At 35.7% G+C, this 53991-nt stretch carries 45 protein-coding genes and 1 pseudogene (1 of these 46 cut by a window edge); 42 read left to right on the forward strand and 4 right to left on the reverse strand.

The window, feature by feature from the left end; genetic code table 11:
• The 6 genes from RTY06_RS12245 to RTY06_RS12270 all read left to right on the forward strand — a co-directional run.
• Positions 1-1249, forward strand: the 3' portion of a protein-coding gene (locus RTY06_RS12245) for a copper-translocating P-type ATPase (protein WP_409450854.1). Its footprint begins 791 nt before the window's first position; 1249 of the gene's 2040 nt are visible here — the last part of the coding sequence; the start codon falls outside the window, past its left edge; it ends in the stop codon at positions 1247-1249.
• Positions 1250-1251: 2 nt separating this feature from the next.
• Positions 1252-3789: a multicopper oxidase domain-containing protein gene (locus RTY06_RS12250; RefSeq protein ID WP_312825216.1), complete on the forward strand. Its 2538-nt coding sequence runs from the start codon at positions 1252-1254 to the stop codon at positions 3787-3789.
• A 106-nt stretch (positions 3790-3895) separates the two neighbouring features.
• Positions 3896-4309 (forward strand): VOC family protein, encoded by a 414-nt coding sequence (locus RTY06_RS12255; RefSeq protein ID WP_206605233.1) that lies wholly within the window; start codon positions 3896-3898, stop codon positions 4307-4309.
• A gap of 59 nt (positions 4310-4368) precedes the next feature.
• Positions 4369-4743: an ArsR/SmtB family transcription factor gene (locus tag RTY06_RS12260; RefSeq protein ID WP_027381139.1), complete on the forward strand. Its 375-nt coding sequence runs from the start codon at positions 4369-4371 to the stop codon at positions 4741-4743.
• Positions 4740-5342, forward strand: coding sequence for a mercuric transport protein MerTP (merTP, locus tag RTY06_RS12265; protein WP_027381138.1), 603 nt, complete (start codon positions 4740-4742; stop codon positions 5340-5342). The genes RTY06_RS12260 and merTP overlap by 4 nt, the downstream gene beginning before the upstream one ends.
• Complete coding sequence (locus RTY06_RS12270) at positions 5342-5551, forward strand: GDCCVxC domain-containing (seleno)protein (RefSeq protein WP_082811089.1); 210 nt, start codon at positions 5342-5344, stop codon at positions 5549-5551. The genes merTP and RTY06_RS12270 overlap by 1 nt, the downstream gene beginning before the upstream one ends.
• A gap of 498 nt (positions 5552-6049) precedes the next feature.
• Here the strand turns inward: RTY06_RS12270 and RTY06_RS12275 are convergent, their stop codons facing one another.
• Complete coding sequence (locus tag RTY06_RS12275) at positions 6050-6181, reverse strand: hypothetical protein (RefSeq protein WP_262486294.1); 132 nt, start codon at positions 6179-6181, stop codon at positions 6050-6052.
• A gap of 964 nt (positions 6182-7145) precedes the next feature.
• Here RTY06_RS12275 and RTY06_RS12280 point away from each other — a divergent pair.
• The 36 genes and pseudogenes from RTY06_RS12280 to RTY06_RS12455 all read left to right on the forward strand — a co-directional run bounded on the left by RTY06_RS12280 (position 7146) and on the right by RTY06_RS12455 (position 50156).
• Positions 7146-7931: a hypothetical protein gene (locus tag RTY06_RS12280; RefSeq protein ID WP_312825225.1), complete on the forward strand. Its 786-nt coding sequence runs from the start codon at positions 7146-7148 to the stop codon at positions 7929-7931.
• An 83-nt stretch (positions 7932-8014) separates the two neighbouring features.
• Positions 8015-9106 carry a hypothetical protein gene (locus RTY06_RS12285; protein ID WP_034975952.1) on the forward strand — a complete coding sequence of 364 codons (1092 nt, stop codon included), beginning with the start codon at positions 8015-8017 and terminating at the stop codon, positions 9104-9106.
• A gap of 9 nt (positions 9107-9115) precedes the next feature.
• Positions 9116-9439 carry a bacteriophage spanin2 family protein gene (locus tag RTY06_RS12290; RefSeq protein WP_034975949.1) on the forward strand — a complete coding sequence of 108 codons (324 nt, stop codon included), beginning with the start codon at positions 9116-9118 and terminating at the stop codon, positions 9437-9439.
• Positions 9440-9476: 37 nt separating this feature from the next.
• Complete coding sequence (locus RTY06_RS12295; RefSeq protein ID WP_034975947.1) at positions 9477-9839, forward strand: hypothetical protein; 363 nt, start codon at positions 9477-9479, stop codon at positions 9837-9839.
• Positions 9836-11332: a relaxase/mobilization nuclease domain-containing protein gene (locus RTY06_RS12300; protein ID WP_034975946.1), complete on the forward strand. Its 1497-nt coding sequence runs from the start codon at positions 9836-9838 to the stop codon at positions 11330-11332. The genes RTY06_RS12295 and RTY06_RS12300 overlap by 4 nt, the downstream gene beginning before the upstream one ends.
• 48 nt (positions 11333-11380) lie before the next feature.
• Complete coding sequence (locus RTY06_RS12305) at positions 11381-12049, forward strand: ParA family protein (protein WP_040995592.1); 669 nt, start codon at positions 11381-11383, stop codon at positions 12047-12049.
• Between the two features lie 61 nt (positions 12050-12110).
• On the forward strand, positions 12111-12704 hold the full coding sequence (locus tag RTY06_RS12310; RefSeq protein WP_040995594.1) for a hypothetical protein: 594 nt from the start codon (positions 12111-12113) through the stop codon (positions 12702-12704).
• A gap of 135 nt (positions 12705-12839) precedes the next feature.
• Positions 12840-13160 carry a DUF4134 domain-containing protein gene (locus RTY06_RS12315; RefSeq protein WP_371462110.1) on the forward strand — a complete coding sequence of 107 codons (321 nt, stop codon included), beginning with the start codon at positions 12840-12842 and terminating at the stop codon, positions 13158-13160.
• A 1-nt stretch (position 13161) separates the two neighbouring features.
• Positions 13162-13476 carry a DUF4133 domain-containing protein gene (locus tag RTY06_RS12320; protein WP_040995597.1) on the forward strand — a complete coding sequence of 105 codons (315 nt, stop codon included), beginning with the start codon at positions 13162-13164 and terminating at the stop codon, positions 13474-13476.
• Complete coding sequence (locus RTY06_RS12325; RefSeq protein WP_312825234.1) at positions 13448-16519, forward strand: TraG family conjugative transposon ATPase; 3072 nt, start codon at positions 13448-13450, stop codon at positions 16517-16519. The genes RTY06_RS12320 and RTY06_RS12325 overlap by 29 nt, the downstream gene beginning before the upstream one ends.
• On the forward strand, positions 16506-17231 hold the full coding sequence (locus tag RTY06_RS12330) for a hypothetical protein (RefSeq protein ID WP_228374833.1): 726 nt from the start codon (positions 16506-16508) through the stop codon (positions 17229-17231). The genes RTY06_RS12325 and RTY06_RS12330 overlap by 14 nt, the downstream gene beginning before the upstream one ends.
• A gap of 11 nt (positions 17232-17242) precedes the next feature.
• The gene (locus tag RTY06_RS12335) at positions 17243-17929 is read left to right on the forward strand and encodes a hypothetical protein (protein WP_034975933.1); all 687 of its coding nucleotides are present in this window, start codon (positions 17243-17245) and stop codon (positions 17927-17929) included.
• A 1-nt stretch (position 17930) separates the two neighbouring features.
• Positions 17931-18596 carry a hypothetical protein gene (locus RTY06_RS12340; protein WP_034975931.1) on the forward strand — a complete coding sequence of 222 codons (666 nt, stop codon included), beginning with the start codon at positions 17931-17933 and terminating at the stop codon, positions 18594-18596.
• Between the two features lie 6 nt (positions 18597-18602).
• Positions 18603-19433 (forward strand): hypothetical protein, encoded by an 831-nt coding sequence (locus tag RTY06_RS12345; protein ID WP_034975929.1) that lies wholly within the window; start codon positions 18603-18605, stop codon positions 19431-19433.
• A 167-nt stretch (positions 19434-19600) separates the two neighbouring features.
• Complete coding sequence (locus RTY06_RS12350; RefSeq protein WP_312825238.1) at positions 19601-20671, forward strand: hypothetical protein; 1071 nt, start codon at positions 19601-19603, stop codon at positions 20669-20671.
• A gap of 54 nt (positions 20672-20725) precedes the next feature.
• A complete protein-coding gene (gene traK / locus RTY06_RS12355; protein WP_034975926.1) occupies positions 20726-21340 on the forward strand; it encodes a conjugative transposon protein TraK in 615 nt (204 codons plus the stop codon).
• A 1-nt stretch (position 21341) separates the two neighbouring features.
• Complete coding sequence (locus RTY06_RS12360; protein ID WP_028123304.1) at positions 21342-21695, forward strand: hypothetical protein; 354 nt, start codon at positions 21342-21344, stop codon at positions 21693-21695.
• Positions 21691-22899 carry a conjugative transposon protein TraM gene (gene traM, locus RTY06_RS12365; protein WP_028123305.1) on the forward strand — a complete coding sequence of 403 codons (1209 nt, stop codon included), beginning with the start codon at positions 21691-21693 and terminating at the stop codon, positions 22897-22899. Before RTY06_RS12360 ends, traM begins: the two co-directional genes overlap by 5 nt.
• A 4-nt stretch (positions 22900-22903) precedes the next feature.
• On the forward strand, positions 22904-23773 hold the full coding sequence (locus RTY06_RS12370; protein WP_028123306.1) for a DUF4138 domain-containing protein: 870 nt from the start codon (positions 22904-22906) through the stop codon (positions 23771-23773).
• A gap of 10 nt (positions 23774-23783) precedes the next feature.
• Positions 23784-24140 (forward strand): hypothetical protein, encoded by a 357-nt coding sequence (locus tag RTY06_RS12375; protein ID WP_028123307.1) that lies wholly within the window; start codon positions 23784-23786, stop codon positions 24138-24140.
• On the forward strand, positions 24140-26131 hold the full coding sequence (locus tag RTY06_RS12380) for a type IV secretory system conjugative DNA transfer family protein (RefSeq protein WP_034975924.1): 1992 nt from the start codon (positions 24140-24142) through the stop codon (positions 26129-26131). Before RTY06_RS12375 ends, RTY06_RS12380 begins: the two co-directional genes overlap by 1 nt.
• Before the next feature lies 1 nt (position 26132).
• A complete protein-coding gene (locus tag RTY06_RS12385; RefSeq protein ID WP_051879935.1) occupies positions 26133-27005 on the forward strand; it encodes a M23 family metallopeptidase in 873 nt (290 codons plus the stop codon).
• Entirely contained in the window at positions 26998-27705 is a 708-nt protein-coding gene (locus RTY06_RS12390) for a hypothetical protein (protein WP_034975922.1), read from the forward strand. The genes RTY06_RS12385 and RTY06_RS12390 overlap by 8 nt, the downstream gene beginning before the upstream one ends.
• 17 nt (positions 27706-27722) lie before the next feature.
• Positions 27723-29705 carry a hypothetical protein gene (locus RTY06_RS12395; protein WP_312825246.1) on the forward strand — a complete coding sequence of 661 codons (1983 nt, stop codon included), beginning with the start codon at positions 27723-27725 and terminating at the stop codon, positions 29703-29705.
• Positions 29706-29784: 79 nt separating this feature from the next.
• A complete protein-coding gene (locus RTY06_RS12400) occupies positions 29785-30465 on the forward strand; it encodes a hypothetical protein (RefSeq protein WP_034975921.1) in 681 nt (226 codons plus the stop codon).
• Positions 30462-35621: a helicase-related protein gene (locus tag RTY06_RS12405; RefSeq protein WP_042279187.1), complete on the forward strand. Its 5160-nt coding sequence runs from the start codon at positions 30462-30464 to the stop codon at positions 35619-35621. The genes RTY06_RS12400 and RTY06_RS12405 overlap by 4 nt, the downstream gene beginning before the upstream one ends.
• A 193-nt stretch (positions 35622-35814) precedes the next feature.
• Entirely contained in the window at positions 35815-36144 is a 330-nt protein-coding gene (locus RTY06_RS12410; protein WP_072410597.1) for a DUF6660 family protein, read from the forward strand.
• 159 nt (positions 36145-36303) lie between these two features.
• Complete coding sequence (locus RTY06_RS12415) at positions 36304-40668, forward strand: CusA/CzcA family heavy metal efflux RND transporter (protein WP_081780193.1); 4365 nt, start codon at positions 36304-36306, stop codon at positions 40666-40668.
• Position 40669: 1 nt separating this feature from the next.
• Positions 40670-41944: an efflux RND transporter periplasmic adaptor subunit gene (locus tag RTY06_RS12420; protein WP_028123472.1), complete on the forward strand. Its 1275-nt coding sequence runs from the start codon at positions 40670-40672 to the stop codon at positions 41942-41944.
• Positions 41945-42069: 125 nt separating this feature from the next.
• Complete coding sequence (locus RTY06_RS12425; RefSeq protein ID WP_028123473.1) at positions 42070-42948, forward strand: bestrophin family protein; 879 nt, start codon at positions 42070-42072, stop codon at positions 42946-42948.
• 26 nt (positions 42949-42974) lie between these two features.
• Positions 42975-43871, forward strand: a pseudogene (locus RTY06_RS12430) (cation diffusion facilitator family transporter).
• A gap of 364 nt (positions 43872-44235) precedes the next feature.
• Entirely contained in the window at positions 44236-45966 is a 1731-nt protein-coding gene (locus tag RTY06_RS12435) for an LTA synthase family protein (RefSeq protein ID WP_228388333.1), read from the forward strand.
• 11 nt (positions 45967-45977) lie between these two features.
• Entirely contained in the window at positions 45978-46439 is a 462-nt protein-coding gene (locus tag RTY06_RS12440) for an MgtC/SapB family protein (RefSeq protein WP_312825254.1), read from the forward strand.
• 27 nt (positions 46440-46466) lie between these two features.
• A complete protein-coding gene (locus RTY06_RS12445) occupies positions 46467-48515 on the forward strand; it encodes a heavy metal translocating P-type ATPase (RefSeq protein ID WP_040995614.1) in 2049 nt (682 codons plus the stop codon).
• Positions 48516-48725: 210 nt separating this feature from the next.
• Positions 48726-49517: a phosphatase PAP2 family protein gene (locus RTY06_RS12450; protein WP_034975909.1), complete on the forward strand. Its 792-nt coding sequence runs from the start codon at positions 48726-48728 to the stop codon at positions 49515-49517.
• Between the two features lie 444 nt (positions 49518-49961).
• Positions 49962-50156, forward strand: coding sequence for a hypothetical protein (locus tag RTY06_RS12455; RefSeq protein ID WP_034975906.1), 195 nt, complete (start codon positions 49962-49964; stop codon positions 50154-50156).
• 285 nt (positions 50157-50441) lie between these two features.
• Here RTY06_RS12455 and RTY06_RS12460 read toward each other — a convergent pair whose 3' ends face one another.
• The 3 genes from RTY06_RS12460 to RTY06_RS12470 form a co-directional block, all read right to left on the reverse strand.
• A complete protein-coding gene (locus RTY06_RS12460) occupies positions 50442-51551 on the reverse strand; it encodes a hypothetical protein (RefSeq protein WP_312825256.1) in 1110 nt (369 codons plus the stop codon).
• A 107-nt stretch (positions 51552-51658) separates the two neighbouring features.
• The gene (locus tag RTY06_RS12465) at positions 51659-52105 is read right to left on the reverse strand and encodes a ubiquinol-cytochrome c reductase iron-sulfur subunit (protein WP_051879933.1); all 447 of its coding nucleotides are present in this window, start codon (positions 52103-52105) and stop codon (positions 51659-51661) included.
• A gap of 2 nt (positions 52106-52107) precedes the next feature.
• Positions 52108-53310, reverse strand: a complete 1203-nt coding sequence (locus RTY06_RS12470) for a di-heme oxidoredictase family protein (RefSeq protein WP_034975902.1) — start codon at positions 53308-53310, stop codon at positions 52108-52110.
• Positions 53311-53991: the final 681 nt, after the last annotated feature.

The raw sequence follows: 53991 nt of genomic DNA on the forward strand, positions 1-53991 counted from the left end.
CTTATCGCAGGTTATAAAGTTGGTGGACGATGCACAAAAATCAAAATCACAAACGCAGCTATTAGCAAACAAAGCAGCAAGGTGGCTAACAATTATTGCATTGATTACAGGTATTGCCACTTTTTTATATTGGTATCTTACAGGGCAATCATTGGCTTTTGCAATGGAAAGAATGGTAACAGTAATTGTAATTTGTTGCCCTCATGCGTTGGGTTTGGCAGTTCCGTTGGTTGTTGCAAAATCAACAGCATTATCTGCAAAAAACGGTTTACTTATTAAAAACAGAACAGCATTTGAAAATGCAAGAAAAATAACCACCGTAGTTTTTGACAAAACAGGAACATTGACCGTTGGCAAATTTGAAGTATCAAAAATTGTTTCGCTGCAAAAAGAATTAACCGAAAATGAAATCATTCGCCTTGCATCCGCATTGGAACAAAAATCGGAGCATCCCATTGCAACAGGCATCTTACAAAAAGTAAAAGACTTATCAATTACAATTCCTGCAACAGAAAACTTTAATGCCATTACAGGGAAAGGAGTTGAAGCAACAGTTGAAGGCAAAAAAATATTGGTAGTCAGTCCGGGATATTTAAAAGAAAACAATGTAACAATCCCCGAAGGCTTTACATCCAACGATACCGAAACCGTTGTGTTTGTAATTATTAATAATCAGTTAGCAGGTTACATTGCTTTATCAGATGAAATCCGTCCTGAATCAGCAGAAGCAATCAAGACCTTAAAAGAAAACAATATCAGATCCATTTTGCTTACCGGCGATAACAACAAAGTAGCAAAAAGTGTAAGTGACACTTTGGGCATGGATAGTTTTATTGCCGAAGTATTGCCACATCAAAAATTAGAAAAAATAAAAGAACTGCAAAGTAAAGACGAATATGTTGCAATGACAGGCGATGGCGTAAACGATGCACCAGCTTTAGCAGTTGCCGATGTTGGTATTGCAGTTGGTAGCGGAAGCGATATAGCAGCCGAAACCGCTGGTATTGTTTTAGTAAACAGCAATCCAAAAGATATAGTAAGCCTCATTTTATTTGGCAAAGCCACTTACAGAAAAATGATACAGAATTTAATTTGGGCAACAGGTTATAATGTTATTGCGTTGCCTTTGGCAGCAGGTGTTTTATATAAACAAGGCATCTTATTAAGTCCGGCAGCAGGTGCTGTTTTAATGACGGTTAGTACAGTTGTAGTTGCAATCAATGCAAGTTTTTTAAAAATAAAAAAATAAAAATGAAAAAGATAACATTAATAATATTCATCCTTGCCATGTACACCTTTGCACAAGCACAGGATATGAAAGGTATGGATATGAGTAAAAACGAAAAGGTGCAACAGGTAACTTATACTTGCTCGATGCATCCTGAAATCCACGCCGCAAAACCAGGCAACTGTCCAAAGTGTGGTATGAAATTGATAAAAGAAAAGACTAAAACAGTAAAGCAGTCATCGAACAAAAAGAACGATGAAATGCAGATGCCTCCAAAAGAGCAGCCAAAAAAGGTGGACAAAATGAACAATATGTCTATGCCAAAAGAAAAGCATCAAACCGTAAAAAGAATTGTAAATACAAAACCTCCAAAAACAGTTCGATACGAATTATATGTAACAGATACACTAGCAAACTACGCAGGTAAAGAAAAGAGAGCCATTGCCGTAAATGGTCAAATACCTATGCCAACCCTAACTTTCACAGAAGGCGATACAGCCGAAATTGTTGTACATAATCAATTAAAAGAAAGTACATCACTGCATTGGCATGGCGTTTTTTTACCCAATAAAGAGGATGGTGTGCCTTGGCTTACTCAAAAACCCATTCCAGCAGGTTCAACTTATACCTATCGTTTTCCGATTATCCAACACGGAACGCACTGGTACCACTCACATTCTGGTTTGCAGGAGCAGATTGGTATGTATGGCAGTTTTGTAATGAAAAAGCGTGAGGATGATAAAACTTTTAGAGAGGGAATTGATGATTTGCCTACCGTACCCATCATTTTAAGTGAGTGGACAAACCTAAACCCTGATAATATCAACCGAATGTTGCATAATGCCAATGATTGGGCAGCTATTAAAAAAAATGCAACACAATCTTACGCAGAAGCCATTAGAGAAGGTTATTTTAAAACAAAAGTAAAGAATGAATGGAAGCGGATGCTGGCAATGGACGTAAGCGATGTGTATTATGACAAAATATTAATTAACGGAAATCATTCTACTGATTTAAAAAAGGTTGATGGTAAAACGTTAAAAGCAGGAGATAAAGTAAGATTACGAGTGTCAAATGGTGGGGCATCCTCTTATTTTTGGTTGCGATATGCAGGAGGTAAAATTACTGTAGTAGCCAATGATGGTAATGATGTAGAGCCAGTAGAGGTAGATAGATTAATCATTGCCGTTTCCGAAACTTATGATATAGTAGTAACAATTCCTAACGATGGGGTTGCCTATGAGTTTCTAGCCACTACTGAAGACCGAACACAATCTGCAAGTTATTTTGTGGGCAATGGTATTAAACAGCTTATTTCTCCGCTTCCTCGCCTTAAATATTTTGAGGGGATGAAAATGATGAATGATATGATGAAGATGAATGGCGATTTGGACGATATGGGAATGAAAATGAGCTTGAACCAAATGGATATGAATGTGGTAATGTATCCCGAAATCACAGGAGATAGTAAGCAGAAAGTAGACCATAGCGGGCACAATATGAATATGGAAAATGATCCCAACCGTTACAATGCAAATGCTTTGGGAGAAATCAAAACTCTAAATTATGCAATGCTACAATCTCCTTCCAATACGGAGCTTCCTAAAGATGCTCCAGTAAAAGAATTGAAATTTACCCTTACCGGAAATATGAACCGTTATGTGTGGAGCATGGATAATAAAATACTTTCAGAAGTTGATAAAATACCTGTGAAAAAAGGAGAAATTCTACGAATTACCATTCATAATAACTCAATGATGCGCCATCCGATGCACTTGCATGGCTTTGATTTTAGAGTTATTAATGGCAAAGGTGAAAAATCTCCCCTTAAAAATGTTTTAGATATAATGCCGATGGAAACAGATACCATTGAGTTTTTAGCAAACGAAGAGGGAGATTGGTTTTTCCACTGTCATATACTTTACCATATGATGTCGGGGATGAATAGGGTTTTTGCAGTTGACGATTATCAAAATCCGAATTTGCCTGACAAAAAACAAGCATATAATATGTTGCAGCGAGAGAGTAATATGCCACACTTTATGGCGCAGAATGATTTCGCTACGAATGGAAATGATGGAGATGCAATGCTTCAGAATGCAAGATGGAGTTTAGGTACAGAATGGCGTTTAGGCTATAATGATATGCACGGGTATGAAGTAGAAACGCACTTAGGACGATACATAGGTAAAATGCAATGGTTTATGCCCTTTATAGGTTTTGATTGGAGATATCGTAAAATGGGTATGGATGAACACGAAACCAATTTATTCGGACAGAAGAATGAAAAAGATACACGAAGAGCTATTAGTTTAGGTTTTATGTACACTTTGCCGATGTTAGTAAACTTTCAGGCAGAGGTATATCACGATGGAATTGTACGTCTTTCCTTAATGCGTGAAGATATTCCCATCACAAAGAGATTGAGGGCTGGTTTTATGGTCAACACCGATAAAGAGTATATGACAGAGCTAAAATATATTATCAATAAAAATGTGGGTATTCGTACACATTACGATAGTGATATGGGCTGGGGTATAGGATTATCTTTAAATTATTAAAACAAAGGATAAACAGCTAAGCCAGGAAACCGAAAACGTTTTTTCAACCCGTTTGTGCTGTCTCGACTATTTAGCACAATATTACAATTTAAAATTGCACATGACAATGATAGAACTGATAAAGACAACACCCGCATTTCCTGTCAGGGAAATTGACAAAGCAGTTCAATTTTACAAAGACAAATTTGGTTTTAATTGTCGGTACAAGGAAGACACTTTTGCAATTTTGGTTCGGGACAACATAGAGCTGCATTTGTGGGCTTCCTGCAATTATAGTTGGAAATGGAAAAGCATTTTTCTATTTCTAAAACCGATTAGTAGTGGGGCAGAAAGCTTTTTAGCAGGAACACACAGTTGCAGAATTGAAGTAAAAGGAGTTGAAGAGCTGTATAAGGAGCTAAAAGAAAAAGAGGTGCTTCACAATGAAAAAACAGAGATAGAAAGTACCTATTATGGCACAAGAGAATTTGCAGCATTAGACTTATACGGAAATCTTTTATCCTTTTATGAAAATGTATAAAAAGATGTTTTTGTATTTTAGTATTTGCTTAAATAAACAATTTGCATATCTTTGTACTTATGGATAATCTTTCTTGTATAAGGCAGCAGGCAGACGTTAAGCAGATAATGCGTTGCAAAGACCGGATTAGTGAAATTAAAGGGACAGTTGATTATTTATCTAGCGGACTTGAGTTAGCGGGTAACAATGTAAGACTGAAAATACTTTTTCTTCTTTATGAAGAAAAGAAACTTTGTGTTTGCGACCTAAGCGATATTCTCAGTATGACCATTTCGGCAGTTTCTCAGCACTTGCGAAAACTCAAAGACAGAAAACTCATTGAAACGGAAAGACAAGCGCAAACTATTTTCTATTCGTTGGCAAAAGAGTATGAAAAAATGCTCAAACCTTTTTTCAAAATCCTTAATGAAAACAAAATTTTGGAAGCAATATGAAAACAGAAAAAAAATTAATCGGTGCAGGACTTTTGACAGCAATTGCTTCGTCCTTGTGCTGTATTACGCCAATTTTGGCTATAGTTGCGGGTTCAAGCGGAATTGCTTCTACCTTTTCGTGGCTCGAACCTTTTCGACCTTATTTTATTGGTATGACTGTTTTAGTTCTTGGCTTTGCTTGGTATCAAAAACTGAAACCTCAAAAACAAATTGACTGTAATTGTGAAACAAATCAAAAACAAAATTTTATGCAAACGAAATCATTTTTAGGAAGTATTACCGTAATATCAGTTTTACTTCTATCATTTCCGAGTTATGCTCACATCTTTGTTCCGAAGACAAAAATCACGGCAATTGTTACCTCGACTTCTAAAATTCAGAAAGTTGAATTTACTATTAAAGGAATGACTTGTTCAGGATGTGAACATCATGTAAAGACAGAAATTAGCAAACTAAAAGGCATTGTTGAAGTTATTGTTTCTTACGAAAAAGGCAACGCAATTGTAAAGTTCGACAACAAACAAACCAGCATCGAGCAAATCGAAAAAGCTATTAACTCGACTGGTTACAAATCACTAAAAAGCAAAATTATTTCATAATGGACATCATTTTAATATCCGAAATAACTTGTCCAACCTGCGGACATAAGAAATCCGAAGAAATGCCAACTGATGCTTGTCAATTTTTCTATCAGTGTGAGAATTGCAAAACAATCCTAAAACCAAAAGAGGGGGATTGTTGCGTGTTTTGTAGTTATGGCACAGTGAAGTGCCCACCTATTCAAGAGGGAAATGCTTGTTGTAAATAAATGGAAGTGAGGTTAAATTTAGCCTCACTTTTTATAACTATGATTTTGTCATTTACAAGTTTGGGTATCAACTCATCTATAAGTAAAATTTCTAACCTTGCTACATATAGCGATCTTAAAAAAGCATCATTAAATACATTGTTGTAATGCAATAACTTAGGGAGGATGTATTGATAGCTTTTCCTTTCAACTGCTGAAGAAATTAGTTCTTTTTTAATCTTTAAATGAGAAATTTATTTTGACAGGAGTGTTCAGTGAGAGTTCCGGATATGGTTTGCTGGATTTATATAAATCTATTTGATATTCATTTCCTTCAATATCTACAATAGAAATATCGGTAATCGTCATTTTTTTGTTCTCATCTTTTGTTTAGACAAGAAAACTTACAGCAATATTTTTCGTTGCTTTATTTCCAACGACTTTTGTTATTTTGAATGAAGAATTGTCTTTTTCCGAATCGAGAATTGGATTATTAATATCAAATACTTTTTTTATAGATTAATTTTCTAAAGACAAAGTTTTAACCGTCGATTGTAAAGCTTCGTTTTCCTTTTTGAGAGATTCACAGTTGGTCTGGCTGTACGCCAATGAAGCCAGTGATATTGAAGATAGAAATAATATTCTTCTCATTTTTTTTTATTGAAATTTCTTTGTTTAGAATTTTGATAAGAGTTTCAAATATACCAAAAAAATGATAATGAATCTTGTGCTCTTTTTTGATATTTATCCAAAATAGTTCTATACTCATCATTTTTTGCCTAACGGAATTTTTTCGGATAGTAAAAAAAGGATTCCCGTAACTATTAAAATACATCATTGAAAATTCATTAATTAAAGCAAGTTCAATACATCATCTAACCTGCGTAATACGAATACAGGTTGAACCCCATACCTGTATAAATTAGATACAGGTTACCTGAGTAAAAAGGATTATGCCAATCATCAAACCTGCGTAAAATACATACAGCTGGAATTCATACCTGAGTAAATCAGATACAGGTCATCTGCAAAAAATAGGACAATATTACTCATCGCACCTGCGTAATACGAATACTGGTGCAATCTCATACCTGCGTAAATTAGATACAGGTCACCTGCGTAAAATAAGTACAGGTCAAAATCATTACAATTTGATTTACAATACGGTAAGTAAATTTTCACTTTACAAGCAATTATTATTTTTCTTTCATACTCAAAGAATTCACTTCTGTAATTTCCCAATAAACACAACAGGAGATTCAAACTTACTGATTATCAATAATATAAATCGATTTTCAGAACTCCGAAAAATAAGCGGCCTTTTTGAGCAAGATGTGTCTTTGTATATACAAACTTTTCAAGTTTTATATCCAAAGACGATCTTGCCTTTTTTTCAAAAAGGGGAAAAAAACTGCGGAACTTGTTTTTTTGTTTTTAATTAAATTTTGGTACAAGAATCCAAATTAATCCAAATCATTCTTTTTTAATCCTGGGAAGTTTCCAAACTAATCCAGATTATTCTTATTTAGCCCAAACCCATTGAATACTATTGTTTTAGAAGGTTTTAACGCCCAATTTTGTCACAGAATTTTTAATCAAAATACTAATGAAAAAATTGAGTCATCTTCTACTGGCATTAATAGTAGTATCAATCCAAGGTCAGGTCGGCATCAATACCGAAACTCCAGAGGCGACTTTAGAAGTGGTAGGAAAACCAAATGATGTCAATCATTATGACGGAATTATTCCTCCACGAATTACAGGAAATCAACTCGCTGCAAAGACATATTCATCTACAAAAAAAGGAACTGTCGTCTTTGTAACATCTCCGGCTAACAATTTATCAGGACAAGTCATTCAAATAACTGAACCCGGATTATATTATTTTGATGGCAATTTGTGGCAAACATTTTCAAAAGAAAAGCAACCCACTGAATATAGAATTCTATTGACGTTTGACCATACCAGTACTGCGGCTCTTAGTGCAACTTCTACATGGTCCGCTCCGGTTAATTATAATGGAAATACAAATAATTATTTAACCGCTTCTAAATACTATACCATTGGGACCAAAAATTATGGAGGCTTAAAAGGATCCGTATCATTCAGAAAAGTTAATGGTATCGTCAATGTAAAATTTCAAATATTCAGGTCGACTGATTCAGAACCAATTACTTCCGACGCACTTATAAATATTCCGGATATCTTTAGTGACATAGGGTATATTCCTAACCAGATTGTTTTTTTACATCCTGAGAATTCAACAATGCTTATTCCTGCCTTGCTTGAAAATTTCACCATAAAAATTCCTCAAGCTTCTTTAGGCGCAATATCAACATCATATTATACTTATGGAGAAGTTCAGGGCTACTCAAATTGGATCAGACCCTATCTACACTAGGACGCTAAAATTATAGCAATTAATACAAATTATACACAGTTAATACGATTCTTAAGACCAAATGAATTTTAATAAAAAATAAAATGAAAACATTAATTTATTTTTTTCTGCCTTTCATAGCAACAACAATACAGGGACAGATTGGCATCAACACCCAGACGCCCGAGGCTACTTTAGAAGTTGTAGGGAAACCAAATGACACCAATCATTATGACGGGATTATTCCTCCAAGGATTACAGGTAACCAACTCGCAGCAAAAACATATTCATCTGCAAAAAAAGGAGCTGTCGTGTTTGTAACATCTCCAGCTACTAATTTATCCGGTCAGGTTATTCATATCACAAAGTCCGGGTTGTATTATTTTGACGGTGATCTATGGAAGTCATTTATAAAAGAAGACCCACTAAATACAGTTGCACTCAAGGGCAACACTTCTACGGTTGAACTTATTGTCAAGAACAGTCTGCATCTTAATTTTGATGAGAAAGAAAATTACATACTGGGAAATTCCAGAAGTCCAATCACCGGTGACTACAATTCTATTTTTGCAACCGACTCTAATATAACCTCTGGAAAAGGAAATTCCGCTAGTGCTTATGCAATGTCTCAAGGAGAAGTTACAGGCAAACTTAATTATGCTGCAGGAGTTTCTGCTTTGAATGGCATCGCAAACGGCGTAATCTCCGGTAGTAGAAATATTGGAATTGGTCCGGGAGCTATGTCCTACATTACTTCAGGAAATGATAACATCTCTATTGGCTATCTGTCAGGAACAGGAAACCGAACAGGGTCTAACAATATTTTCATCGGCATTGGCGCTGGTAGCCCGGCCACAGGAAACAGAAGCGTAAGTAATAAACTAGCTATACATTCAACCCGCGTTACAACAAGTTCAACCAGCTTTTGGGATAGTATCACGAACAATTATACGGATTACAAATTTGCTTTGATTTCGGGGGATTTTTCTGAAAGATGGTTAAATATCAATGGCAAGCTCAGCGTTACACCTTCCCAAATGCCCAATGCAGACGGAGATTCATCCTATACGAAAAAAGTAGTTGCCAAAACAGATGGTTCATTTGGTTTTGCAACAGAGATAGTTCCAACTCCGCCTGCTACCGGAACATATATTCTAAAAAGCGTAAACGGTTTGACAAGTTGGGTAACACCTTAATCATAAACTATGAAAAACTTTTTCAAATTTTTATGCCTGATGATCACTCTTTCACTAACATCTTGTAGGTCTATTGTTTCGAATCCTGGCAAACCATTAAAAGATAATTCTTTAGCATTAAATCACAAATATGACGTTCAGGATTTCACTGCAAAAATCCACAAAATAAAAATCACATCAGTTGATGGCAACAATATTTATGGTATTTCCAAAAAAGGAGAGACGATTTCAATAGATAAAAAACAAATCAGGGAAGTGAAAAAAGTAAAAGTCGTTAGTTCTATCGTTGTAGGCATTATGGCAATTGCGGCGGTCATCTTTGTTCCAATATAGAAAACAACATTTTTAAAATCAAATTTGAATTTGAAAGATGAATATTGATGAGCAAAAAGATGAAGTTATTTTTTTCAGAATTAAGAGTGAAAAGAAGAAAGATTGGAAAAAAATCTGTTCCAATAAACAAATTTCCCTGACTAGTCTAATCATCAATTCCGTAGAGAATAGAATGATGGATGACGAGAGACGAAAAGTATTGGCGTTCATTGAAAAACAGGATAACATCTTCGGAAAAATTGAAAATAATATCAATCAGGTAGCAAAAATAGCAAATGGTCAAAAATTTATCAGCGAAAATAAACTCAGAAATTTTTCGGATAAGTTATCAGAGATCATAATTCTGAAAAAAGAACAGAACGAAATCTTTACAAAAATCTATGCAAAGCTATCAAGATGATTGTTAAGATCATGGATCCGGCAGGTCCGAGTTTTCCAGGAGTTCATTATAACGATAAGAAAATTGATAAAGGCATTGGAGAATTAATGCTGATGAAAAATTTTCCTTCATTCATTAACGAATCAAGCAGCAAGCAAGAAGTAAGAAACTATTTAAGAGCTATTTCAATCGGGAATAAAAAAGTGTTGAAGCCTCAATTTCACGCGATGATCTCTACAAAATTTCAAGGGCATTCGAAAGAAGAGCTTACTAAGATAACGGAGAATTTTATGGATGAAATGAAATATGGCGAACAGCCTTTCATTGTGGTTTTTCATAAGGATACAGATAATAATCACGTACACATTGTTTCAACCCGGGTTGATAAACAGACAGGGAAAAAGATCAATGACAGTTATGAAAGGCTTAAAGCCCAAAAAGCATTAAGCGTTACAATGGAAAAATTATATGGTCAGAAACCGGAAGAAGAACTGGAAAAGCTGCTGAACTACAAAATAAGTTCGCTTGATCAGTTGGAAACTCTACTCAGCAGAAATGGTTACAAGATAGGCAAAAACACAAGTGATGAAAATTCTTTTAACATTTTAAAAAACGGAGTAAACCAAAAATCTATTAGAGGGGATCAGATTGTTTTTGATAACAGCAAAAATGAAAAAAGGGCTAAGCAGATGAAAGCCATATTAAGCAAATACAAAGAATTGTATTCCAATAAGGTTTTTAAAGTGGTGGATAATAGAAAAAATGAAGCAGTGCTTCCAAAAGAGAAGACTACTGACGGAGGAAATGATTCAAAAATGAAGATTGCCTTTGAAAGCGAGCTCCAAAAAAAGCTGAAAGATGTTTTCGGGATCGATATGGTTTTTCATCATAAAGAAGATAAAAATCCTTTCGGCTACACCGTGATCGACCATAAAACAGGAGAAGTATACAAAGGAAGTGATATTATGAAAATGAATGAAGTATTTGAATTTACTTCTGACAAGGTGGATAAGAAGACTTTTGAAATACTGAAGGATTATAATATTCGCAGCCAGGAAACAAAAAAGATCCTGCTTGAATTTTTTAAGAAGAATAATCCGGAAGCAGAAATCAAGGACTTTATGCTTTTTGAAAACCGAGGGAAGAAAGATTTGGAAACCTACCGAAAAGTCCAGTTTGAAGTAAAGGACTTTATTAGAAATAACAAAAACACAAATGATGAAAAAAAAGATATTTCTATAACAAAAGGCGAAGATGGAAAGCTGTATGCTGTTCATACCAGATTTCATTACGTGGGTGAACTTCAACCATTAATCGGAGAAAAGGAATATCAAAAATTTCTGAATCCCATAAGCGTCAATGAAGTGCAGACAGAAAACCGGACTGAAAATAATGAAAAAACAGAATTAAACAAAGCCGTCAACGAAATGCTTTTTGAGTTGATGAAAAGTTCGGGAACTGCAAAAGACCCTGCCGAAAATGAACTCAAAAAAAGACGAAAAAAGAGACGATAAAGTTGATGGAAAAATCATCTTCAGTCCAATAAAAATCAACTAAAACCTATGATCATCACATTTGCTACCCAAAAAGGAGGAACCGGAAAAACGACATTAGCCATCGCTTTTGCCAATTACATTACCGCACTTTCAGAAAGAAAACTCAATGTTTTCGATTTTGATTATCAGAAATCATTCTATCACAAATGGAAAGAAGATGAGCTATTGGACATTCCAAAATTGTACGATGTAGAAATTATTGGCGAGGAAGAAGAGCAGCCTTTTTCAGACTTTGAAACTCTCATTAATTTAAAAGAAAGCGATGAGATCAATCTCTTTGATTTGGCCGGAACGCTCGATGCAAAATACAGTGATTTGCTCATATACAGTGATTTTATCGTAACACCTTTTGAGTATTCCGATGTTTCTGTAAAATCGACTTTGGTCTTCATCAATATGCTGGGACTACTGGAAAGTGAGGCCGAAAGAATATTTATCCGTTCCAAATATGATAAAGGCTACAAGTATCTGAATCAGGAAGCAATGGACATTGAGCTCGCAAAATATGGAATGCTGCTGCCAAGCCCGGTATTTAAAAGAAACTGCCTACAAACTATTAATACCAGAAGCCTTATAGGCAAGCAAAAATATGCAGTAGAACATACATTCGATGAACTTATAAAATATATCAATGAAACCTCAAAAATCAAAATACAAGTGATTAAAAAGAGGTAAAAAATCAAAGATTCAATACCAACAAACGACAACGATTGACTGACAACTAAATCAATAAAAAATGATAAAAATTTCACTTACTATTCTGGCTGTTTACGTGTTGTATTATGCAGGTAACATTGTATACGATCTGTTTCTGAAGAAAGAAAAAGAAACCTACAAAGAAGAGACGGAGGAATTTTCTTTATCCGAAATTTCCGAACAGTACGAAGATCTTACTGCAACTATAGGGATTGAAGATGTAGAAAATCTCAACACTCCCAAATCCTTTAATAAAAATCTAATCCATTCTGATTACACTGAAGGAAATGAAGAAAGACAAGATCTGGAATATTTGAGGGGACTATTTGAATCTGAACAAGATCTGGATGAACCGGACAATGCACCCAAAAAGGATTTTACCGAAATTGAAAACCAACCTGATCCTGAAAATGCTGAATCAAGCGAAGCGTATTTTGACCAAAAGGAAAAAATATCAACAGAAAAGGAAAATCAGAAACCTAACGAAGTGATTAGCGAAAACCCAATCACGGTTAGTGCAGACCAGGAAACTTCCAGAATAAAAGATTGGAAGGCGATGCTTAATCTTTCTGAAACCTTGGTTCAAATGGTTGCGAACTACGACGGATACAAAGTTTATCAATCCATTATGTAGTTAGCCAACTTAAACAAAATCTAACGTACTGATTATTAGACTTAACAGCGGATTCCCATCCGTTGTCCGGGACTCCTATTCCCAAAATTTAACACTCAATTGATTATTAACCCTTTATAAATTTTTTGAATTATGATGAAAAATTTTTTCACAAAAAACGTGACAACAAAAAAAGTTCTAACCCTAGCCTTGGCAATTATGGCGATAACTCCCGCATTTGCCCAAGGTGGAGCAACGGCAATCTCGAATGCAGCAAGTGATATCACTGATTATTGGGATCCGGTCAAGCTGATCTTGAAAGCAGTAGGAGGATTGGTCGGTTTTATCGGAGGTCTCCGAGTGTATAATAAATGGACGAATGGTGACCAGGACGTAAACAAAGAGATCCTTGGTTATGGAGGAGCAATGATCTTCCTGATTGTCGTTCCGGAATTTGTAACAGCATTCTTTGCATAGGATGGGATTCTACCTTTATAAGGGGCTGAAAAAGCCCCTTGTATTCTTCGGACTCAAAGGGAAATACATCTTTTACGCAGTCGGTGTTATCGGTGGCGGGGTCATTTCAGCATTGGTACTCTCAAAGTTCGGTCTCTTAGGCTCTTTACTTGGTCTTGCAGTCACCGCAGGCGGAGTTTATCTCATCTTCAGAAGACAGGATAAATATGGTTTGTATGACAAAACCAGAAACTTCGATCACATCTTAATTTTTCCAAAAAGGTTAGGCAGTAATAAACTTTTAAAGAATGGCAACAACAAAAAAACAGGCATTTAGCATTCCTTTTATAGGTTATGATTATGGAAAGGATTTCAATTGGGATTTTGATGTTCTTTTCGGACAATACGGAAACCCTATTATCGGGATCAAGATAAAAAACATCGTAGAACAGTACTCGGCGGACCCGGATAGCTATCTCAACTTTCACACGGTTTTAAATCAGGTGGTATCGATCATTGGAGAGGGGAGAATCGTTCAGAAGCTCGATATTTTTTCCAAAAAAAAATACACCGCTGAACAATCCAACCAATTTCTACAACAAAAATATTCGGAACATTTTGACGGCAGACTTTTCAAAACCATCGAAACGGTGCTTTTGTTTACAGATATCATCGATGATAAACTGAAAAAGAAAAGAAAGCAATACAATTTCTCCGATAAAAGCTATAAAGAACTTCGGGACAAATGCCAAAAAGTATTGATGCTTTTGAAGCAGAATGACTGCGAACCTCAGTTTTTATTTGAGAAAGATTTTGAATACTACATTTCGGGAGTTCTGTCGATGCAGTTTACCGAATCTCCAACATTCGATAATATAAAAAGCACCAACGAATTTTTGCAGATCGGAAACAGATTCGTAAAAAATATTTCTTACGTGGATGTAGAAAACATTGATTTGCCCTCAGAAATTGAACCTTATTCTGTTCTCGGCGGTAACGGTGCAGCTGCTGAAACAGCAGTTGATAATTTTAGTTTTATCAATGAACTGGAAGATTATGAGACCATTGTATACAATCAGATTATTACTATTCCAATTCAGGCGCAACAGCAAAGGGAGCTTGATAAAAAGAAGAAAAAGCACGAAGGAGCAGCTAACAATTCTCCTTCCAATGCGATTATAGCAGATGAAATTCAGACTCTGCTTCATAATATTGCTGTTGATGGGCAATTGGTGGTCAATGCTCATTTTTCAATATTGTTTTCAGCCCAGACACTGGAAAAAATGGAAAACATTCAGTCGATGATTGAAAATAAGCTTTTCACAAAAGGAATCATTGTTTCTAAAAATGCCTACAACCAGTTAGAACTTTGGCGGTCGGCAATTCCGGGCAATGGAACAGAACTTAGGGAATATGATCTTTTTATGACGACAAGCGAAGCGGCCTTGTGTTTTTTTTTTAAAGAAAGTTACCCCGTCAATGAAGAATCCAATTTCTATTTAAGATTTACCGATAGACAAGGCGTTCCGCTAAAAGTAGATCCTTCGGATTTACCGATGAAAACAGGAAGAATTAATAACAGAAATAAGTTCGTTCTCGGACCTAGTGGTTCAGGCAAAAGTTTTTTAATGAACAATATTATCGAGCAGTACTTGACCTACAATTATGATGTAGTGATTGTTGATACAGGAGATTCCTATTCAGGAACTTGTAAATATAAAGGAGGAAGATACATTCAATATACCGAAGAAAAGCCCATTACAATGAATCCTTTTCTGATGGATAAAAAAGAATTTAATATCGAAAAAATCGAATTTTTAACCAACTTGATTTTCTTGATTTGGCAAGGTCCCGATGCTGCAATGTCATCCGCTCAAAAATCCATTTTAGATAATGTGTTGATGTCGTATTACCATCAGTATTTCAACTCAGGAACACAGTGGTATGAAAATAAAACTTCTGAAGAACTCATTCTCTATCTAGGTAAATACAACATTCACGAAGATGATCTTTTTTCTGAATATGAGAATGAAGCCAAAGGACAGCATACTTACTATGACATTTTGGGAATTACTTTCGATGCCAGTTCCGATGAAATAAAAGAAGCGGGAAGAAAATTGTTAAAATTCTATCATCCCGATAAGAACATCAATAATCCTGAATATGAAAGTGAAAATTTCTATAAAGTCTATGAAGCGTATGACACGCTGAACGATGAAGAAAGAAGGAAAATATACAATGAGACACAGTTAATTTTAATCAAGTCGAATGACATCAGGCAACCCAGATCAGCTGAAGAATGGAATGAATCCTTTAGAAAAGCCATTATCAGAAAAATAAAAGAACTGGAAGAAAAGCTGGTTGTAACAGAACTTTCGTTCAATGGGTTTTATGATTATTGTGATCAATTTCTTCCTATTTACCTAAATAATAAAAAACACAATATTATAGAGAAGGAATTCAATCTGCGCACCTATTTATTTGTCCTGAAAGATTTTTACAAAGGCGGAAGGTATGGAACGACTTTAAATGAAAGTGCCGATAATACGCTTTTTGACGAATCTTTTATTGTTTTTGAAATTGATAATGTGAAGGATAATCCCAAACTGTTTCCGATAGTAACGCTCATTATTATGGACACCTTTATTCAGAAAATGAGGTTAAGAAAAGACCGTAGAAAAGCACTCATCATCGAAGAAGCGTGGAAGGCCATTGCGAGTAAACTGATGGGAGGATACATCCTTTATTTGTACAAAACGGTGAGGAAATTTTGGGGAGAAGCGGTGGTGGTAACGCAGGAACTGGATGATATTATTGGAAATGCGGTGGTTAAAGATTCCATCATCAATAATTCGGACACTTTTATATTGCTGGATCAGACGAAGTTCAAAGATAATTTCGACAAGATAGCTTCGCTTCTTTCACTTAATAAAGTAGAGCAAAACAAGATTTTCACCATCAACAATCTCAACAACAAATTCGGGCGAAGCCGATTCAAAGAATTCTATTTAAAGAGAGGTTCGAAAGGAGAGGTCTATGGGAATGAAGTATCTCTGGAGCAATATTTAACCTATACCACAGAAAAACCGGAGAAATCGGCAGTTGAATATTATGTACATCAATATGGCGACTATGATGAAGCATTGCGCAGAATAGTTGGTGATCTCAAAGTCTTCGGAGACAGTCTGGAAAACTTAGTGTCACTCGTGAACTTATATCAAAATCCATTAGATAAAAAAATCAATTCTTTCTACAGAATAATGAAAAAAGAACACAAAGGGAAGAATGTTTTCAAAGTCATCTCACAGGAATTAGAAGACCGCCAAATCACTTTTTCAGAATTAATCAGTAAACAAAATTACGCTTATGAAAACCTTTAAAGCTATAAATTTTCCAAGAGGATTTCGTTACGTTTCATCTCTGGCGAACCACATTAGATTGAAGGTTTTTCTACTCATTTTCTCCCTATGGGGGACAATTGGATTCGCTCAAAACACTTACATCGACCCTACCGTAACGGCGGCAATGATTCTGTATTCTGAAAATCTAAAAGCCAAACAAAATGAAGTAATCGAAGAGACCTCAAAGTTAAAAGATGCTCAGATCTGGGTAGGAACACAGATGGTGGCAGCCAATGACATTCAGAATAAAATTCTGAAAGGCTTGAAAGAAGTTTCAGGAACATTACAAAACGGAATTCAGGCACAGGAGATCTACTCAGATCTCAATAAATGTTATAGTTATTCCTCACAAGTGGTACAACTAGCATCAGAACATCCTGAGTATGCCATTTTTGGGGTGAAAGCTTCACAAAAGACCTATGAGCAAAGTCTAAAGATCGTGACAGATGTATCTGATATTCTCGCATCCGGAGAGCTGAATCTGGCTACTGCAGGAGATCGATATAAAATCTTGCATAATATTTCCGGGAACGTCAAAAATCTGAAGCTTTGGCTTTTGGCGATTAAATTAAGACTGGAAAAAGCCAATCGACTAGGATTCTGGAATTCCATTAATCCATTTGCAGGCTACATCAATACAGACAAAGCTATTGTTGAAAATATAATGAACAGGTACAAACGGAATTTTTAAAAAATTACAAAATGTTAAAGAAGATTCTTCTTAGCCTATCTATTCCGGCTGTTTATCTTGTGTTGACATCCTCCGGTGGTGGTTCTACACCAGCATGGCAACAGGAAAATGTATCATTTCCGATGATGGATATAGAAATCAATGCCACGATGAAAGAACACGACAGGCAAAAAGAAATGCGACAAAAACAAATTGCGAATGCCACCGTAGAAACGGCCAATAGAAACCAATGGAACAATTTTAAAGAAAAAATCACCAAAGTTCAGGACAGATTGCGAATTGTTTCATTTGCCATTCAAGCCATACCAACAGGAATAGCAATGAGCAGGGAAATAACAAAAATAACCAACAATCAGACTGCTATTATCAATGAAATAAACGATGCTCCTTATTCCATTATATCCGTTTTGCCTTCCCAAGTTCAGTTTGTTGATGATCTGCAAATGGTAACACGGCTTGTAACCGGGATCATTTTGTCTTACGGAGCCATCAATCAAATGGAAAAATCAGAACGTAAAGTATTATTAGAATATGCTTTGGGCGAAATAAAAACATTGAGCAGGAATTCCACGCATATGCTTCTGAAGATAAGGGATATTAAAGCCAAAGTAAAACGCAATAAAAGAGCCTTTCAATATTATGTCAACAAAGATAAGCAGGTGGTTGAGAACATAATGAGTCACATCAAATCTTTCTAAAATGAAAAAAATATTTCTTTCCGGAGTTTTATTCTTCTCCGTTGCATCGGTAAAAAGCCAGCAAATAGTCATTAATGATAAACTCCTTTCGCAGATCACCGTAAATCACGGTGTTCGATTGGGAAGCGAACAAGCTTTTTTGGATTCCTATGAAAAGCAAAAAGAATTGTATGATGACATCAACAATAAAATCACGCAGATCATAGCCATTCAGGAGTATATCTATCAACAACTGAAAAATGTGAATTCAGCTTTGACCCAGAGCAAGAAACTTATTTATCTCTATCAATATTTAGGTAAAATAGTGACGAACTCCAATAAAATGCTGGATCTATCAGCGCAGCATCCTGAATATTCCGTACTCATTTCAAAATATTATGTTGAAATAGGCAAGCAGACGATGAAGCTTCAGCAGGAAGTTACCCAGGATATTCTCAATGAAGACAAAGATTTTCTGATGGATGCAATGGATAGGGAAATGCTTATTGAAAAGATATTTACCCGTGTCAGAAATATCAACGGAAATATTCTGTACATCAATTTACGGTTAGAGAATGCCAAGAAAATCCCTTATCTGTATCAGGTTCCGGTTCTCCGCAATTACATCAATATAGACAAAGCCATTGTTGGCGACATCATCACTAAATACCATTACCTCTTTAATTAAAAAATTATGGGAAATCTACTAAAAAAAATCAGTCTATTTCAGTTGCTCTTTTTTACAGCCACTGTGTTTGGACAATTGAGTGTAAAGAGATTGAATGACCCTTCCATTGTTGCTCAACATAAAAGAATTGTCTTTCAAGATTGGGGAGATTGGAGACCATATCCAAAATATTTTTTGGGAATCCAAACCAATTTTGCCTACGCAACAGTCTGGGGAATATGGGCTCCAAAGATCAACAGGGATTATAAAGACGGTGAAGATATTCGACCATTAAAACCTACAGGGGTGCAAAATCAGAGATTCGCCCAGTTAAAATTTCAGGAGGAAGAAGCAAAAAAAATAAAAGCAGCTTCAGATACCATTCATAAAAGAAGTGTTCAGGATTTTGCCCATTGGACGTCCGCTACTGTTGATGCCGATCCTCTTTGGCTTTTGTATTACAAACGAATGTTAAAACCAATTACCGAATTCCCCGACCATCCACAAAATTTTATTGAATGGAGATTGAAAGACCAACAAACGTTTGAAACGCTCAATACGACAGGAACCATTAGAAGGCTTAAGGAAGAGCTGGATCTCATCAAAGAAAAATACGCAATGTCCAGAAGTATGGATATGCCAAGAGGAAAACGGTTCATTATGTACCACGAAACCCTTATTAAATGGAGAAAATTTGTGCGAGAGTTAAGGGATTACAATAACAAGACAACACTTCTTACAGATTACAAAAATATTTTAAAGAACCATTCAAATTATGCTTTGCCACCTGGTTGGACACCCGCTTCAGACCAGCAAATTGTTCAAAATTTGATGAATCATTATAAACACCGATTTTAAAAATGAATAAAACGATAACATTAACTTTTTGCTTATTAACAATTCTTTTACCTGTTATGGGTTTCGCCCAGACAGACGGTGATTACAGCAATCTACTCCAATTTTTAAAGGGAGATGGTGCCTTTGAAAAGTGGTTTATGGAAGTTTTTACAAAACTGGACAACAGTGTGCAGGATAGCGCCGCCGGTTCAGCTTTGGTAGGAAAAGCAATAGGCGGTTTAGGCGCTCTGATGTACCTCGGGTACATGGGTTGGCAAATGGCAGCCGGAGATAGAGAATGGGAAATCACACCGATGTTGAAACCAATTCTTATCGGATTTACCCTTGTTTACTGGAGTGGATTTGTCAGTATGATTCAAGCGCCATTTGAGGCCATTGCCGAACCCGGAATCTCAATTTTCAACGATATAGAATCGGAAGTCAATGATTTACGGGTCGAGAGATTTAAAAAGCAGCAACAATTACTGGATGCTGTCATCAAATTAAAGGCGGAAGAAGATGCCAAACAGGAAGTCATTGAGAATACTACTGAAGATGCGGATGATTCGTGGTATGACATCAGCGAAGGATTGGATAAACTCATTCAGCCCATCAAGGAATGGTCGATAAGAATGGAGTTCCAAATGCAAAAATTAGTAGCAGAACTCATTGAATTTTGTTGTCTTTCCATTCTTCGGATTTGTGTATATCTCATTTTCTTCATTCAAAAAATATGGTCTTACATTTTAATTATTTTGGGGCCGATAGCTGTTGGAATGGCTCTTATTCCCGGATTTGAAAATTCATTATACAGTTGGGTATCAAAATTCATCAACATTAATCTTTACACTTTTGTTGCCTATACGATCATCAACATCGGTCAGCAATTGATCGCTTCCGGTTATACAATGGAGATCGAAAGGTATGATACCTTATTATCCAATGGAACCATTACCAACTTAGACGCTTTGATGGTCTATGTGAGCAACTCCGGAATGATCTACAATCAGCTTTTCACCTGTGTTGCCTATGTTGTTACGGGAATCGGAGTACTAATGACCCCAACCATTGCAGACAGTATTGTTTCTGCAGGAGGGGCGGGAGCAATGACGAAAATGAAAAGTGCAGCAGGAAAAATGGCAAGCAGTGCTAAAACAGCAATATTGGCTGCCAAAACAGGAGGAGCTTCTGTAGCAGCAAGTGCAGCAGCAGGTTCAGCATCAGGCAGAGTTCAAAGAGCGATGAAAAAAGGAAAATAAATGTTGTACGAATGACCAACAACCAAACATTATCAACCAACAACTAAAATAAAGATGCTTATCAAAAATATAGAACAAAGAATCAAGATCAACAAGGTCATTTCTTTATCCACCATTGCTTTTGCTGTTTTCATTGTCATTGCCGGATTTTTCTTTGCATACAGAATGATCGAGGATTCCAGAAAATCAATTTACATTTTAGACAATGGCGTTCCGGTTCTTGCCAAGCAGACTGATGTCCTGCTGAACCGACCTGTTGAATATAAAGCTCAAATTGAATTATTCCACAGATTGTTTTTCACACTCGCTCCCGATGATACCTATATCAAGGATAATATTCAAAAGTCATTGTATCTTATTGATGACAGCGGAAAAAAGGAATATACGAACCTAAGGGAAAAAGGATTTTACAATCAAATAATAGCTTCCAGTTCGATGGTCAGTATCCATACCGATTCGATTACGCTTAGTATGGAACAAAAGAAATTTAGCTTTTTCGGTAAGCAGATGATCACAAGAAAATCTTCTGTCATTACGAGGAAGCTCATCACCGAAGGTTTCTTTGAAGACATCATCAGAAGTCCCAATAATCCTCACGGTGTGATTCTTAAAAACTGGCGAATCATCAATAACGAGGAACTGTCCAATCAAAATAAAAATTCTTACTAAAATGGAAACTACATTAAAACAAAAGGGTCAGAAATGGCTGCAGTGGGCAGTTCAAAATCCAAAGAAATTCTTCACGTATTCAATGATTCTACTGTCGGTTTCATTTATAGGGTCTCTAATTCAAGGTATCTTTTTCCCTTCCGAAACAGCATTTAAAATAAGACCTCCGGTTCTCTATTCTAAAAATAAGTCGAGTCAAAATCTATCTGTCAACAATGATAAAGAGATGGAAAAAATAGTACAAGAACTGAAAACTTTAAAAGTGAAAAGAGACAAAAACGCACTGAAAAAAGAAGACAGTTTACGAATTGACTACTTGTTCAACCAATACCAAAAATTAAAAAATGGACATTAAAAAAATAAATTTTAAAGAAAAAAAATATGTTCTGCCTCTTTTGGCTCTGCCATTTCTTTTTCTTTTCGGCTACGTAGGAGCACAGTTTCTCAAAGAAGATACTTCTGAAAAAAATAAACCAAAAGAATTGTCACTATCACTCGGCGATACGCAAGATTCCATTATGACCAAAAATGATGCGTATGATGCTTTTTTCAAAAAAGAGGATAACAGAACGATGCTTGGTGGTTTGGATAAAGAAGAAGATAGTTTATTGAACTATGATGACCAATTGTCACTGGACCAAAAAAGAAAAATTGACTCCTTAAAAGCAGAAAACGGAAGACAAAACAGATACCAGGCAAAAGAAAATCAATCCTCGTATTACAAACCAAATCAATCACAGAGGGATGACAAAGATTACAACAGGTCTTCAGAAATCATTAAAATGCTGAATGACAAATCTTACGGGAACCAAGAAGATAAATACGCAGATACACCAAAAGAAAAGACACAAAGTGTCCAACCAGACCCTGTAAAATATCTGAAAGAACAAATGCTCGTGATGGATTCTTTAGAAAAATCCCGTGATCCTGAGTACCAAAGTAAACTCGCAGCAGAACAAAAACTGAAGTCCAATAAAGAGAAAATGGAAGATTTTCTTAATTCAACTTTCAATGTGAGCAAATCCGGAATCAACAGTGGTTTCAATGCTTTCTATAAGGAGAAAGAAAACAGCTTTATCAAAGCGGTCATTGACGAAAATAACAAAGGCTTTCTTGGAAGCAGGATTAGGTTCCGATTGTTGGAAGACATCTTTGTCGGGAACAAAAAAATAATCAAAGGTTCGATATTATACGGACAAATCTCAGGATTTTCAATGCAGAGAGTCAATCTCAACATTGTATCTGTATTCACAAAAGGAGAAATCTATCCTGTCAATCTTTCGATTTATGATGTTGACGGGATGAAGGGATTGTACGTTCCGCAAAGCGTTTTCAGAGATATGATGCGGGAAATGGGAAGTAACTCAGTACAAGGAACTCAGATGGATATGGGCGGAAAAGGATTTTTCTCAAGCATTGGATCCAGCCTGTTTACATCAACATCTAAATCTATTGCCAACCTGATCAAAGAAAATAAAGCAAAACTGAAATACAACTCATATGTCTTTTTGATCGACGAAAATCAATTGAAAGATTCACAAAACCAACAAAAAAAATAAAACAATGAGAACTTTATTATACACCCTTTTAATATTCACAGCTCAATTTTTCACGGCTCAAACTGCAACCAAAGAACAGATTGTTTCCGATTTACCTGAGATTGAAATTACCGAAGGCATCAACCTGCATATTATCTCGCCTGAGCCCATTCAGTACGTGGATTTGTCAACAGAAAAACTGACTGGAGATTTGCCTTCTACAAACATTGCCAGAATAAAGATCACAGACCATCCTGATTCTGACGAGAAAGGAAAAATCAATATACCTTCCGTTTTTGTTAATGGAAATACTATTGGGATCATTACCGTTGTCGCACAATCTTTCATTGCACAGTATAAAGTGGTGCATAGAAATCAGGATAACCTCAATACGATTACCAATATTCATATACAGCCCGAAGCGATGCAGCCTGTAGAATTTGATAAAATGGTGTTCTCTAATCTTGAACTGAGAAAATTTTCGATGGATATTATTCGAAAAAAATCTGAAAAAAATCCGATTAGAGAAGAAAAAAATCTAAAACTCAGCTTCCAGCTCAATAATGTCTATGTGATGAGTGCTTATATTTTTTTAGATATGACCATCAAGAATAATTCTAATCTGAACTATGATATTGAGGATTTGAAATTCTCCTTGGAAGACAAAAAAATACACAAAGCCACCAATAACCAAAGTGTAGATCTAACACCCATTTTACAGCTCAATCCGCAGAAACACTTCAGAAAAAATTTCAGGAATATTTATGTTTTCAAAAAATTCACTTACCCAAACAGTAAAGTGATGATGATTCGCTTGATTGAAGAACAGCTCTCGGGGCGCACCATAGAAATGAAAGTCAACTATTCAGATATTCTGAAAGCAGATACCTTTTAATATTAAGACTATGGAAAATTTTACAGTTATGCTGTGTTTTGCACTGGTGATATTACTATTTACCTACCATTCTGTTGCTATAATTATTATTTATAAAAAACGAAAAGAATTTATCATTGCCTATAAAAGGGTGTTAAACCTTAAAGATTGGTGTGATAAAATATCTGAAGAGCCAGGTCACTCATACATTATCGAGAGTGTCGAAAAAAGAGGAAATGAATTAATAAATAAATTGAATCTGTTGAATGCCAAACTTGTTAAAATACAGGAACATCATAAAAATTTGCAGGAACGGCAACAGAAGCTACACGATAGTTTACTGGAAGAACACAAATTACTGAATCAATATTTCGAAAATTATTCTTAATGCAAGAGCAACAACACCAAATAAAGATCTATGGCTTTCTACAAAAAGCGGTGTACGCAGTCGTAGCACTCGATTGTGCTTCGCTTTTCTACCTTAATGCCAATGTTCCGGTAGTATCAAACTTGTTGAAAAATTTTTCAAAGTTGAGTTTTATCTACCCTCCTATCAATGCCAAATTTGCAACATTGATTCTGATTGGATTAGTGGCTGTCGGAACAAAAGCCAAGAAAAAGAAAGACCTTAATATTAGTAAAGAGATTATTGCTCCTATGATTTTGGGATTGCTGATGATTTTTTCTTCACTGGTTTGGCAGAATGAGGCAGGAAATGAAAAACTTCCAAGAGTGTTTCCCGGATTTAATCTCTATCAGGGAATCTATGCAGTTCTTTCTTTTTTAGGGGCAGTTATTCTTCAAATGGGTGCAGATAGTATTTCAAAACTGATGCAGCAGAAAATGGGAAAAGACCGATGGAATGTTGAAGAAGAATCTTTCGACCAAAATCAGGAATTGGTAACATCGGATGTCACAATCAATATTCCATACTTGTTCCGTTACAAAAACAAAAGCAATAAAGGTTGGATGAACATCAATCCTTTTAGAGGAACGATGGTCATTGGAACACCAGGTTCTGGTAAATCTTTTGGTGTGATCAATCCTGCCATAAGACAAATGATTGCAAAAGGTTTCTGTCTCTGCATCTACGATTTTAAATTTCCTGATCTAGCACAGATTGCATACTACCATTATTTGTTGAAAAAAAGTAAGGAAGCAGACTACGATTACAATTTCCACGTCATTAATCTGAAAGAGGTTGAAAAATCAAAACGAGTCAATCCATTTCACAAAAAGTACATCCAAACTTTAGCAGAAGCCCAGGAAATGGCAGAATCAATGGTTTCATCTCTACAGAAGGGAGGTTCGAGTTCCGGAGGTGGTTCTGAAGCTTTCTTTACCCAATCCGCCATCAATTTTCTGTCTTCCTGTATTTATTTTTTTGCAACATTTGAAAATGGAAAATATTCTGATCTGCCTCATATTCTTTCCTTTATGAACCGCAGTTATAAAGAAATTTTTGACACACTTTTTACCAACGAAGAAATTTTCTCTTTGCTTTCGCCTTTCAAAACGGCGTATGACAACAAAGCGTTTGATCAGCTGGAAGGACAAATTGGAACTTTGAAAATATTCCTTTCCCGATTGGCAACTAAAGAAAGCTTTTGGGTGTTTTCGGGAGATGAAGTGGAATTGAAGATTACTGATCGTGAAAATCCATCCATTATCATATTAGCATCAGATCCGGGAACACAGGATATTAACTCAGCCCTTTATTCCTCGGTGTTAAACAGGACTTTAAGATTGATCAATTCCAAGCACAATTTACCGGGAGGAATTATCGCAGACGAATTTCCGACGATTTATATTCATAAAATTGATAACATCGTGGCCACTGCAAGAAGCAATAAAGTTGCTGTAATGCTTGGATTACAAGAAATTCCGCAGCTCAGACAGTTCTACAAAAAAGAAGTTGCAGATACTATTTCTGCGATTGTTGGAAATATTATTTCCGGTTCTGCCAGAGACAAAAATACATTGGATTGGTTGGAAAAACTATTTGGGAAAATTAAACAGAAATCATACTCACAATCAATTTCACAGCAAGGGACGACCACCAGTATTAATGAAAAGATGGACAATATGATTCCTGCCGGAAAAATTGCGGCTCTGAAAACCGGAGAAATGGTTGGAATGATCGCACAGGGAGAAGAAAATGATGCTGAGGAATATAAAACGTCTGCAATTAGTGGTAAAATTAACCTGGATATGAAAGCGATTCAAGAAGAAGAAAAAAACTATGTTAAAATGCCATCTTATTACTCTTTTGTAGATAAAAAAGGGGTTAACCGCAAAGAAGAAGTGCTGATGACCAACTTTAGAAAGATCAACAAAGAAGTGGAACTCATTGTGAATGAAAATATTAAAGCTGCGTAAAATGAAAAAACTAAAATACACATTTACATTGATGGCGCTGTTTTACAGCTGCTTATGCTTTGCCCAATTCAATACGATTACACCAACAATACCGAAAAAATCTGAAAATCCAAAGGTATCCGAAAAATCTAATATTGAAGATCCGGTAAAACAAAAGAAGGCTAAGAAATCTTGGAAGCAAGTTTTAAATATCACCACAAAATCAGATTTAAAAAATGAAACCAAAGGTTCGACGAAGTGGTTAACGAGTCAAATAGATTCACTGAAAACACTGATTAAAGAGTATAGCAGTGTAAAAGAAATACGAAAAAATGAGTTTGAAAAACTGAAAGATTCTTTGATGCTGCAAGCACAAAATAGAGTAGAAGAAACAAAGAAAGCATCAAAAAAACAAAACTTTTTTACAACGTATGATTTTGTAGACGAACCTGCAGCATCTTTTTCAAAAATTGTAATGCCTCTTAAAAACAAGATCACCATTACATCTTCTTATGGGACAAGAACTCATCCTATTTTCGGAACAAAAAAAACGCACAACGGCATCGACCTTAAAGCCAGTTATGAGAATGTCTATTCTGTAATGGATGGAATTGTTACAGCAACCGGTTGGGATTCTAAAGGCGGAGGGAATTTCATAAAGGTAAAACATTTTAACCGTTTCGAAACTTCCTATCTACATCTTTCAGAAATGTATTATCGAGCTGGAGAAATAGTAAAAGCTGGATTTGTCATCGGAAAAAGCGGGAATACCGGAAACTCCACAGGACCACATCTGCATTTTTCGGTGAAAGAATTCGGACAAAACATCAATCCTTCTCATTTTTTAAATGACCTCATAAAAGTAAACAATTTAATAGCAACATACAATGAATAACATAACCTTACCTACCGATGAACTGAAAAAATACGGAATTATTAATGAGGATAATTCTTTCTCTAAAAAGCTAAATATAGAGGATGTTCAGAAATTTCTGCAAGGATATACCATCGTTGCAGACCACGACAAAAACAGGGCGACTTTTCAGCTGACTGATAATAATACTAAACTGAAGGTCATCTTTTTGGAAAGAGATAAAAGTATTTCTGACATCCTCGAAAACAGTAAAAATAATATTCAATATACTGATGTCAAGAATGTTTCTAAATCTGAAAATGAACTGAGTTTCGAAAAAAAAGCTTTCATTTTTGACAAAGAGACCGAAAAAGTAGTTGAATTTGATTTCATTAAAAATGCAAGAGAATTGACCGCAATTATTGCAGATAAAAAAAATACAGAAGAACTTAACCGTTACATAGCAGAACTTCTAAAACTTAAATCTTTTCTGCAAGATAAAATTGTTCAGTTCCCAGAAATGGCAAAAGAAATTACGAATGATTTGAATATTGTATCCAAAGAATTTAATACAGTTGCTGGAATCTCTGAAAAGCAAAATCACTCTCAAAAGCAGGAAAAATCAGATTTACAACTAAATGTGAACGACCCTGATGTCTATCAGGATGCCAATCGAATGAGAGATGAGGAAAGCCAAGAGCAGGACGAGGAAATACCAAAGTCAAGAGGTTTTAGAAGATAGCTTAATAGGTGGAAAAAATGGAAGACAATCTAACCTGGTTTGATAAGAATATAGTTCCCAGAACGAAGGCTTATAAAAATTTTGTGAAGGAAATTGAAAACACTTCACCTGAACAGTTTTTTCGGGACGGAGAGAGGCTGTTTACCGATAGAGAGAAAAAGTTTATGGCAATTCATCAATCTAAGGGAAAAGAATTTATTCAAGGTTCAAATTTTACATTGAAAACATTTTTCAATTCAAATCAGGGTTTCCCTATTGAGGATAAATTTAATACTACCGCTGAATTAGTCAGATTTATTGAAAAGCAGCAACTAGCCAATAAACATTTGATTTTGCAAAATAACAGGGAGTCTACTGAAATTGCTATAAGTAATGAGTCCATAAAACAGAAATTTCTCTCTGATCTCTGGGCTCAGGAATTGGAGAAAAAAACTGATTTAAGTTCCGGATTGACCTATACGCAAATTGATGAAAAGCAAGCTCATCATTATCGAAATTATGAAGTTGAAGCTGTAAAGTTATCATTAGAAGGGGTTCATCAAATTGAAATGACTGATCTGGAAGAAAATGCAGACTTTTTTTCAGATGAAGGCTTTGAAGAAAATTTAACCCCTGCATCTGACCTTCCGGACGGCTGGACCTGGAACGATTACGATGATGGGAGTGGCTCGCTGAAGAGTCCAAGCGGTCATAGGTATTACAGCTATGATCTGCAAACTCAGGAATATACATTACCGTACGGTCGGCGAGAATGGACAGGTATGAGAGATTTTTATGATGCTCCAAAAAGTTTGAACGAATTCAAAAGCTATGTCGAAAACGACTTAAAAGCAAAAGCGGTGCAAAATAATCTTTATCCGAAACTTTCCGAAGAGAAAAAAAATGATATTCTCAAATACAGGATCTTTATGAAAGAAAACGAATTCATACTGGAGAACTTGCAGATCACAGCGAGCCAAAGAAAAGCTTATTCAGAGAAAATGGAATTCGGAACAACAGATGGAGATTATTCTCTTACAAAGGCACAAATGGACACAATCCCAAATGTTATTGATGGTCATACGTTGTCAAAAAATGACAAATACGAATTGGCTTTCGGCCTATTGGAAAAACAGCTATATGGGGAATCCTACGAATTATTGGATAGCGGTGAAATTCTAAAAAATTATCTGGATGAAAATGTTTTTTCAAGAAACAGAATATTAACAATGAATGATATAAAATTTAACAATCAAACCCCAAACATTATGGAAACACAGAACGAATATGAACCATCTCAGTATCCGAAATTTCAATTAAAATATCTTGGTTTCGGAGAAGGAGAACAACTGCACAAAGATTTAGAAAACGGAATTAATGCTCCCGAAAAAGAGTTCGAAATTAAAACCACTTCCGACAAAACGATGCCCGGAAATGAAATGGAATTCACGTTAAAATTCAATAAGATAGAAAATGGAAGTGTCTTTATGAATTTTTATAATGCTAAACTCACTAAAGCAAATGGCGACGTTATCTCCCACAATTTTCCTGTTAACAGGGTGAATACATTTACTGCTAAAGAAGCAGTCAACCTTTTGGAAGGGCGTACGGTAAAAATACAATTTCACAATCCGAAAACAGAAAAAATAGAACCTGCATTTGCCAAACTGAATTTTAACGAACCCAAAACCGAAAAAGGAAATTACAATTTCCAGAATTTTTACAAAAATTATGGAGTTGATACGGCTCAGATCGTAGAAAAATCCAAACTGATCTTCGATAAGCCGGAATGGAAGGAAAGTACCATAAAATCTTTGGAAAAAGGAAATATCGTGAAGGTAAAATTTGAATTGGATGATAAAGTAATAGAAGGCAAAGCGGTGCTGAATCCGCAATACAAAAATCTGAATCTGTATGATTCTGATATGAACAGAATCAATACCAACAAGCCTTTAGAAGGTTTGGAACAAGACAACAAGCACGAAAAAAATAACGTGAAAGAACAAAGTATTAAACGATAGATAACACTTACAACCAATCATTTATTTCCCAGCGGTAAGTCAAATTAATTAGGCTGCCGCTTTTTTAAACCCTATATCTATGAAAAAACTTTTAATACTACCCAGCTTGTTTTTTCTTTTTGTAAGCACTTCCTGCCACAAAGAAATCAAATCCGAAAAAGGAGGAATCGATGTTGTCTCCAATGTATATTTTGATGTTTCCAAAAATCTGAACAATATCCAAAGTTTTCATTTGTCAAGCCTTAATTATTCAGGAGATTCCATAATAGAAAGGATTCCGGATGTTGATGCTCCCGAAATAACCCAACAGATTTATTTCATTAAAGATTCATTGTGCTATACTATTGAAAATGAAAATCCCGGCAAAATTATTCTGTCAGACATCATAAAGAAACAAAAGCCGCTTTCGGTTGAAAAGAAAAAAGGAGGAACATTGTTTTCTCAGGAAAAAATCCCCAATTACAGAAACAGAAAAAATCTGAATGATACGGTTTTGTTTAAGAAAAAATACAAACGATTTGAAATCAACTCACCTTGGATGTACACCCGGTTTTACATTTATCCAACGGATACTATTTTACCGTACTCTATTTACAAACACGCGGAAAAGGACTACCACGGAAGGCTCGAAAGGATTGATTCTTACAATAAAAAGACGGACATATTCGTGACGCTTCAATTAATATCAAGAAAAAACTGGGACAGTGAAGCCAAAGAAATTTTTGAATTTAACCACTTCATAAAAAACAGAAAAAAGTGAAAGATGAAGATTTTTTTAATGAGATAAATGATGACATTTCTGTAGTTGAAGGAAATAAAAAGGAACTTATTGTTTTCACAAACAGTAAGGATATGCTTTCATTCTTGGAGCTTCTTCAATTGAACAAGCAAGTCAATAATAGAACAATTATTACCTTAAATTCCGGTTCCAATAGCAAAAAGTTCCTCAATAGATACCAGAATTATGATGGCAAAATGTTTTTATGTCTGAGCGGGGACAGAACAGGAAATGCAATAACCAGAAAAATTCTTACAGAATTTAATGGCAAAAATATCAAAGACGTTCGTCCGTTGTATGAAATTTCTGAAAATGGGAATCAAGACCTGACCGAATATTTAGAGAATAAACTCAATTTTCAAGATAAAAATACTAATTTAGTTGAACCAAAAATTTCTGAAAATGAAAGCAATGCAATTGAATCCGGAACAACATCCGATCCTCAGCAAGTGGGAAACGGAACACCTGAACAAAACACTGGAGAACTTGGCTCAAAAATCCAATCCGAGCAAAACGGAAGTTACGAAAGCGGACAAGCAGTGGGCAGCAACAATGCTGGAAATGGACTTGCAGGCACAGAACGGAGCGATTTGGGAAACCGAAACCGAGGAAGAGGATCCAATGGAGGAACACAACCGCAAAATGATGAAAAAAATGAGGGAAGAGAATATTCCTTGGGCGGAATCGTATCCGGGAGAGCTATATCCGATAGAAGAAGATCCGATAGAAGACCTTCCGAGGTAAGTGAAAATTCAACAAATAAGGTAGAGCTAGATGTTCTCATTTCAAAATATAAAGGGCGAAAACTTAATAATGAACAAGTTGCGGAAGTAGTTTCTGCAGCTTGTTTTGTTTCTAATGACAACAGAATTCTTCTCAAAGAAAATCTGAAAGTCACGGATGATTTAAAAGAAATCTGCAATCAATTCCAAAGTGGCGGAACCGCAAAAGAAGGCAGAGGGATTTTAGATGAATATTACACACAAGATAAAATTGTCGATGCAGTCCGCAATTTAATCAAAGACCATTTCAAAACTCAAAAAGAAATTTCTGTTTTAGAACCCAGCGTTGGTACAGGAAATTTTATCTATGCCACTCGCGAATTATCTGTAAATTCTAAAATTACAGGCTTTGAAATCAACGAAACCACGGCGAAAATTGCAAAAATTCTACATCCCGAAGTCGAGATCAACCTTCGTTCGTTTGAAACTGAATTTATTGATGACAGAGGTAATAAAAAAGACTCAAAAGATTTTTCAGAAAGATATGATTTGGTCATCGGAAATCCGCCTTATGGCGAACATCGTGGGCTTTACAAAGGATTAGGCGAAGAACCTAAAATTTCAAAATACGAAGATTATTTTGTTAAACGGTCATTAGATTCTTTGAAACCCAACGGCGTTTTGGCGATGGTTCTTCCATCAGGTTGGCTCAACCGACAAAAGAATTTACAGAATGCTAGTGTTTTGGAAGGTTTCCGTTTACCCAATGGCGCTTTTGCAGGAACACAAATCGGAACGGATATTATCATTCTCAAAAAAAACAATCACCAGATTTCTGCGGATATTTCCAAATATTTTGAAAATAATCACACAAGAGTTCTCGGGGAAAACCGTGAGAAAACCAATCGTTTTGGGCGTTTGGAAAATTATATCCACGGAAATTTGGATGAAGCTCTCTTTAAGATTGAACAATTTAAAAATAAAAAAGAAACCGAGAGAATCGGAAATCTTTTTGAAGATTTGTTTTTAGAAAATACTGAGTCCAATTCTGTTACAAAAGTTCCTGTAAAAAAAGAAATTATTGCGGAGAAAATAGATGAGTTGAATTTAACAGAAACTCAAGAAAAAATTGAATTGGTACTTTCTAAACTCAATAACATCAAGTTTAAATCTCCCACCATTACGACTGAAATAAGAAAGTATGAAAAACTGCGCGAAGATTTAATCACAAAACCAGCATCGTTTTCAGAAGAAAAATTAAAAGAATTGATAGAAAAAAGTGATAGAATAATTTCTATTCACAATACGAGAACTGAGAAGGAATATAAAGTCCAAACGGAGCCTTCCATAAAGAAAGGAATTTTAAAATATCAATTCTCCAAACAGGATGAAATTGTAAATACTTCCTTGCAAAATAGTTCAAACATTACGAAAGAACAAATTGAAGCATTCAGAGATACATCTTACGATGGAACGCTCAACAATCACGAAAAACATTCCAAATTTTCAAATTATTCTGATGGAGTTTGGATTCACGATTTTTATTATGCAGAAGGAAATATTTATGCGAAGTTAGAGCAGCTCGAAAAAGATTTTGCAGATAAAAATGCTGTTGGTGGAACGGAAAATCAGTACGAAAAACAAAAAGCATTATTAGAAAATGTTCTACCAAAAGCGAAATCTTTAGATGAAATTTATATCAGTCCGAACCACGAGTTCGTGCACAAATTTGAGTTAGGCCAAATAGAAAAAGACCAATATAATCATATTACAAAACGTACCGAATCAGTCATTGTAGATTACAATCTTGCGGAAAGATTCAAAGACTTTGTAGGCACTTTGTCAAGTGAAGCCTTTGCGGGTTCTTCAGCTTGGGAAGTGCGAAGCTTTGTAGATAATGAAACGGTTACAGGAAGCGATAAAGAGCGAAATGCGTTAGTCAGAGAAAGACGAAAAGCTGCTGCGAATGATTTGTTTTACAAATTTGTACGTGAAGAATTATCAGATGACATTAGAACTCGTTTTGTAAAAGATTTTAACCGCAATTACAATAACATCCACGTTCCGGATTATTCTAAATTCCCATTGTTTTCAAAGATTCATAAGAATTTCAAAGGAAAGGAATTTAGATTAGCAGAGGTTCAGAAGGCGGGAATCGGAAGACAGACCACAAAAGGCGTAGGACTTTTAGCGCACGAAGTGGGTTATGGAAAAACATTGTCCGGAATCCTTTCAATGCACGAAGCAATGGAAAGAGGAAATGCGAAAAGACCAATCATCGTAGTTCCGAATGACAGCATTATGAAACAATGGGTGGAAACGATTTTTGAAACGATTCCCAACGCGAAAGTTAATGTTTTAGGGAATTTGGGGAAAGATTATGACCTTTCAAAATTTGATAATAAAGACGGAGAAATAACCATCGTTACTTATGAAGGTTTTAACAATATTGGATTTTCATCAGAAATAACCGAAGAACTTTCGTCAAAATTCAGTTACATCTCTGCAAGTGAAATGAAGGGCGTTACCAATACCGAAAGAGACCTCCAAATTGAGTTTCAGAAAGAAAAGGAGATTGAGGGAAAAATGAAGCGTGGTAAAATCTATGACTGGGAAGATTTTGGATTCGACCATTTGACTTACGACGAAGTTCACAATGCCAATCATATTGTAGGAAAAGTAAAAATTGAGGACCGAAGATTTGCGTCCGATTTTAGAAGTCAAAACCAACAGACTTCCAAACTGGGAATCAATACCTGGATGGCAGCTCAGTACATTCAAGACAAAAACGACGGAAGAAATGTGACCTTGCTTTCCGCAACGCCTTTTACCAACAAGCCTTTGGAATATTATTCCATTCTTTCTTTAATAGCAAATAAAAGATTAGAAGAATCGGGATATTTCAACGTCAATACTTTCTTCGAGACCTTTATGGAAGCGGATAATGATATGGAAATTGATGCAAAGGGTGATGTGAAATTTAAAGCCAACGTTCGGAGATTTAAAAATAATTCGCTGTTTCAACAATTACTTTCGGAATTCATTGATATAAAAGGAGAAGAAGACAATCCTGAATTAATTCGTCCCAACAAAATTAACAAAGAATATAAAATTGAACAGAATGATCTCACAAGAGAACAGTATGAGCTGCTCAATGAAAATTTCAGTGAGACTGAAAAAGGAGCAATTTTAACACATATTCTCAATGCCAGATTGATTGCTATTTCACCGTATTTATCGCCATTTTATGATGGCGAAGAACCTTCAATAAAAAAATTCATAGAAAATTCTCCGAAGTTAAAAGACACGATGGATTTGATAAGGCAGAACAAAAAAGATCTTCCTGACTCAGGACAAATTGTGTATTCTGAATTAGCAGTTGCTCAGTTTCCAAAAATAAAAGAATATCTCATAACAGAAATTGGTTACAAACCCGAAGAAATCGGAATCATTACCGGGGCGACCAATAAAAACCAAAGAATTTCTATTCAAAATGATTTTAATGAAGGAAAAATAAAAGTAGTTATTGGAAGTGAAGCCATTCAGGAAGGAATGAACCTTCAGGAAAACACAACCGATGTTTATATGCTTACGTTGCCATATAATTTTACGTCACTCCGACAAGTGGAAGGACGAGCCTGGAGGCAAGGAAACAAGAACGAAAATGTGCGGGTTAATTTTATGCTGACCAATGACAGTATTGATGTGTTTATGCTTCAAAAACTGCAATCCAAACAGGCAAGATATTTAGAAGCAATGAAAAAAGGAGCCGATGTTTTGGATATTTCAGACATCAGGACTCAAGAATTAAAAACCTCCATCATTACCAATCCCGAAACCAGAGCCAATATCGAAATCGAACTCATTAAAAAGAAGATTGAAAGTGAAAAAAATAAACATTTGGCCGATAGTGCATTTGTTCTGAGAAAATATGAAGATGTTTTGAAAGTAAAAGAATTGGTAACCCAAGCCGAGCATTCATATAATAGAATTGAAGGCTATTCGAAAAATGGCGATGCAAATGCTGAATATTGGGCAACCCAATTACCATCATATCAAAAAACAATTGAACTTCATAAAGTTCAAGTACAAGAAGTAATTGAAAATTTAGCTCAGAAAGGAATAGATGTTACTCAAATTGAATATCAAACCAAAATGACTGAAGATAAAATTGCGGAACTGGATAAAAAGCTGGAAGAGCTTCCAGCAGTTAGAGAAAATTTAGTAGTTCAATACAGAATAGAAAAAGAGGAACAGCTTAAAGCGAATGAAAATAGAAATTATGTGAGAGAAAGAGCGAGGGAAAATACAGTTTTATATAACAATTTAACAACAGTAGATTTTATAGATAAAGTATTAAACCAAAAAGAGAATATTTACTTAGATAATTTTCAGAATGTTGTCCGAAGAAGGTAGTTATTTATTTGTATATAGCTTAGTAAGATATATTTATATTGATTGTTTAGTACGGATTATTAAAAGAGATTTGTGCTTTGTAAGATACTGTAGTATAAATAATTTTTTTTAAAAGTCTTGTTAGTAATAAATTTTAAAAAAATAGATAAAATTTAATATATATTTATAAATATAAAATAATTAACTTTGTCGCATGAATTTTCTAAGATTGCTTTTTACAGTCTACTTCATGGCATTATCATTAATGCCATGCATGGATGTTGCAAAAGCGCAATCAAAAAATGAAAATGTATCATATTCCTATATAAAATCTGAGCAAAACGATGCTCATTCAAAAACAGATTCTTGTTCTCCTTTTTGTTATTGTAATTGCTGCAGAATCAGCGTTACTTCGCTCAAAATAAATCCTGTTTTAGAATATCGTAAACAGATAAAAGAGTACTATTCTAAAAAAATTCTTTTCATAAAGAATGACTTTGCATATTTGGTGTACGATCAGATATGGCAACCTCCTAAAATATAATTTTTGTTAATCAGACGGAAGAATTGTCTTTCGTCAAAACAGTTATGGAAACATTGCAATAGCATTGCGTTGTATTCTTACTCATTTTTGTCGCTCGATTTTTAGAACAAATAGTTGTTCCAAAAGGTAGTTGTGACATTCAATAAAAATTATATTCTCATGTTAGATAAAATCATAAGATTTAGCATCAAGAACAAGATTGTCATTGGTATAATGACCTTGTTGTTGATTATTTGGGGAGTTTGGAGCGCAACCAAACTTCCGATCGATGCCACACCCGACATCACCAACAATCAGGTTCAAATAATCACGGTATGTCCTACTTTGGCCGGTCAGGAAGTTGAACAGTTGGTGACATTCCCTATAGAACAGAGTATTGCTAATGTTCCTGATATTGAGGAGACCAGAAGTATTTCACGATTCGGTTTGTCTGTAATCACTGTTGTATTTAAAGAAGAGGTTGACGTTTATTTTGCCCGCCAATTGATCAGTGAAAAGCTGAAGCAGGCTGCTGAAGAAATTCCAAAAGGAATTGGCACACCAGAGTTGGCTCCGGTAAGTACAGGACTTGGGGAAGTATATCAATACATCCTTCATCCAAAGAAAGGAAGTGAGAAAAAATACGATTCCAAAGAACTTCGTACAATGCAGGACTGGATCGTTCGAAGACAGCTTAATGGTACTCCCGGAGTTGCAGAGATTAACAGCTTCGGAGGACAGCTAAAACAATATGAGGTCGCTGTTAACCCTGATCGTCTACGAGCGATGGGAGTTAGTATTTCTGATATTTTTGCAGCTCTTGAAAAAAATAATCAGAACACAGGCGGAGCCTACATTGACAAAAAGCCTAATGCTTATTTTATCCGTGGAATTGGACTTGTGACCTCTCTTGAAGATGTTGGGAATGTTGTAGTTAAAAATGAAACAGGGAGTGTGCCTATATTCATTAAAGATGTTGCTGAGGTTCGTTTGGGAAGTGCGGTTCGATATGGTGCCATGACATTTAATGGTGAGGTGGATGCTGTAGGTGGAGTGGTGATGATGCTTAAAGGTGCTAATAGTAATGAGGTAGTGCAATTAATCAAAGAAAAAATACCAACTATTCAAAAATCTTTACCTACTGATGTGATTATTGAGCCTTATTTAGACAGAACTAATCTAGTTGGCAGAGCTATTGATACTGTCGAGAAAAATCTTATCGAAGGAGCGTTGATAGTGATTTTTGTGCTGGTAGTATTTCTCGGTAATTTACGAGCCGGTCTTATTGTGGCATCTGCCATTCCGTTGTCCTTACTCTTTGCTTTGGGAATGATGAACGTTTTCGGAGTAAGTGCCAACTTAATGAGTTTAGGGGCGATTGATTTTGGATTAATTGTCGACGGAGCTGTTATTATTGTTGAAGCGACTCTTCATCACTTAGGATTGCGGAAAACAACACGTCTTCTTACCCAGTCTGAGATGGATGAAGAGGTATTTCTTTCAGCTTCTAAAATCAGAAGCAGCGCAGCATTTGGGGAGATTATTATTTTGATTGTCTACATTCCTATTTTAACGTTAGTAGGTGTTGAGGGTAAGATGTTTACTCCGATGGCTAAAACTGTAGGTTTTGCAATCTTTGGTGCATTGATATTATCATTGACCTATATTCCAATGATGAGTGCACTTTTTTTATCGAAGAAAATCTCGCATAAAGAAAATTTCTCAGATAAAATGATGAACCGACTCCAAAAAATCTATCAACCTCTACTAGAGAAAGCTTTAAAAGTAAAATATTGGTTAGTAAGTGTTACTGTTGCATTATTTGCAGTTTCATTATTTATATTTGGAAGAATGGGGGGCGAGTTTATCCCTCAACTCCAAGAAGGTGATTTTGCTTTTCACTGTATTCTTCCACAGGGAAGTTCATTAAGTCAGAGTATTGAAACCTCTATGCAGGCCTCCAGGCTGATCAAGCAGTTTGACGAAGTTAAAATGGTTGTAGGGAAGACCGGTGCTGCTGAAGTGCCTACTGATCCAATGCCTCCTGAAGCTACTGATATGATGGTGATCTTAAAACCGCAAAGTGAATGGAAAACAAAAAAATCATATGATGAATTAGCAGATGAGATCTCTGAAAAGCTTGAAGCTATTCCCGGGGTATTTTTCGAAAAAAATCAACCGATCCAGATGCGTTTCAATGAGTTGATGACAGGAATCAGACAAGATGTAGCGGTTAAAATTTTCGGTGAAAATTTAGATTCTTTAGCGATATATGCGGATAAAACAGCAAAAATTATTCAGTCTGTTAATGGTGCGAGTGCTCCACAGATCGAACGTGTTAGTGGTCTTCCGCAAATTAATGTTGAATATGACCGCACAAGAATGGCTAATTACGGGCTGAATATTAAAGACGTAAATACTGCTGTAAGTACTGCTTTTGCAGGTCAGGCTGCAGGTCAGGTATTTGAGAATGAAAGAAGGTTTGATCTGGTGGTTCGTTTGGATAGTTTACATAGAACCAGTATTGATGATGTCAACAATCTGATGGTGTCTACGAAGACAGGAATACAGATCCCGCTTTCACAGGTGTCCAATATCAATTATAAACTTGGCCCCGCACAGATTAGTCGTGAGGCAGGTAAAAGGAGAATCGTCATTGGTTTTAACGTAAAAGGCCGAGATGTAGAAAGTGTAGTAGAAGAAATCCAGCAGAAGCTTAATAAAGAAAAATTACCATCAGGATATTATTATACATATGGCGGACAATTTGAGAATCTTAAAGCTGCCAGTAAACGACTGACCATTGCTGTACCTGTATCATTATTTTTGATCTTTATGCTGTTATATTTTACTTTTGGTTCGCTAAAGCAGGCTGCCTTGATCTTTACGGCAATTCCAATGAGTGCTATCGGCGGTATATTCGCGTTAATGCTTCGCGGTATGCCTTTTAGTATCAGCGCGGGAATTGGGTTTATTGCATTATTTGGTGTAGCGGTACTTAATGGTATTGTGTTGATCGGAACATTTAACGAGTTAGAGAAGGAAGGTGAAACCAATATTTTAAAACGTGTGATGGAAGGAACTAAAACTCGTCTGAGACCTGTTTTAATGACAGCCACAGTCGCATCATTAGGATTTTTACCTATGGCAATTTCAACCGGAGCCGGGGCAGAAGTTCAGAAACCTTTGGCGACCGTTGTAATCGGGGGACTGGTTACAGCAACTTTCTTGACTCTTTTTGTTTTACCGATGTTATACATTATCTTCAGTACTAAACTAAAAATCAAAAAGCCTTCAGGTAATAAGCCACTGACAGCGGTTTTAGTTTTAGGTTTTTTATTCATTGGACAGACCTTTAACGCACAACAAGGTACCCCTGTTACAGTTGAGGAAGCTACGAGCATCGCATTGACCAACAATAATTTAATGCGGTCGAAAGATTTGGATATTAAAGTAACAGAGGCACTGAAACCTACTGCTAAAGAACTTCCAAAAATGAGTTTAGATGCTCAGTTAGGCCAATACAACAGTAAAAAATTCGATCAATCTTTTTCTATATCTCAAAGTATTCCGTTTCCAACATTGTTTAAAGCAAGAAGAGAACTTATCGCTGAACAGATCAAAGGAAAGCAGATCAATAAGGAGATTTCGGTCAACGAACTTGCAAGACAGGTTAGGACCTATTACTATCAGATCGAATATCTGCAATTTAACCAGTCAAAATTAAAAAATCTGGATAGTTTATATCAGGATTTTATAAGAATTGCTACGGTCAGATTTAAATCAGGAGATATTAAAAAGATAGAGATCAATACTGCAGAAACTCAGAAAGGGGAGATCAATTTGTTGTTGAAGCAAAATGAAGTTTATTTGAATAATGCATACAAAAACTTAAAAACCTTATTGAATACTTCGGGAGACATCTCGGTTCCTTATAACACAAATTATGAGCCCCTGAAAGCTAATTATGTATTTGACAGCGCGTCAATAGCGAATCATCCAACAGTAAGGTCTTACTATCAGGAGATGACCATAGCAGAAAAAAATAAAAACGTTGAAAGGTCTCTGGGCCTACCTGATTTCAGTATAGGTTACACCAATCAGTCTTTAATCGGTACCCAGACGATCAATGGTATGGATCGGAATTTTAATGCGGGAAATAGATTTCACGCAGCAACTATTGGCGTTACGATTCCCCTGACTTTCGGTGCTACAAAAGCGAGAATGCAATCTTGGGAGTTCCAAAAGCAAGTAGCGGAATCTAATGCAAAATTACAGCAAAAACAGCTGGAAGCGCAACTGGAAAACGCTTTGAATCAATATCAGCAGGATGTAGAGCAATATAATTATTATATTAATCAGGCTATACCCAATGCTGAGAAAATAGCTAAAGCCGGACAATTGGGATATAAAACAGGAGAAATTTCCTACGTTGAATATCTTTTTGCGCTTCAGACTTCTACCAATATTCAATTAAAGTATCTCGAATCGATTCAACAGGTTAATCAATCTGTTATTACCATTAATTCTATCATAAACAAATAAAATGAAAATTAAATATAATATAGTATCTACGCTGTTAATTTCTTTTTTAGTCTTAAGCTGTGGAAAAAAAGAAGCCTCTGAGGAAACGGAAGTAAAAGCAAAAACCGAACAGGTAGAGGAGGCTCATGAAGAGGCACCGCAAACGATCGCGGCATTAACAGAAGAACAAATGAAAGCAGTCGGAATCTCCTTAGGTAAAATTGAGATGAAAGATCTGACCTCACTTGTTAAAGCCAATGGTGTATTGAGTGTTCCCAACAATAGAAAAGCTACCGTTACCTCTCTGTATGGTGGGGTGATTAAGACATTAAATGTACAGATAGGAGATCATGTGAGGAAAGGGCAGGTAATTGCATCAATCAATAATCCCGAGTATATTCAGCTTCAGGAGCAATATCTTACAGTGAACAGCAGGATCGCGTTTGCTGAACAGGAATATAGAAGGCAACGTGAACTATTTGATAATGATGCCGGAGCAAAAAAGAATCTGCAAAGCTCTGATGCTGAATTAAAAAGTTTAAGAACCCAAAGATCATCACTACAGAGACAGCTCCAGCTTATGGGGATCAGCCCGGGTAAAGTAAGCAATGGTAATCTACGATCTGGGTTGGTTATAACTTCACCGATCAGTGGAACCGTAAGCAGTATCAATGCGCAGATTGGAAGTTATGTTGATGTGGCATCACCAGTTCTTGATATTATTGATAATAGTTCTATCCATTTAGATCTTCAGGTTTTTGAAAAGGATCTACCTAAAATGAAAGTTGGACAAACTGTACAGTTTAAGCTGACCAATAATCCGGAAACTTTGTATAACGCTACCGTATTTAGTATCGGGTCGTCATTCGAAAATGAGAGTAAAACGATCTCTGTACATGCGAGTGTTACAGGAAATAAAGTGGGGTTGATCGATGGGATGAATGTTACCGGAATGGTAAGCCTTGGAAACTCAAGCACCGCTGCCGTTCCTGATGAAGCAATCGTGGAAGCTGACGGTAAATTCTATGTTTTCATACAGACTTCTAAAAAGCCTGAAGAACATGCTGAAGAGGAAGAAGGGGGTGAGAAAGAGGAAGGTACAAAAGAGGCAGCGCATACCAAGAATCAAGGAAAAACATTGAATTTTGAGAAAATAGAAATTGTTAAAGGTTCTTCAGATCTAGGTTATACTGCAATCACTCCAGTGACCAAAATTGCACCTGATACAAACATTGTGGTAAAAGGTGCATTCTTCGTCAATGCTAAATTATCTAATTCAGGAGGGCATGAAGATTAGATTTATTATTACGAAAGCCTTTATATAAAAGTTTCAGCTGTAATAAAAAATAACATTATGCTACGAATCGAATTAAATCGTGAACTACGTATCATAATGTTATATCAAATCTATAAACAAAAGTTATGTTACTAAACAAGAAAATTTCAATCTGGTATTTTATTGATCAAATTAAAAGCCAAATATTACTGATTGTTATACTTGCTGTAGGTATAGGTTTGTTGGATCTGCATCCTATTTTCAAAAAAATATCAATTCCATTAAGCATTCCCGCAATTTTAGGAACTGCTGTATCACTGCTACTTGCATTTAGGACGGCGCAGTCATACGAGAGATGGTGGGAAGCAAGAACCGTTTGGGGTGCTATTGTTAATGATTCCAGGTCTCTTATCCGATTAATTATTCAGTTCATTCCTCAGGATAGTGCGGACGTTAAAATATTTGCAGAAAGACAAATCGTATGGGTCTATGCGTTAGGCGAAGCATTAAGAAAACAGCCTTTTTCCGGTAAAGTAGGGGAGTATTTGAATATGCATCAGATTAACGCTGTTAATATACCCAATGCAATTTTGGATGAACATTCTTATCACTTAAGACAAATAGCCGAAAAAGGATTGGTATCAGATTTCAAGGAGGTTCAGCTTAACGAAGTTCTCATGAGGCTGTGTGACAATATGGGAAAATGTGAAAGATTGAAAAATACGGTATTTCCACGTGCCTATAGTATTTTACTGCATACTCTTATATATGTTTTTGCTTTTATACTCCCTTTCGGATTGGAAGATTCCCAGCTCACCTTGGAAATTATTACAACGATCACTATTCCTCTGCTATTTATAGCCATTGAGAAAACAGCAATCATCATGCAGGATCCTTTCGAGAATACTCCTGTGGATACGCCAATGACATCTATTGCACAAACTATAGAAATCAATATTTTACAGATGATCAAAGAAAATGATATTCCTGTTAAAAAAGAAAATAATACTTACTTCGAAATGTAGAGTCAATCTAGTAAATACATAAAATTATGAGCGACACAAATAAACAGACTGGATCTGCATCAAGCAGACATAAGAAAAATTTACTCATCGTCCTAGCACTAAGTGGTACTTATCTTATTGCTGAAGTCATTGGAGGAATTGCAACAAAAAGTCTTGCATTGCTTGCGGATGCTGCTCACATGCTAACAGATGTTGTCGGTTTACTCCTAGCATTTATTGCAATCAAAATTGGTGAGAGAAAGGCTAGTCCTGAAAAAACATTTGGGTACTATCGCACAGAGATTTTGGCTGCTGTGATTAATGCTGTTGTGCTATTGGGTATCTAATTATTTGTTTTATATGAGGCATTTCAAAGATTTAAAAATCCTCCTGAAGTGCAAAGTGGCTCCATGATGATCGTTGCAGGAATTGGTTTTGTGGTCAATATCATCGGTATCCTTATCATAAGAAAGGACTCCAATGAAAGTCTTAATATGAAAGGTGCTTATTTTGAGGTCTTGTCGGATATGCTGACATCCGTAGGAGTAATGATCGCAGGTGTGATAATGCTGACAACACAATGGTATTACGCAGATCCGATCATTTCTGCGGCAATAGGTCTATTAATCATTCCCAGAACCTTAAAGTTGCTTATGGAAGCGGTTAATGTCTTATTGGAAGGTACACCGAAAGATGTAGATATCAGCAAGCTTCGATCTTCACTGGAAGAACTTTCGGGAATCAAGGAAATCCACGATCTACATGTCTGGTCGCTTACATCAGGCGTTAATGCCATGAGCGCACATGTGATTGCAGATGATAACAAAAATCGCAATGAACTCCTGCAAATATTAATAGATAAAGCAACGACAGATTTTAAAATAACCCATACCACTTTTCAAATCGAATATGAAGGTTATGATGAAACTGAAATACACTTGTAGATGAATGATCAGAATAGATTGAAATCTAAATGATTATTTCTATATCAAATAAAATTGATTTCTAAAGAATTAATGATGTAATCACTTATAAAACTTGTTTATGAAACTAATTAAAATTAAGCGAAGCAGTTATAGCCTGCTCATTAATTTTTTCTTATTATATATAATTTTTTCCTTTGTCCTCAGGATAGGATTTTCTATTGCCAGCCTTCAAAAGGCAGAGATTAGTTTTCTTTCATTGCTGAATGTATTTGCTCTGGGATTTTTATTTGATATAGGGGTAGGGGTGTTTTTTGTGCTACCGTACAGTCTGTACCTGCTTTTATTTCCTCAGAAATATAATAATTCGCTTTTCAATAGAGCTATGACTTTTTTTTGCTTTAATGTAGCTGTGCTTATATTGTTGTTTTCATTTTTTGCTGAAGTAACATTCTGGCAGGAATTTGAAAGCCGGTTTAATTTTATTGCAGTTGATTATCTGGTTTATACCTATGAAGTAATCAATAATATTAATGAATCATATCCTTTGCCATTGCTCATTACAGCCATGTTAATAATGACTTCTTTGGTGTTTTTACTTTTCTATAAAAGGCATTACTTCACAGATAATTTTAAGGGCAGTACACCTTTTTTACAAAGATTCTTTATCTTTTTCGGATTGCTTTTCATTTCAGTCATTTATGCATTTTTTATTGACAACAGTTTAGCAGAGAATAGCGAAAACAGGTATCGGAATGAGCTGTCAAAATCAGGAATCTATTCTTTTTTTTCTGCATATAAAAATAACGAGATCAATTATGAACACTTCTATAAACTCATCGATAATAGGGTGGCGTTTAATATTGTGAGAACTGATCTCCAGGAATCTAACTCAGATTACTTATCAAATGATTTCTCAATCTTACGTAACATTAAGGGAGCTGACTCCTATGAGAAGCCCAATGTTATTATGATCACATTGGAAAGTTTCAGTGCAGACTTTATGAAAACATTTGGCAACAATCAGAATCTGACACCTACGTTGGACTCATTGGCGAATCAAAGCATTTTATTTACCAATATGTATGCTACCGGAACAAGAACCGTGCGAGGAATGGAGGCACTTTCACTTGCCGTTCCGCCTACACCGGGGAATAGTATTGTCCGCAGGAAAGAAAATGATAATCTGAGCACTGTAGGATCGATCTTCAGTCAAAAGGGATATGATACTTCTTTCTTATATGGTGGTGATGGTTATTTTGATAATATGAATAATTATTTCGGTAATAATGGATACACAATTGTAGACCGGAAAAGAAATTCTTTTGTAGGGGAAGATTATCAGTCTCCAAGAATACCAATAGAAGACAAGGAGGTCACTTTTGAAAATGCCTGGGGTATTAGTGATGAAAATCTTTATGATCAGGTGATAAAGCAAGCAGATCAAAAATTTGCAGCGGGGAAACCTTTTTACGATTTTGTAATGAACACTTCCAATCATCGTCCTTATACATATCCTGAAGGAAAGATTGATATTCCCTCGGGATCGGGAAGGGAAGGCGCCGTGAAATACACAGATTATGCGATCGGTCAGTTTTTTAAAAAGATAAAGAATAAATCCTGGTACAAAAATACCATTGTTATAATTGTTGCAGATCATTGTGCCAGCAGTGCGGGCAAGAACGATATCGATGTCGCAAAATACCATATCCCTGCAATGATTGTCAACCTGAACGACAACGAACCATTCAGAATTGAAAAAATGTGCTCTCAGATCGATTTGTATCCAACACTTTTCGCACTTTTAGGTTGGACATATCAGAGTAATCTTTATGGTAAAAATGTTTTAGGCGAAAGCTATATTCCAAGAATATTTGTAAGTACCTATCAGAAACTTGGATATATGGAAAACAACAAATTGGTTATTCTAGGTCCACAGCAAAAAACAGAGACGTATTTGTATGACAAGGAGAAAAATAAACAAAATCCAGAGATGCTGTCTGAACAGTATGTAAAAAAAGCGATAGCAAATTATCAGTCGGCCTACTATCTTTTCAAGAATGAAGGATTAAAACAGAAGCGGATTAAAAAGGGAAATATAACCACAACTAGATAAAGTGATATAAAATGGATCTAAAATTTGAACTTTTACTTGCCGGAAAATTATTATTAGCACTGTTTTTTGGCGCGATAATAGGTTTCGAAAGAGAAACTGCCCATAAAGATGCAGGGGTTCGCACTTTTGGCGTTCTCTGTATGGCTTCTTGCTTATTTGTGGCAGTTGCCTCGCATCTTACAGATGATAAATCTGCAATAGCGAGAATGTTGGCGGCGATACCTGCCGGTTTAGGATTTATCGGAGCTGGACTGGCATTTAAAGATAGTTCCAAAAGCATGCAGGGGCTTACAACATCCACTGCTTTATGGGCTGCATCGGCAATAGGATCTGCCCTTGCACTGAACATGTTTTTGTTATCTTTTTTAGCAACTGTTATTACCTTGTTCATCTTAAGTATTAACAAATTTGGCTGGTATAAAAAAATTCTAAAAACCGGAAGACAATCAGACCAGGATATATATATAAAGTAACCTAAAAATCATAAAAATAATATTATTATGGAACATAAACACATCTACGACGAAAATGGAAAGCAGCTCTGCTGTACTCCACAGGAAGGCAAAATCTATAAAGATGCTGGAGCCAAAAAATTAGTTGAAGAAGACGGATGCTGCGCTCCAAAGAAGAAAACGGAAGATCATCAACATACAGATGATGATGGACATGATCATGCAGAAACTGATAAAACAGCGTTTCAGATGTTCTTGCCTGCGATTATTTCTTTGGTATTGTTATTAGCAGGCATTGCATTGGACAATTACATTAAGCCTGAATGGTTTAAAGACTGGGTACGTATTGTCTGGTACGGTGTTGCTTATCTACCGGTAGGCCTACCGGTTTTAAAAGAGGCATTTGAAAGTATCAAACAAGGTGATGTGTTTTCAGAATTTTTCCTTATGAGCATTGCAACGATAGGGGCTTTCATTATCGGAGAATTTCCTGAAGGAGTAGCGGTTATGTTGTTCTATGCAGTAGGAGAGGTTTTTCAGACTCTAGCTGTGTCGAGAGCTAAAACCAATATTAAGGCTCTTTTAGATCAACGTCCTGATGAGGTAACGATTATTGAAAATAATCAGCCTAAAAAAATCAAAGCTGCCGAAGCCAAAATCGGGGATACGATTCAGTTAAAATCAGGAGAAAAACTGGCATTGGACGGAGAACTGATCTCCGATTCTGCGTCTTTCAATACCGCAGCGTTAACAGGAGAGAGCAAACCTGATTCTAAAAATAAAGGTGAAACAGTTTTAGCCGGAATGATCAATATGAACAGCGTAGCTTTGATTAAGGTTAATACAGCTTATGAGGATAGCAAACTCAGTAAGATCCTTGAACTGGTACAAAATGCAACAGCTCAAAAAGCTCCGACTGAACTTTTTATCAGAAAATTTGCAAGAATTTACACCCCAATTGTGGTTGCATTAGCTGTTTTGATCTGCTTAGTACCTTATTTCTTTGTTGATGATTATGTTTTCAGAGATTGGTTGTACAGAGCATTGATTTTCTTAGTTATATCTTGTCCGTGTGCATTGGTGATCTCTATCCCGCTTGGCTATTTTGGAGGTATCGGAGCAGCGAGCCGCAATGGTATATTATTTAAAGGAAGCAACTTTTTGGATAAGATCGCTGAGATTCAGAATGTGGTAATGGATAAGACCGGAACTATGACAGAAGGTGTTTTCAAAGTTCAGGACGTTACCATTAAAGAAGGATTTGACAAAGATGAGATTCTCCAATTGGTCAATGTTGTTGAAAGTAAAAGTACCCATCCTGTGGCTACTGCTGTTCACGAGTTTGTAGGAGAGATCAACAATTCGATCAATTTAGAGGATACTGAAGAAATTGCAGGGCATGGGCTTAAAGCGAGAGCTAATGGGAAGGAAATCCTGGTGGGTAATTTTAAACTATTGGATAAATTTAAGATCGGTTATGATGTAGACCCATCCAAAATCGTATATACGGTGATAGCTATCGCATATGATGGAAAATTTGCAGGATTCATTACGATTGCCGACCGAATCAAGGACGATGCAAAGCAAGCAGTTGAAAAACTTCATAGCTTGAATGTAAAAGCGACTATGCTAAGTGGTGACAAGACAACTGTAGTAAAATATGTGGCTGAGCAGATCGGTATTGACAATGCTTTTGGAGACCTGCTTCCGGAAGATAAGGTCAACAAGGTCAAAGAAATCAAAGCAAGAAATGAAAGTGTGGCTTTTGTTGGTGATGGTGTAAATGATGCGCCTGTAGTAGCATTAAGTGATGTTGGAATAGCAATGGGTGGACTTGGCAGCGATGCGACCATCGAAACTGCCGATGTTGTGATCCAGGATGATAAACCATCAAAAATACCTATGGCGATCAATATTGGAAAGAAGACCAAAAGGATCGTCTGGCAGAATATCATTCTTGCCTTTGTTGTAAAAGCCATCGTGCTCGTACTTGGAGCTGGTGGACTGGCTACGATGTGGGAAGCTGTATTTGCTGATGTGGGAGTTGCTTTGATTGCAATACTCAATGCAGTCAGGATTCAAAGAATGAAATTTTAAAAGAGATTATCACAGATAAAAATAGAGCAAATTCTAGTATCCTGTTTCCTTAGGATATTACAATTCTAAGGAAAATTTGCCTCCACTCATATTATTAAGATTGAGTTCCCATAAAAGATGGGAACAGGGAAGTTACATCCAATTTTACGATATAAAATTGAATACTATTAATGTTAGATCCGAACAATAAAAATCAGAAATATAATTTTTATGTGGACTTATGTAAAAAAAAACTCAATACTAATCCTTTTACTGAAATTCTCTCTAAGTATTTATGCTCAGGATAGTTTGTCATTGCAAAAAACTGCTCAACAAGATTCTTTAATAATAAGAGATGATACTTTGGATTATAAAAAACTTATTGTTCCGGTTAGCTTGATATCGGCAGGTGCAATTGGTTTTACAATTCCTGAAATCAAAAAGTTTGATTATGATGTGAGAAGGGAGGTAAACGATCATACATTAAACAATTCAAAATTAGACAACTATACCTTATTTGTACCAGCTGCGCTCGTTTATGGTTTAAACATAGCGGGTGTTCGAGGGAAACATAACTTAAAAGATCGAACGATCATTTTAGCAACATCACAAGCTATCTTATTGGCAATAGTTATTCCTTCAAAATCATTGATCGGCAGGGAGCGGCCTGATCAATCAAATTATATGTCATTTCCCTCAGGTCATGCAGCGATCGCATTTTCAACTGCACAGTTTATGTTCAGAGAATATAGGGACAGCAATTATTGGATCAGTCTGTCAGGATATCCGTTTGCCATTTTTACTAGTGTGTACAGAATCATCAATAATAAGCATTGGGTTACAGATGTCCTGTCTGGTGCTGGTATCGGAATTTTTTCTACTGAGATAGCATATTGGTTATATCCAAAGATCAAAACTTTATTTAAAAGTAAGAATGAAAAAACATTATCTATGATTTCTCCTTATTTCCAGAAGAGTTATCAGCAGAAAAGTTTGGGTTTGAATTACCAGCTATTTTTTTAAATGAGAAATTATGGGATTTAAAAGACGATTTAGGAGACGAATAATCAGGAGGGGAAAGCATCGGCTTGCGTCAGAAGATATATTCTATTTGATAGTTTTTAGTATCCTGATACTATCTCTTATAACATATGGATTTAAGAAATATTTTCATCCTGTCAAAGACCATCATTTTAAATATCATCAAAGTAAAAACTAATCAATCTACTTCCTAAAACGATCAATAGTTAACTATGGACAGATAGAAATAATATTTTTTTAGAGTAATGTTTTAACATATCACGTTTTTAAAGGACATTTAAAATTATTTAGATGTTTGAAGCAATATTGTTTAAAACAATGGAAAGTATTTAAAATCAGTAGATTATAGCTTTGTTTTGGCATCTTATTTGCCTTTCACAAATAACAACATATATAAATTAATATTCACCTTTAAATTAAAATGTTATGAACAGCGAAGATCAAAAAAAAGAGACACACGACCATCCAGAACATCACGAACACAAAGAACATCATCCGCACAAGGAACATCACGAGGGTCCTGAACATGCAGATGAGCCGGAGCATCACGATGAGGCCGAGCATCATCAAGAAAAAGAACATCACGATGAGAAAGAACATCATGATGAGAATAAGAAGTAAATAGCATAGTTCTTATAAATACTGAATTTCAATACTGGAATTCAGTATATTTTTAATAATATAATGTACCGTATTTTAATCTTTCTTCATAAGTGAGCATTTTCAAATATTAATATTTAATTGAGTCGTTATGTATAAAATCTAGATTGAATTCGCTAATTCCAGTAATCCTACGAAACAGTCTTTCTTGCTTTTTGTCCCTTAACAAAAACATAAAGAATATCCACGGAGTATTAACTCAAGAATGACTTTTTGCTCAATCCTAAGATCTGCGGAGGCAAATTATTAGAAATACGTTGAAATACCAAAGCTGAAGCCTACAGTTTTTGCCGCAGGGTTCGCAAAAATGTCTTTCTGTTTCTGAAATCTATAATTAAGTCTAAAAACAGTTTGTGCATTGGGTCTAAAACTGATTGCAGGCATAATACTCCATAAATCTTCTCCAATTTTGCTGTTGTCTTCTCTGAAATGACCTACGTTCCAATCTACATACTCTAAACGGCATGCAAGATTAACGGTTGCTCTTTCCCAATCCAAAATTTTTCTTTTAATTATTGGCTGAACAATGTCTATAAATCCTCCATGCTGCCTGTCTCCATATTGTTGTGTATAAGTTTCCGGGACATCTACTTTAACCCAAGCCCATTCTGCAGTAATTAAAGTTCCAAGGTTTGGAAGTGTATTATTATAATCCAATGCAAATACCCGAACCCTTCTTTTATCGTCAACCTGAAGACCTTCATCCTGAAATTTATTATAGATTCCTCCCATATAAGAGACTCCAAATTCTCCTGCTTTTTCATGTCTTGTGGCAATTTTTGCTGTTAAAAGAGGAACACCGCTGTTAATTTCTTCAAAACGTTCAGGATTACTTTTGGCAGCAGGTAAGTACGTTTTGTTTTGATTATTGTCAATAATTGAATTATCAAAATTTCCTGATAGATATACCTCGTATCCGAACATCCACTCGGCTTTATACATTTTTCCATAAAATCCGAAACCAGCATTACTGAATGTAGCAGGCAACATTTCTGTAGCAGATATAGGACGATCGGTAAACTCCCATTTCGGACCGTCATGATTTTGGTTGAAAGCACCAATTGGATTCATAATAATTCCTCCTCTCAAATTAAGCAAGGGATTAAACTCTACATCAATGGCAGCAAATTCAATATTAATCTCTTTACCTCCTTCTTCTAATTCTATTTCACTCAGAAATTTAATTTTTGAGGAAATTGTAGAAGATACAAAAAGTGTCATCCTACGTAATTGAAATTGATGTCCATCAGATATACCATCAGTGCTGATATGCTGCCAATTGGCTTCCGCATAGCCACCAATAGAGACAGGCACTTTCCCTAATCCTAAGAAGGGACGCTTGTAAACGGCATCCATGTTCAAAGAGCGAGAACTGTCTACAGGTATTCTTTTTAGTAATTCAGAATCTATCTGTGCTGTGGCTTCCTGAAAAATTAAAATTATAATTAGATAGATAATTTTTTTCATACCGGTTTTTTTAAAGAAATTTTCAAAAAATCCGATTCTATGTATACTGGAAATTTTCTTAAGGTCTGATCAGCAGGACCGTTTTGTACTAAACCTTGGTTGGAAAATTCACTACCATGTGCAGGACACTGTAGCTTATCTCCAAATACTTGTAACTGGCTACCCTGATGGGTACATTGCATCCATAATGCTTCATACTCAGTTTCCGAAAAACGAAATACACAAATGGGATATTTGAGAGATTCATTTTGAATAATTACATAGGATAATTTTTTGTCAGGATATTTTGTATCCATAAAATCCTCCAAAGGCAATATGATATAATCGTCTTTAATCGCTCCTGAAATCATTTTATTGCTTATACACCCTGAAAGAATGGGAGGAATTGCAGTAAAGCCTAAACAGACCAAACTGCATTTTTTGAGAAATTCAAGTCTGTCCATAATTATAAGGATTTCAAAAATTTAATAATAGCTTCTTTTTCTTGGACTGGTAATTGAGTGTAATTGGTTCTGCTGGTTGCAGCCTCTCCCCCGTGAAGCTGTATTGCTTCTTCTATACTTTTTGCCCTGCCATCATGCATTAAGAAGTATTGACCGCCTTGTGATTTTGGAGATAAACCTAACCCCCACAGTGCAGGCGTACGCCATTCATAAGTTTTCGCAGTGCCTTCCGTATAGTTGTCATCCAAAGAAGCACCCATATCATGAAGTAATAAGTCTGTGTACGGATAAAACTTTTTATTGGATAATGGTGAAATTGAGGAGGATGAAGTTTTCAGTTCCGGGACATGACATTTATTACAACTTATCTGAGAAAATATAGTCTGACCTTGTTTAATGATACTATTTTCTGCGTCTCGCTGAATAGGTGTTTTCAATGTACGAAGATAAAATACAACATCTGCGATGGTCTTATCAGAAACTTCGGGATCAACATTCATTCCTGAATAAACATCGTGAGGATTAAAAGTTGAAGTAATGCCCATATCTTGATTGTAAGCATTAACGGTTTGTTGTAGTAAACTGTATGTGGATGCCTTTTTACCAAATCTTCCGATATACTTCCCTCCTTTTGTTACAGCAAAGAAGAATGGTGCTTGATATGCCGGAAGATCAATATAATTGGGGACTCCTGAGATGCCATCATTATTTGTATCACAAGGGTCAGCCATTGCCAAAATATCCATATCAGAAACCAATTCAATAAAACCTAATCCGGTATTGGCAGGCGGAGTAAATTTAGAAAATGTTGCTCCGGGAGGAATTGCTTCCGGAGTATAACCTGGTATCGCCCTATTTTGCAATTGAGGACCACCTAAAAGCAAAAATAAATTTCCTGTTTCGTCAGTCTGTCCAAAACGTATAAGAGTAGTAAAGGGAGTCCCTTTTCCATCACCAGCATGACAGCTTCCACAACTTGTTGCCACGAAGGTTGGACCAAGACCTTTCCCGACCGTGAAGGTTTCATCGTTAAAGGCGATATCCCCTCGCAAAAATTGTTGGTTTTCAGCATATGATAACCCCACAATGGAGCCATCAAGTAATTCACTCTCATCTATCGCTTCAGGCTGAAGTTTATCACAAGCTTGTACGATCAGAAAAAGAAGATAGAAAATTATAATAATAGGTATATATCTCTTGCTCACGTTTTTTTTTCAAATATAATAAAAAGTTAGATTAATCTAACTTTTTATTTCGCTATGTCTAATTATTTTTATGACTGCTGTGCATTTATAGCAAACACTATAAATAAAGATTAGATAATTTGAAACGGAATTTAATCTCAGGATATGTGCTGTTAGGATATTTTTCTTGAAAAACAATAACCTTTATCGCATAGTAAATTAATGTGGATATTGAACAGTCCTAGTGTACAAATTTTAATAGCCAGACGAAACAGTTGGTTGCCAAGTGCTAAGGTTGACCGTCTTAATAGTAGTAGGTAATTATTTTTTGTAAATTATACAATTTTACCATCTAAACTTACCAAAGATAAAAAGGATGATAGTTCATTAATGATTTTTGGTTTGGGGATTTATATCAAAAGCGAAAAATGATTAGGGCAGGGTATATTTGTTATTTGAAAATCTGTGGATTATGGAAGAGATAGAAAAAAGATCTACATTTATTTGTGAAAAATAAAAAAAAACATATCTTTGCACCAGTAAAAACGACGCACTCTATTTTTGTTTATTAAAGTGACCTATTCGGTGACCTAAAAATAAGAGAACGACATAAAGCTTATGGATAGGGAGTTTTTCAAATAAGAACAAGTCCCGTCCGGATCGCAAAAGATTTACAATTTTATCTTCAAAAAATTGATCCGG

Origin of the sequence: Epilithonimonas sp. (assembly GCF_032055105.1) — a bacterium.
Taxonomy (GTDB): domain Bacteria; phylum Bacteroidota; class Bacteroidia; order Flavobacteriales; family Weeksellaceae; genus Epilithonimonas.

Coding starts and splice junctions, on each gene's coding strand:
- RTY06_RS12250 (WP_312825216.1), top strand. CDS start 1,252: ATGAAAAAGATAACATTAATAATATTCATCCTTGCCATGTACACCTTT.
- RTY06_RS12255 (WP_206605233.1), top strand. CDS start 3,896: ATGATAGAACTGATAAAGACAACACCCGCATTTCCTGTCAGGGAAATT.
- RTY06_RS12260 (WP_027381139.1), top strand. CDS start 4,369: ATGGATAATCTTTCTTGTATAAGGCAGCAGGCAGACGTTAAGCAGATA.
- merTP (WP_027381138.1), top strand. CDS start 4,740: ATGAAAACAGAAAAAAAATTAATCGGTGCAGGACTTTTGACAGCAATT.
- RTY06_RS12270 (WP_082811089.1), top strand. CDS start 5,342: ATGGACATCATTTTAATATCCGAAATAACTTGTCCAACCTGCGGACAT.
- RTY06_RS12275 (WP_262486294.1), bottom strand. CDS start 6,181: ATGAGAAGAATATTATTTCTATCTTCAATATCACTGGCTTCATTGGCG.
- RTY06_RS12285 (WP_034975952.1), top strand. CDS start 8,015: ATGAAAACATTAATTTATTTTTTTCTGCCTTTCATAGCAACAACAATA.
- RTY06_RS12290 (WP_034975949.1), top strand. CDS start 9,116: ATGAAAAACTTTTTCAAATTTTTATGCCTGATGATCACTCTTTCACTA.
- RTY06_RS12295 (WP_034975947.1), top strand. CDS start 9,477: ATGAATATTGATGAGCAAAAAGATGAAGTTATTTTTTTCAGAATTAAG.
- RTY06_RS12300 (WP_034975946.1), top strand. CDS start 9,836: ATGATTGTTAAGATCATGGATCCGGCAGGTCCGAGTTTTCCAGGAGTT.
- RTY06_RS12305 (WP_040995592.1), top strand. CDS start 11,381: ATGATCATCACATTTGCTACCCAAAAAGGAGGAACCGGAAAAACGACA.
- RTY06_RS12310 (WP_040995594.1), top strand. CDS start 12,111: ATGATAAAAATTTCACTTACTATTCTGGCTGTTTACGTGTTGTATTAT.
- RTY06_RS12315 (WP_371462110.1), top strand. CDS start 12,840: ATGAAAAATTTTTTCACAAAAAACGTGACAACAAAAAAAGTTCTAACC.
- RTY06_RS12320 (WP_040995597.1), top strand. CDS start 13,162: ATGGGATTCTACCTTTATAAGGGGCTGAAAAAGCCCCTTGTATTCTTC.
- RTY06_RS12325 (WP_312825234.1), top strand. CDS start 13,448: ATGGCAACAACAAAAAAACAGGCATTTAGCATTCCTTTTATAGGTTAT.
- RTY06_RS12330 (WP_228374833.1), top strand. CDS start 16,506: ATGAAAACCTTTAAAGCTATAAATTTTCCAAGAGGATTTCGTTACGTT.
- RTY06_RS12335 (WP_034975933.1), top strand. CDS start 17,243: ATGTTAAAGAAGATTCTTCTTAGCCTATCTATTCCGGCTGTTTATCTT.
- RTY06_RS12340 (WP_034975931.1), top strand. CDS start 17,931: ATGAAAAAAATATTTCTTTCCGGAGTTTTATTCTTCTCCGTTGCATCG.
- RTY06_RS12345 (WP_034975929.1), top strand. CDS start 18,603: ATGGGAAATCTACTAAAAAAAATCAGTCTATTTCAGTTGCTCTTTTTT.
- traK (WP_034975926.1), top strand. CDS start 20,726: ATGCTTATCAAAAATATAGAACAAAGAATCAAGATCAACAAGGTCATT.
- RTY06_RS12360 (WP_028123304.1), top strand. CDS start 21,342: ATGGAAACTACATTAAAACAAAAGGGTCAGAAATGGCTGCAGTGGGCA.
- RTY06_RS12370 (WP_028123306.1), top strand. CDS start 22,904: ATGAGAACTTTATTATACACCCTTTTAATATTCACAGCTCAATTTTTC.
- RTY06_RS12375 (WP_028123307.1), top strand. CDS start 23,784: ATGGAAAATTTTACAGTTATGCTGTGTTTTGCACTGGTGATATTACTA.
- RTY06_RS12380 (WP_034975924.1), top strand. CDS start 24,140: ATGCAAGAGCAACAACACCAAATAAAGATCTATGGCTTTCTACAAAAA.
- RTY06_RS12385 (WP_051879935.1), top strand. CDS start 26,133: ATGAAAAAACTAAAATACACATTTACATTGATGGCGCTGTTTTACAGC.
- RTY06_RS12390 (WP_034975922.1), top strand. CDS start 26,998: ATGAATAACATAACCTTACCTACCGATGAACTGAAAAAATACGGAATT.
- RTY06_RS12395 (WP_312825246.1), top strand. CDS start 27,723: ATGGAAGACAATCTAACCTGGTTTGATAAGAATATAGTTCCCAGAACG.
- RTY06_RS12400 (WP_034975921.1), top strand. CDS start 29,785: ATGAAAAAACTTTTAATACTACCCAGCTTGTTTTTTCTTTTTGTAAGC.
- RTY06_RS12410 (WP_072410597.1), top strand. CDS start 35,815: ATGAATTTTCTAAGATTGCTTTTTACAGTCTACTTCATGGCATTATCA.
- RTY06_RS12415 (WP_081780193.1), top strand. CDS start 36,304: ATGTTAGATAAAATCATAAGATTTAGCATCAAGAACAAGATTGTCATT.
- RTY06_RS12420 (WP_028123472.1), top strand. CDS start 40,670: ATGAAAATTAAATATAATATAGTATCTACGCTGTTAATTTCTTTTTTA.
- RTY06_RS12425 (WP_028123473.1), top strand. CDS start 42,070: ATGTTACTAAACAAGAAAATTTCAATCTGGTATTTTATTGATCAAATT.
- RTY06_RS12435 (WP_228388333.1), top strand. CDS start 44,236: ATGACTTTTTTTTGCTTTAATGTAGCTGTGCTTATATTGTTGTTTTCA.
- RTY06_RS12440 (WP_312825254.1), top strand. CDS start 45,978: ATGGATCTAAAATTTGAACTTTTACTTGCCGGAAAATTATTATTAGCA.
- RTY06_RS12445 (WP_040995614.1), top strand. CDS start 46,467: ATGGAACATAAACACATCTACGACGAAAATGGAAAGCAGCTCTGCTGT.
- RTY06_RS12450 (WP_034975909.1), top strand. CDS start 48,726: ATGTGGACTTATGTAAAAAAAAACTCAATACTAATCCTTTTACTGAAA.
- RTY06_RS12455 (WP_034975906.1), top strand. CDS start 49,962: ATGAACAGCGAAGATCAAAAAAAAGAGACACACGACCATCCAGAACAT.
- RTY06_RS12460 (WP_312825256.1), bottom strand. CDS start 51,551: ATGGATGCCGTTTACAAGCGTCCCTTCTTAGGATTAGGGAAAGTGCCT.
- RTY06_RS12465 (WP_051879933.1), bottom strand. CDS start 52,105: ATGGACAGACTTGAATTTCTCAAAAAATGCAGTTTGGTCTGTTTAGGC.